This is a genomic window from Streptomyces sp. NPDC045955 (genome assembly GCF_056430805.1).
The window spans coordinates 1-57,671 of sequence record NZ_JBWKKY010000005.1 but is presented as its reverse complement, the minus strand read 5'-3'; the positions used below and the strand labels follow the sequence as shown (position 1 = coordinate 57,671).

The 57,671-nt window shown below is 69.7% G+C and carries 49 protein-coding genes and 3 pseudogenes (1 of these 52 running past the window's edge); 23 read left to right on the top strand and 29 right to left on the bottom strand.

The features are described from left to right. The 5 genes and pseudogenes from AC07F0_RS11835 to AC07F0_RS11815 form a co-directional block, all read right to left on the bottom strand. Positions 1-759 carry the 5' portion of a hypothetical protein gene (locus tag AC07F0_RS11835; RefSeq protein WP_478977397.1) on the bottom strand. It extends 96 nt beyond the left edge of the window, so only the first 759 of its 855 coding nucleotides appear in the window; it begins with the start codon at positions 757-759; its stop codon lies beyond the left edge, outside the window. Positions 760-879: 120 nt separating this feature from the next. Continuing rightward, a complete protein-coding gene (locus AC07F0_RS11830) occupies positions 880-1,659 on the bottom strand; it encodes an HAD-IIA family hydrolase (RefSeq protein ID WP_020274149.1) in 780 nt (259 codons plus the stop codon). A 167-nt stretch (positions 1,660-1,826) separates the two neighbouring features. Further along, on the bottom strand, positions 1,827-2,627 hold the full coding sequence (locus AC07F0_RS11825; RefSeq protein WP_478977394.1) for an LPXTG cell wall anchor domain-containing protein: 801 nt from the start codon (positions 2,625-2,627) through the stop codon (positions 1,827-1,829). Between the two features lie 195 nt (positions 2,628-2,822). Next, a complete protein-coding gene (locus tag AC07F0_RS11820; RefSeq protein WP_478978212.1) occupies positions 2,823-3,935 on the bottom strand; it encodes an ROK family protein in 1,113 nt (370 codons plus the stop codon). Positions 3,936-4,205: 270 nt separating this feature from the next. Continuing rightward, a pseudogene (locus AC07F0_RS11815) lies at positions 4,206-4,355 on the bottom strand (ROK family transcriptional regulator); the annotation flags it as partial. A gap of 96 nt (positions 4,356-4,451) precedes the next feature. On the opposite strand from AC07F0_RS11815, the gene AC07F0_RS11810 reads away from it, so the two are divergent. The 3 genes from AC07F0_RS11810 to AC07F0_RS11800 all read left to right on the top strand — a co-directional run bounded on the left by AC07F0_RS11810 (position 4,452) and on the right by AC07F0_RS11800 (position 7,059). Next, positions 4,452-5,570 carry a Gfo/Idh/MocA family protein gene (locus AC07F0_RS11810; protein WP_478977391.1) on the top strand — a complete coding sequence of 373 codons (1,119 nt, stop codon included), beginning with the start codon at positions 4,452-4,454 and terminating at the stop codon, positions 5,568-5,570. Then, positions 5,567-6,088: a heme-degrading domain-containing protein gene (locus AC07F0_RS11805; RefSeq protein ID WP_478977388.1), complete on the top strand. Its 522-nt coding sequence runs from the start codon at positions 5,567-5,569 to the stop codon at positions 6,086-6,088. The genes AC07F0_RS11810 and AC07F0_RS11805 overlap by 4 nt, the downstream gene beginning before the upstream one ends. Before the next feature lie 104 nt (positions 6,089-6,192). Then, positions 6,193-7,059 (top strand): LLM class F420-dependent oxidoreductase, encoded by an 867-nt coding sequence (locus tag AC07F0_RS11800; RefSeq protein WP_478977385.1) that lies wholly within the window; start codon positions 6,193-6,195, stop codon positions 7,057-7,059. 91 nt (positions 7,060-7,150) lie between these two features. Here AC07F0_RS11800 and AC07F0_RS11795 read toward each other — a convergent pair whose 3' ends face one another. The 3 genes from AC07F0_RS11795 to AC07F0_RS11785 all read right to left on the bottom strand — a co-directional run bounded on the left by AC07F0_RS11795 (position 7,151) and on the right by AC07F0_RS11785 (position 9,266). After that, positions 7,151-8,008 carry a fumarylacetoacetate hydrolase family protein gene (locus tag AC07F0_RS11795; protein ID WP_436730669.1) on the bottom strand — a complete coding sequence of 286 codons (858 nt, stop codon included), beginning with the start codon at positions 8,006-8,008 and terminating at the stop codon, positions 7,151-7,153. 148 nt (positions 8,009-8,156) lie between these two features. Then, positions 8,157-8,864: a YidC/Oxa1 family membrane protein insertase gene (locus tag AC07F0_RS11790; RefSeq protein WP_478977382.1), complete on the bottom strand. Its 708-nt coding sequence runs from the start codon at positions 8,862-8,864 to the stop codon at positions 8,157-8,159. A 90-nt stretch (positions 8,865-8,954) separates the two neighbouring features. Further along, positions 8,955-9,266: a DUF6412 domain-containing protein gene (locus tag AC07F0_RS11785; RefSeq protein WP_478977379.1), complete on the bottom strand. Its 312-nt coding sequence runs from the start codon at positions 9,264-9,266 to the stop codon at positions 8,955-8,957. Positions 9,267-9,503: 237 nt separating this feature from the next. Here AC07F0_RS11785 and AC07F0_RS11780 point away from each other — a divergent pair, with 237 nt between their 5' ends. From AC07F0_RS11780 to AC07F0_RS11750, 7 genes and pseudogenes are all read left to right on the top strand, one after another. Further along, positions 9,504-10,979 (top strand): glycoside hydrolase, encoded by a 1,476-nt coding sequence (locus AC07F0_RS11780; RefSeq protein WP_478977376.1) that lies wholly within the window; start codon positions 9,504-9,506, stop codon positions 10,977-10,979. A 129-nt stretch (positions 10,980-11,108) separates the two neighbouring features. Then, complete coding sequence (locus AC07F0_RS11775; RefSeq protein WP_478977373.1) at positions 11,109-12,125, top strand: SEC-C domain-containing protein; 1,017 nt, start codon at positions 11,109-11,111, stop codon at positions 12,123-12,125. An 85-nt stretch (positions 12,126-12,210) separates the two neighbouring features. Further along, positions 12,211-12,291, top strand: a pseudogene (locus tag AC07F0_RS11770) (DUF5988 family protein); the annotation flags it as partial. A 123-nt stretch (positions 12,292-12,414) separates the two neighbouring features. Next, positions 12,415-12,873 carry a DUF3592 domain-containing protein gene (locus AC07F0_RS11765; protein WP_356928728.1) on the top strand — a complete coding sequence of 153 codons (459 nt, stop codon included), beginning with the start codon at positions 12,415-12,417 and terminating at the stop codon, positions 12,871-12,873. 583 nt (positions 12,874-13,456) lie between these two features. Beyond that, complete coding sequence (locus tag AC07F0_RS11760) at positions 13,457-13,858, top strand: very short patch repair endonuclease (protein ID WP_478978209.1); 402 nt, start codon at positions 13,457-13,459, stop codon at positions 13,856-13,858. After that, positions 13,855-14,850, top strand: coding sequence for a DNA cytosine methyltransferase (locus tag AC07F0_RS11755; protein ID WP_478977371.1), 996 nt, complete (start codon positions 13,855-13,857; stop codon positions 14,848-14,850). The genes AC07F0_RS11760 and AC07F0_RS11755 overlap by 4 nt, the downstream gene beginning before the upstream one ends. An 11-nt stretch (positions 14,851-14,861) precedes the next feature. Continuing rightward, positions 14,862-16,223: a DNA cytosine methyltransferase gene (locus AC07F0_RS11750; RefSeq protein ID WP_478977368.1), complete on the top strand. Its 1,362-nt coding sequence runs from the start codon at positions 14,862-14,864 to the stop codon at positions 16,221-16,223. Positions 16,224-16,245: 22 nt separating this feature from the next. Here the strand turns inward: AC07F0_RS11750 and AC07F0_RS11745 are convergent, their stop codons facing one another. Genes AC07F0_RS11745 through AC07F0_RS11735 form a run of 3 tightly spaced genes read right to left on the bottom strand, consistent with a single transcriptional unit; the run spans position 16,246 to position 20,327 of the window. Continuing rightward, positions 16,246-17,124: a DUF6339 family protein gene (locus tag AC07F0_RS11745; protein WP_478977365.1), complete on the bottom strand. Its 879-nt coding sequence runs from the start codon at positions 17,122-17,124 to the stop codon at positions 16,246-16,248. Continuing rightward, positions 17,121-18,116, bottom strand: a complete 996-nt coding sequence (locus tag AC07F0_RS11740) for a hypothetical protein (RefSeq protein WP_478977362.1) — start codon at positions 18,114-18,116, stop codon at positions 17,121-17,123. Before AC07F0_RS11740 ends, AC07F0_RS11745 begins: the two co-directional genes overlap by 4 nt. Positions 18,117-18,119: 3 nt before the next feature. After that, positions 18,120-20,327, bottom strand: a complete 2,208-nt coding sequence (locus tag AC07F0_RS11735) for a helix-turn-helix domain-containing protein (protein ID WP_478978206.1) — start codon at positions 20,325-20,327, stop codon at positions 18,120-18,122. Between the two features lie 472 nt (positions 20,328-20,799). Here AC07F0_RS11735 and AC07F0_RS11730 point away from each other — a divergent pair, with 472 nt between their 5' ends. From AC07F0_RS11730 to drmB, 5 genes are all read left to right on the top strand, one after another. Beyond that, complete coding sequence (locus tag AC07F0_RS11730) at positions 20,800-21,006, top strand: hypothetical protein (protein ID WP_478977359.1); 207 nt, start codon at positions 20,800-20,802, stop codon at positions 21,004-21,006. Positions 21,007-21,133: 127 nt separating this feature from the next. Beyond that, a complete protein-coding gene (locus AC07F0_RS11725; RefSeq protein ID WP_478977356.1) occupies positions 21,134-25,897 on the top strand; it encodes a DEAD/DEAH box helicase in 4,764 nt (1,587 codons plus the stop codon). Beyond that, a complete protein-coding gene (locus tag AC07F0_RS11720) occupies positions 25,894-27,798 on the top strand; it encodes a UvrD-helicase domain-containing protein (protein ID WP_478977353.1) in 1,905 nt (634 codons plus the stop codon). Before AC07F0_RS11725 ends, AC07F0_RS11720 begins: the two co-directional genes overlap by 4 nt. Beyond that, positions 27,795-31,055, top strand: a complete 3,261-nt coding sequence (locus AC07F0_RS11715; RefSeq protein ID WP_478977350.1) for a helicase-related protein — start codon at positions 27,795-27,797, stop codon at positions 31,053-31,055. Before AC07F0_RS11720 ends, AC07F0_RS11715 begins: the two co-directional genes overlap by 4 nt. Next, positions 31,052-32,911 (top strand): DrmB family protein, encoded by a 1,860-nt coding sequence (gene drmB / locus AC07F0_RS11710; protein ID WP_478977348.1) that lies wholly within the window; start codon positions 31,052-31,054, stop codon positions 32,909-32,911. The genes AC07F0_RS11715 and drmB overlap by 4 nt, the downstream gene beginning before the upstream one ends. 75 nt (positions 32,912-32,986) lie before the next feature. On the opposite strand, the gene AC07F0_RS11705 is transcribed toward drmB, so the two are convergent. Then, positions 32,987-33,652 (bottom strand): ATP-binding protein, encoded by a 666-nt coding sequence (locus tag AC07F0_RS11705; protein ID WP_478977345.1) that lies wholly within the window; start codon positions 33,650-33,652, stop codon positions 32,987-32,989. A 198-nt stretch (positions 33,653-33,850) separates the two neighbouring features. Here AC07F0_RS11705 and AC07F0_RS11700 point away from each other — a divergent pair, with 198 nt between their 5' ends. Both AC07F0_RS11700 and AC07F0_RS11695 read left to right on the top strand, forming a co-directional pair. Beyond that, positions 33,851-34,699, top strand: coding sequence for a helix-turn-helix domain-containing protein (locus AC07F0_RS11700; protein WP_478977342.1), 849 nt, complete (start codon positions 33,851-33,853; stop codon positions 34,697-34,699). Then, a complete protein-coding gene (locus AC07F0_RS11695) occupies positions 34,696-34,908 on the top strand; it encodes a DUF397 domain-containing protein (RefSeq protein WP_478977339.1) in 213 nt (70 codons plus the stop codon). Before AC07F0_RS11700 ends, AC07F0_RS11695 begins: the two co-directional genes overlap by 4 nt. 272 nt (positions 34,909-35,180) lie before the next feature. Here AC07F0_RS11695 and AC07F0_RS11690 read toward each other — a convergent pair whose 3' ends face one another. The 6 genes from AC07F0_RS11690 to AC07F0_RS11665 form a co-directional block, all read right to left on the bottom strand. Further along, complete coding sequence (locus AC07F0_RS11690; protein ID WP_478977336.1) at positions 35,181-35,480, bottom strand: hypothetical protein; 300 nt, start codon at positions 35,478-35,480, stop codon at positions 35,181-35,183. 266 nt (positions 35,481-35,746) lie between these two features. Continuing rightward, positions 35,747-36,253 (bottom strand): DUF6624 domain-containing protein, encoded by a 507-nt coding sequence (locus AC07F0_RS11685; RefSeq protein ID WP_478977333.1) that lies wholly within the window; start codon positions 36,251-36,253, stop codon positions 35,747-35,749. A gap of 150 nt (positions 36,254-36,403) precedes the next feature. After that, on the bottom strand, positions 36,404-36,790 hold the full coding sequence (locus tag AC07F0_RS11680) for a VOC family protein (protein WP_478977330.1): 387 nt from the start codon (positions 36,788-36,790) through the stop codon (positions 36,404-36,406). Positions 36,791-36,934: 144 nt separating this feature from the next. Next, on the bottom strand, positions 36,935-37,735 hold the full coding sequence (locus AC07F0_RS11675; protein ID WP_478977327.1) for an alpha/beta fold hydrolase: 801 nt from the start codon (positions 37,733-37,735) through the stop codon (positions 36,935-36,937). A gap of 111 nt (positions 37,736-37,846) precedes the next feature. Then, complete coding sequence (locus AC07F0_RS11670; protein ID WP_478977324.1) at positions 37,847-38,344, bottom strand: DUF2267 domain-containing protein; 498 nt, start codon at positions 38,342-38,344, stop codon at positions 37,847-37,849. A 150-nt stretch (positions 38,345-38,494) separates the two neighbouring features. Further along, on the bottom strand, positions 38,495-38,917 hold the full coding sequence (locus AC07F0_RS11665) for an Hsp20/alpha crystallin family protein (protein WP_478977321.1): 423 nt from the start codon (positions 38,915-38,917) through the stop codon (positions 38,495-38,497). Positions 38,918-39,138: 221 nt separating this feature from the next. On the opposite strand from AC07F0_RS11665, the gene AC07F0_RS11660 reads away from it, so the two are divergent. Continuing rightward, entirely contained in the window at positions 39,139-39,441 is a 303-nt protein-coding gene (locus tag AC07F0_RS11660; RefSeq protein WP_354736386.1) for a hypothetical protein, read from the top strand. Between the two features lie 290 nt (positions 39,442-39,731). Then, positions 39,732-41,171, top strand: coding sequence for an alginate lyase family protein (locus AC07F0_RS11655; protein WP_478978203.1), 1,440 nt, complete (start codon positions 39,732-39,734; stop codon positions 41,169-41,171). A 196-nt stretch (positions 41,172-41,367) separates the two neighbouring features. On the opposite strand, the gene AC07F0_RS11650 is transcribed toward AC07F0_RS11655, so the two are convergent. Both AC07F0_RS11650 and AC07F0_RS11645 read right to left on the bottom strand, forming a co-directional pair. Continuing rightward, entirely contained in the window at positions 41,368-42,885 is a 1,518-nt protein-coding gene (locus tag AC07F0_RS11650) for an MFS transporter (protein ID WP_478977318.1), read from the bottom strand. A 100-nt stretch (positions 42,886-42,985) separates the two neighbouring features. Beyond that, a complete protein-coding gene (locus tag AC07F0_RS11645; RefSeq protein WP_478977315.1) occupies positions 42,986-44,356 on the bottom strand; it encodes a DUF445 domain-containing protein in 1,371 nt (456 codons plus the stop codon). A gap of 165 nt (positions 44,357-44,521) precedes the next feature. Between AC07F0_RS11645 and AC07F0_RS11640 the strand changes: the two genes are divergently transcribed. Further along, a complete protein-coding gene (locus AC07F0_RS11640; RefSeq protein ID WP_478977312.1) occupies positions 44,522-45,856 on the top strand; it encodes an SGNH/GDSL hydrolase family protein in 1,335 nt (444 codons plus the stop codon). 282 nt (positions 45,857-46,138) lie between these two features. Next, positions 46,139-47,096, top strand: a pseudogene (locus AC07F0_RS11635) (IS481 family transposase). Between the two features lie 228 nt (positions 47,097-47,324). Here the strand turns inward: AC07F0_RS11635 and AC07F0_RS11630 are convergent. Genes AC07F0_RS11630 through AC07F0_RS11615 form a run of 4 tightly spaced genes read right to left on the bottom strand, consistent with a single transcriptional unit; the run spans position 47,325 to position 50,645 of the window. Next, entirely contained in the window at positions 47,325-47,996 is a 672-nt protein-coding gene (locus tag AC07F0_RS11630) for a DUF1707 SHOCT-like domain-containing protein (protein ID WP_478977309.1), read from the bottom strand. Between the two features lie 33 nt (positions 47,997-48,029). Continuing rightward, entirely contained in the window at positions 48,030-49,016 is a 987-nt protein-coding gene (locus AC07F0_RS11625) for an ABC transporter ATP-binding protein (protein ID WP_478978200.1), read from the bottom strand. A 14-nt stretch (positions 49,017-49,030) separates the two neighbouring features. After that, complete coding sequence (locus AC07F0_RS11620) at positions 49,031-49,852, bottom strand: ABC transporter permease (protein WP_478977306.1); 822 nt, start codon at positions 49,850-49,852, stop codon at positions 49,031-49,033. Further along, positions 49,845-50,645, bottom strand: a complete 801-nt coding sequence (locus tag AC07F0_RS11615) for an ABC transporter permease (RefSeq protein ID WP_478977303.1) — start codon at positions 50,643-50,645, stop codon at positions 49,845-49,847. Before AC07F0_RS11615 ends, AC07F0_RS11620 begins: the two co-directional genes overlap by 8 nt. Before the next feature lie 435 nt (positions 50,646-51,080). Between AC07F0_RS11615 and AC07F0_RS11610 the strand changes: the two genes are divergently transcribed. Further along, on the top strand, positions 51,081-53,483 hold the full coding sequence (locus AC07F0_RS11610; protein ID WP_478977300.1) for a transglycosylase domain-containing protein: 2,403 nt from the start codon (positions 51,081-51,083) through the stop codon (positions 53,481-53,483). A gap of 88 nt (positions 53,484-53,571) precedes the next feature. Here the strand turns inward: AC07F0_RS11610 and AC07F0_RS11605 are convergent, their stop codons facing one another. Then, positions 53,572-53,928, bottom strand: a complete 357-nt coding sequence (locus tag AC07F0_RS11605; protein WP_010040015.1) for a GroES family chaperonin — start codon at positions 53,926-53,928, stop codon at positions 53,572-53,574. A 44-nt stretch (positions 53,929-53,972) separates the two neighbouring features. Beyond that, positions 53,973-54,302, bottom strand: coding sequence for a DUF3618 domain-containing protein (locus tag AC07F0_RS11600; RefSeq protein WP_306925833.1), 330 nt, complete (start codon positions 54,300-54,302; stop codon positions 53,973-53,975). Positions 54,303-54,397: 95 nt separating this feature from the next. On the opposite strand from AC07F0_RS11600, the gene bcp reads away from it, so the two are divergent. Beyond that, positions 54,398-54,865, top strand: a complete 468-nt coding sequence (gene bcp / locus AC07F0_RS11595) for a thioredoxin-dependent thiol peroxidase (protein WP_436730955.1) — start codon at positions 54,398-54,400, stop codon at positions 54,863-54,865. A gap of 69 nt (positions 54,866-54,934) precedes the next feature. Here the strand turns inward: bcp and AC07F0_RS11590 are convergent, their stop codons facing one another. The 3 genes from AC07F0_RS11590 to AC07F0_RS11580 are packed head-to-tail and all read right to left on the bottom strand — an operon-like array spanning position 54,935 to position 57,542. After that, on the bottom strand, positions 54,935-55,666 hold the full coding sequence (locus tag AC07F0_RS11590) for an ATP-binding cassette domain-containing protein (RefSeq protein ID WP_478977297.1): 732 nt from the start codon (positions 55,664-55,666) through the stop codon (positions 54,935-54,937). Then, positions 55,663-56,259, bottom strand: coding sequence for a hypothetical protein (locus AC07F0_RS11585; protein WP_436730953.1), 597 nt, complete (start codon positions 56,257-56,259; stop codon positions 55,663-55,665). The genes AC07F0_RS11590 and AC07F0_RS11585 overlap by 4 nt, the downstream gene beginning before the upstream one ends. After that, a complete protein-coding gene (locus AC07F0_RS11580; protein WP_478977294.1) occupies positions 56,259-57,542 on the bottom strand; it encodes a hypothetical protein in 1,284 nt (427 codons plus the stop codon). Before AC07F0_RS11580 ends, AC07F0_RS11585 begins: the two co-directional genes overlap by 1 nt. Between the last annotated feature and the right edge of the window lie 129 nt (positions 57,543-57,671).

Below are 57,671 nucleotides of genomic sequence, written 5' to 3'. Positions count from 1 at the left end.
GGGGCCGGCCCCGCGGTCCTCGGCGGCGACGAGGTCCGCCGCGCCACCACCGCCCGCCCGTACCGGGGCCACGGGCGAGGGGTGCGCACCCGGTCGCCGGGGGGCGGACCGCTGCTCGTCTCCCCCGGGCGTGGACTGCTGCCCGTCACCGTCCCGGTCCGCGTCCCCGTCTTCACCGGGCACGGACGACTGCCCACCGCCCTCGGGCACGGGCGGCTGACCGACGGTCCCGGGTGCGGGCGACTGTCCGCCGGTACCGGGTGCGGGCGGCTGTCCGCCGGTACCGGGTGCGGGCGGCTGGCCGCCGGTACCGGGTGCGGGGGGCTGGCCGCCGGTACCGGGTGCGGGGGGCTGGCCGCCCGTCCCGCCGAAGACGGGCACGGACGACGAAGACCCGTCCGTCCCGGACGCCGACCGCCGCCGCCCCTCACCCTTCCGGACGGTGAACGTGCCGGTCCGTTCGGCGTCCCCGCAGCGGACCTGCACGGCGTACGTCCCCGCGTCGAGCGTGGAGCGGACGCGGCTCTCGCCGACGAGGTCACCGTCGGTGACGGTGAGCCGCGCGTCCGCGACGAACGCCGCCGAGCGGGCGACGGCCGTTCTCTCCGCACAGCCGGTCACGCGGAGCGTGACGTCACTGCCGGGCGCGGGGGTCGCCGGGGTCACCGAGACGCCCCCCGCGTCCGCCGCGTACGCCGCCGGGGTGAGGGCGGCCGCGACCAGGACGCTCGTACAGACAGTGACTCTCAGGGAACCCATCGTGAACCTCCAGACGCCTGGAGCCTCCCCCGCACGGTGGGCCACCGCATCCTCAGGGACGCGGCGACTGCTCCATACGGGTGGCGACGGGTTTGAGCTCCGGCCCGCCGCCTCCCGGGCTCAGACCCGGTCGACGAGGTCCGCGATGGAGTCCACGACCTGCGACGGCCGGTACGGGAAGCCCTCGACCTGGTCGGGCCGGGTCAGGCCGGTGAGCACCAGGAACGTCTGCATCCCGGCCTCCATGCCCGCCAGCACGTCCGTGTCCATGCGGTCGCCGATCATCGCGCTGCTCTCGGAGTGCGCCCCGATGGCGTTCAGCCCGGTCCGCATCATCAGCGGGTTCGGCTTGCCCGCGAAGTACGGCTTCTTGCCGGTCGCCTGGGTGATCAGCGCGGCCACCGCGCCGGTCGCGGGCAGCGGGCCCTCGGTGGACGGGCCCGTCTCGTCGGGGTTGGTGCAGATGAATCGGGCGCCGCCGAGGATGAGCCGTACCGCCTTCGTCATGGCCTCGAAGGAGTACGTGCGGGTCTCGCCCAGGACGACGTAGTCCGGCTCGTGGTCGGTCAGGATGTAGCCGATGTCGTGCAGCGCGGTGGTCAGACCGGCCTCGCCGATGACGTACGCCGACCCGCCCGGCCGCTGGTCGTCCAGGAACTGGGCGGTGGCCAGGGCCGAGGTCCAGATGCTCTCGATCGGCACGTCCAGGCCCATGCGGCGCAGCCGGGCGTGCAGGTCGCGCGGGGTGTACATCGAGTTGTTGGTGAGGACGAGGAAGGGCTTTCCGGACTCGCGCAGCTTCTTGAGGAAGGCGTCGGCGCCGGGGATCGGGACGCCCTCGTGGATGAGTACACCGTCCATGTCGGTGAGCCACGACTCGATGGGCTTGCGGTCTGCCATGTGCGGGATCTCCTGCCGTACGCGTGCAGCGTGCGCCTTGGGGCCGGGCTCCCCAGCCTAGACAGTGGCCGGATCTTGGGGAATGGCCCGTGTGCGGAGTCCCGACAGGCGGACGGCTCCTCGCAGCCCAGCAGACCAGCGACTCCGCGGCTCAGCGACCCCGCGGCTCAGCGGCGCCGGCGCGCGAGGAGCAGTGCCGCCCCGCTCCCGGCGAGCAGCATCGCCGCGGCGACCGCGGCGACCTGGCCGCCGGTTCCCGTACGGGCGAGTTCCTCGGCGAACGGGAGGCGGTCCTCGCGGGGCGGGACGGAGGCGTCGGGATCGGGATCGGGGTCGGGGTCGGGATCGGGCTGGGAGTCGGTACCGCCGTCGGTCTCCGGCTCACCGCCGTCGATCGGCCCGCCACCGTCGATGCCGAAGCGGTAGTCGTTCGACTGTCCGACCCAGTCGCCGTCGTCGTCATGCCGCTGCACCACGGCGGCGTTGGCGGTGACCTTGTTCGGTACGGCGTCCGAGGTGACCGCGAGCCGCACCTTCACGGAGACGGTCTTGCCCGGCCCGACGGTGAACCCGGCGAAGCGGTCCTCGTCGTCGGCGAACGCCCCGACGAGCTCGTCCTCATCCGTCTTCTCGAACCGCACAGGGTGGGCCCGCGTCCCCTCGAAGAACTCCAGCCGGGGCTGCGACGGCTCCAGCGCCCGCTTGTCGTCGACGAGCACGACGACGGGGTGGATTCCGGTGCACGGCCGGTCGGTCGTGTTGGTCAGCTCGACGTACCAGGTCCCGAACCCGCCCCCGGCCTCATAAGCGCCGGGCCCGCCGTGGATGCGGGTGGTGAGCGGGAAGGTGTGGTCGTCGGGCGCGGCGCAGGCGGGCGCCGGCTCGTCCGCGTACGCCGGATGAGCCCCGGCGAGCAGAACGGCGGCTGCCGCCGCGAGGCAGAGGTGGACGGGCGTGCAGGGTCGCATGGAGATGTGACATTGCCGGATGGAGCCGAAAGCGAGCCGACACCGCCGGGAACACCCCCGAACGGCGGCGCGGATCCGCCCGGCCGGCGGACACCCCGAGGGGCCGAGAGGATCCTCAGCGGCGCCCGAGTGCCTTCGCACGCGAGTGGGTCCAGCCGGTCAGAGAGGGCCCAGCCAGTGTTCGGCTCCGGCCCCTCAGCCGTCCCCCCGCCCGAACACCGGCCCCAGCACCAGCTGCGCCGCCCCCACCGCGACGCCCCGTCCCCCGCCCGGCGCGACCCGCACCGGCACGGCGTCCTCCCCAGTCCGCCGGGCCCGCGCCCCCAGTACCGCCCCGACTCCTCGCACGAACGCCTCCGGCGTCGCGGCCACCGTCCGGCCGCCCAGCAGGACGACGTCGATGTCGAGCAACCCGACCAGGTTCGCCGCGCCCGCTCCCAGCACCCGCGCCGCCTCCTCGACGTCGCCGCGCGCCACCGCACCGAGACACAGCGCCTCCACGCAGCCGCGGTCGCCGCAGGTGCACGGCGGGCCGTCCAGCTGGATCACCTGGTGGCCGAACTCCCCGGCCCCGGTCCGGGCTCCCCGGTGCACGCTCCCGCCGATCACCAGACCGGCACCCAGCCCCGTACCGAGGTGCAGATACGCGAAGGAGCCGCCCTCGCCCCCGGCCGCCAGGCCGACCGCCGCCGCGTTGGTGTCCTTGTCGACCACGACCGGCACGCCGAGCCGCTCCGCCAGCGCCTCCCGCAGCGGGAACCCGTCCCACTCGGGGAAACCGGTCACCCGGTGCAGCACACCCCGGACGTGGTCGAGCGGCCCGGGCAGCGCCACTCCCACTCCGAGCAGGGAACCGGCCCGGGCGAGGGGCGGCGGCCCGGCGGGCAACGCCTCGGCCACCGCCGCGCGGACAGCCTCCGGCCCGGCCATACGGAGAGCCTCGGGCCCGGCGGCCCGGACAGCCTCCGGCCCCGTCGCCGGGACGGCCCCAGCCCCCGCCGCCCGGACAGCCTCCGCCCCCGTTGCCGGGACGGCCCTCGTCTCCCTCGCACGGACAGCCTCCGCCCCCGTCACCGGGACAGCCTCCGCCCCCTCCGCCGGGACAGCCCCTGCCCCCGTCACCGGGACGGCCCCAGCCCCCACCGCCCGGACGACCCCAGCCTCCGTCGCACGGACAGCCTCCGCCCCCGATGCCGGGGCGGCCCCCGCCCCCGACGCCCGGACAGCTTCCGGCCCCGTCACCCGGTCAGCGTCCGGCCCCGCCGCCCGGGCCCCCCTCGCCCCCGTGACCCGCAAGGCTTCCGCCACCGTCGCCCGCACGGTCTCCGTCACCGCCGTCAGCACCGCCTCCGCACCCGCCCCCAGGTCCAGCGCGGCCCGCCGCTCCCCCACCACCGTCCCGCGCAGATCCACGAGCACGGCCCGGACCTCGTCCCGGTCCAGGTGGACCCCCACCGCGTGCCCCGCCTCGGGCACCAGCCGCAGCACCGTGCGCGGCTTGCCACCGGTCGACGCGCGGCGCCCCGCCTCCGCCGCGAGCCCGTCCTCCCGCAGCCGGGCCGTGATCTTGCTGACCGCCTGTGGGGTGAGGCCGGTCCGCTCCGCGAGTTCCAGCCGGCTGATGCCGTCGGGCCCGGCCGTCCGCAGCAGGTCCAGCACCAGCGCGGCGTTGTGGCTGCGCAGGGCGAACAGGTTCGCCCCGCTCCCTGCCCCTCCGGCGCCGTGCATGCCGCCCACTCCGCCCGTACGGTCGTCCGCCCTGTTCACGCCCCCCATTGTCTCCGGCTCTTGCACTTTGGCAACAGCGTTGCGAAAGTGGGTGGCATGACTGGCACACCCCTCGGCACGCCCGGCACCCCCGGCACACCGGGCGCCTCCGGCGCGCCCCTCCGCGTCGGCCTCGTCGGCTACGGCCTCGCCGGCTCCGTCTTCCACGCTCCGCTGATCGCCGCCACCGAGGGCCTCGTCCTCGACACGGTGGTCACCTCGAACCCCGAGCGGCAGCGGCAGGCCCGCGCCGAGTTCGCGGACGTGCGCCTCGCCGCCGCCCCGGACGAGCTGTTCGACCGCGCCGGGGAGCTGGACCTGATCGTCGTCGCGTCACCGAACAAGACGCACGTGCCGCTGGCGACCGCCGCGCTCCAGGCCGGTCTGCCGGTCGTGGTCGACAAGCCCGTCGCGGGCACGGCGGCCGAGGCCCGCGAGCTGGCGGCCCTGGCCGAGGAGCGCGGCCTGCTCCTCTCCGTCTTCCAGAACCGCCGCTGGGACAACGACTTCCTCACCCTGCGCAAGCTGCTGGCCGAGGGCGAGTTGGGTGACGTCTGGCGCTTCGAGTCCCGCTTCGAGCGCTGGCGTCCGAAGCCGAAGGGCGGCTGGCGGGAGTCCGGCGACCCCGCAGAGATCGGAGGTCTGCTGTACGACCTCGGCAGCCATGTCGTCGACCAGGCGCTGGTCCTCTTCGGCCCGGCGGCCGCCGTGTACGCGGAGTCGGACATCCGCCGCCCGGGCGCCGAGACGGACGACGACACGTTCATCGCGATCACGCACACCAGCGGTGTCCGCTCCCACCTCCACGTCTCCGCGACGACCGCCCAGCTCGGTCCCCGCTTCCGCGTCCTGGGCTCCGCCGCCGGCTACGTCAAGTACGGTCTCGACCCCCAGGAGGCGGCCCTGCGCGAAGGCCACCGCCCCGGGCCCGGCTGGGGCGCGGAGCCCGAGCCGCTGTGGGGCCGCGTGGGCTCTGGGGGCGAGTCCCCGGTCACGGGAGGCGGCCGGCCCGAACCGACCCTCCCGGGCGACTACCCCGCTTACTATGCGGCCGTGGCGAAGGCCCTGCTGGAGGGGGCCCCGAACCCGGTGACCGCCCTGGAGGCGGCCGCCGCCCTGGACGTACTGGAAGCCGCCCGTCGTTCGGCCCGCGAGAAGGTGACGGTGACCCTGTGACCCACAAGAGCAACCCCTCACACAGCCAGGAGCTCACCCCGAAGTTCCACCCGGAGCTCACCCCGAGCCTGGAGGAGCTGGAGAAGGAGGAACGCCGCCTGGTGTTCCGCCAGTTCACCCACGACGACGCCTGGGCGCTCGGCTCCCTCCTCGTCGAGATGGCCCGGGAGCGGCAGGCCCCGGTCGCGATCGACATCCACCGCGCCGGCCAGCAGCTCTTCCACGCGGCGCTGCCCGGGTCCACGCCCGACAACGACGCCTGGATCGAGCGCAAGCGCCGGGTGGTGGAGCGCTACGGGTCCGCCTCCTACCTGGTGGGCGCACGCTTCCGCGCCAAGGGCACGACGTTCGAGGAGTCCTCGCGCCTCGACCCCGACACCTACGCGGCGCACGGCGGTTCCTTCCCGATCACCGTCGAGGGCGTCGGCGTGATCGGCGCGGTGACGGTGTCCGGGCTGCCGCAGCTCCAGGACCACCGGTTCGTGGTCGAGGCCCTGGAGCGGTTCCTGGACCGCTAGGGGTCTTGGAATCAGGGCCTGTTGGAATCATCGGCGGCCCCCTCCGGTTGGCACCTGCAGTACGCATGATCGAGCATGGCGCCCAACCGGAGGGATCCCAACCGATGACCACCGCTCTGAAGGAAACCGTCGGCCGGTACGGCATCTGGAGCGTAGGCCTGCGCTCGGAGGACCCGGACCGGCGCGGCGAACTCACCGAGGCCGCCGCCGAACTGGAGGAACTCGGCTACGGCGCCGTCTGGCTGGGCGGCAACAGCTCCGCCGCCAACGCCGCCCCGCTGATCGAGGCGACCTCGAAGCTCACCTTCGGCACCAGCATCCAGAGCATCTGGCAGCACGAACCGGACGCCGCCGCAACGGCCTTCGGGGAACTGGAGTCGGCCCACCCCGGGCGTTTCCTGCTGGGCCTCGGAGTGAGCCACGCCAAGCGCGAGGAGCAGTACTCGCGCCCCTACTCGGCCCTCGTCGGCCACCTCGACGGCCTGGACGCCGCCGGAGTGCCGGCGGACCGCCGCCTCCTGGCCGCCCTGGGCCCGAAGTCGCTCCGGCTGGCCCGCGACCGGGCGGCGGGCTCGATCCCGTACCTGGTCACCCCGGAGCACACCGCGCACGCCCGCGAGATCCTGGGCGAGGCCCCGCTGCTGGCCCCGGAGCTGGGCGTCGTCCTGGAGACGGACCCGGCCCGCGCCCGCGCCCTGGCCCGCGAGTTCCTCGCGATCTACCTCCCGCTGCCGAACTACACCAACAACTTCCTCCGGCACGGCTTCACCGAGGACGACCTGTTGGACGGCGGCAGCGACCGCCTCGTCGACGCCCTGTTCGCCTGGGGCGACGAGACGGCGATCCGCACCAAGATCGACGCCTTCTTCGAGGCGGGAGCGGACCACCTCGCCCTCCAGGTCCTGGACGGCGAGCCGCGCGACGCCCTCCCGAGGAAGGCGTGGCGCGACCTGGCAGCGCTGCTGGGCTGACCCTTCAGGGGCGCGGGGAACTGCGCGACCGGCCACGGACTGCCCGCAGCCGACAACCGACGTCAGTTCCCCGGCTCACCCAGCGGAGCGCTCAGGCGTTCTTGAACTCCTGCCGCTGCCGCCCGAGCCCCTCGATCTCCAGCTCCACGACATCCCCGGCCCGCAGGAACGGCTTCGGCTCGGGCGCCCCCAGCGCCACCCCCGCCGGCGTCCCCGTGTTGATCACATCGCCCGGGTACAGCGTCATGAACTGACTGAGATACCGCACGACCTCCCCCACCGGGAAGATCTGCTCGGCCGTCGTCCCGTCCTGCTTCAACTCCCCGTTGACCCACAGCCGCAGCGACAGCCGCTGTGGATCCGGCACCTCGTCCGCCGTCACCAGCCATGGCCCCAGCGGGTTGAACGTCTCGCAGTTCTTGCCCTTGTCCCAGGTCCCGCCCCGCTCGATCTGGAACTCCCGCTCGGACACGTCGTGCGCCACCGCGTACCCGGCGACATGCGCGAGCCCCTCCTGCGCGGACCCCAGGTACCTGGCCGTACGCCCGATGACGACGGCCAGCTCGACCTCCCAGTCGGTCTTGCGGGACGCGCGCGGCACGAGCACCGTGTCGTTCGGCCCGACCACCGTGTCCGGCGCCTTCATGAACAGGACCGGCTCGCCGGGCGGCTCGGCACCCGTCTCGCGCGCGTGGTCGTGGTAGTTCAGCCCGATGCAGACGATCTTGCCGATCCGTCCCAGCGGCGGCCCGATCCGCAGCCCGGTGGCGTCCAGTACGGGCAGCTCACCGGCGTCGGCGGCAGCACGGACGCGGTCCAGCGCCGCGTCGTCCGCGAGCAGCGCCCCGTCGATGTCCGGCACGACGCCCGACAGGTCCCGCAGGGTCCCGTCGGCGTCGAGCAGTGCGGGCCGCTCGGCCCCGGCCGTACCGACTCGCAGCAGCTTCATGGTCACGTCTCCCTCGATCGCGGGCGCCCGCCCGAGGCATGCGACCCGGTTGCGGCGGGGCAGCCATCGGAGGACTGGTCGATCCTCCAAGCTGCACGTGCACTCCGCAATACCCAGTTCACGTACTGGACCTCTCGTGCCCGACCGGCTACCGGTACAGCACAGCACGCTCGACGACACTCCACGTCGTACTGGTCACGACGTACAGCGCGGCGGCCAGCGGCACGACGGCCACGGTGACGAGCGTGAAGAAGGACATGAAGGGCATCACCTTGGTCACCGCCCCGAGCCCCGCCACCTGCTGCTCACCGGCCGGAAGGGCCGGACTCGCGGCCATCATGCGCTTGCTGAGGCGGTAGCTGAACACGGCGACCCCGGCGACGACCACGAACAGCCCGGCGTAGACGAGCCCCGCCCCATCGAGGAGACCACCCTGGAGGGCGTCCACCCAGCGCTCCCCCAGCGGCGCGGCGAACAGCTCGTGGCCGAGCAACGCGTTGGCCCGCCCGCCGATCGTCTCGCTGGAGAACAGGTGATAGAGCAGGAAGAACGCGGGCACCTGAAGCAGCCCGGGCAGGCAGCCGGCCAGCGGCGACACCTTCTCCTCGGCGTGCAGTTCCAGCACGGCCTTCTGGAGCTTCTCGGGGTTCTTCCCGTGCTTCTTCCGCAGCTCGGCGATCTTGGGCTGGAGCGCGGTACGGGCCTTCTGGCCGCGCGCGGCGGCCCGGGACAGGGGGTGGACGAGGAGTCGTACGAGCGCGGTGAACAGGACGATCGCGGCGGCGGCCGCGGAGGCGCCGAACAGCGGCTGGAGAAGGTCGGCGAGTAGCTCGACCAGGTGGGCGAAGACGGACATGGGTGAGCCCTCCGGGGGTCTCGTCGTGCCGGGAGTGGGACATGGCGGCATGACGACCCGCGCGGGGTCACCGGGAAAGCGGTGGAGTCCCTACGCGACGGTCGCCCGGAGGGCGTGTCCAGGCGCGCGGGGACGGGTGCGCCCCCGGGCGTCGGGATCGCGCTGGGGCAGGAAGGCCGTACGGCGATCTCGGTCGCGGATGGCCGTACGCACCCGGGTGCGCGGCACGGCGGGCGCGCAGCGCGAGGCGACGACGGCGCACACCGCGAGGGCGGCGGAGGCCGCGGCGGTCGCGGCGAGCGCGACGGTGGCGGAGAGGCTGCCGGTGTCGAGCAGCGCCACCTCGAGGAGCAGGAAGAGCAGCGCGAGAGCGGGACGCACAGTCACCCGACCGCGGTTCATCCGGCTGCCCCTCCTCTCGTACGTGTGTATGCCCTGCTGTTCGTTATACAGGATCGCCCCGCCGAACGGATACGCGACTTCGTACACGGGTTTGAGAAAGGTTCGTCAGAACTCTCGACAACCCACCCGCCGCACCCGATGCTTCTCGATGCCATGAGCCCGTCGCCATGAACGGGACAACACTCGCGACGCCGGGCCGGGGACCGGCGCCTGCCCCGATTCCTTTACGGAGGAGCCGTGATACGACGCAGATCCCTGCTGGCCGCAGCAGGCGGTACGTTCCTCGGCAGCGCCCTGGCGACGGGCACCGCCCACGCTGACGCCACGATCGCCGTCAACCCCTCGACGACGTACGGCACCTGGGAGGGCTGGGGCACCTCCCTCGCCTGGTGGGCCAACGTCTTCGGCGCCCGGGACGACTTCGCGGACCTCTTCTTCACCACCAAGTCGGTGACGTACAACGGCAGATCCCTCCCCGGCCTGGGCCTGAACATCGCCCGCTACAACCTCGGCGCGTGCAGCTGGAACAGCGTCGGCGGCGAGACGATGGTCAAGTCGCCCAACATCCCCGGCTTCAAGCAGATCGAGGGCTTCTGGCAGGACTGGAACAACGAGGACCCCGGCTCCTCGGCCTGGAAGTGGTCGGCGGACGCCAACCAGCGCGCGATGCTGGTGAAGGCGACCCAGCGGGGCGCGATCACGGAACTCTTCGCCAACTCCCCCATGTGGTGGATGTGCGGCAACCACAACCCCTCGGGCGCGGCGGACGGCGGCAACAACCTCCAGACCTGGAACTACCGCCAGCACGCCTCCCACCTGGCGGCGACGGCCCTGTACGCCCGCGACAACTGGGGCGTGAACTTCGCGACGGTCGACCCCTTCAACGAGCCGGCCTCCACCTGGTGGACCGCGACCGGCACCCAGGAGGGCTGCCACATGGACCCCGCGGTCCAGGCGGCCGTACTCCCGTACATGCGCAGCGAGTTGGACAAGCGCGGCCTGACGAACCTGCGCATCTCGGCCTCGGACGAAACGAACTACGACACGGCCCGCTCCACGTGGGCATCCTTCGACTCGTCGACCAAGGCCCTGATCTCCCAGGTCAACGTGCACGGCTACCAGGGCTCGGGCGGCCGCCGCGACCTCCTCTACACGGACGTGGTGACGACGTCCCGCAAGAAGCTGTGGAACTCCGAGACGGGCGACAGCGACGGCACGGGCCTGACCATGGCGTCGAACCTCTGCTACGACTTCCGCTGGCTGCATCCCACCGCGTGGTGCTACTGGCAGGTCATGGACCCGTCGACGGGCTGGGCGATGATCGCCTACGACGCGGACACCCTCCAGCCGACCACGGTCCAGACGAAGCACTACGTGCTGGCCCAGTTCAGCCGCCACATCCGCCCCGGCATGACGATCCTGGACACGGGCGTGAGCTACGCGGTGGCGGCGTACTCGGCGTCGACCCGCCGCCTGGTGATCGTCGCGGTGAACACTGCGGCGTCGGCCCAGACCCTCACCTTCGACCTCTCCCGCTTCTCGACGGTGACGGGTGGCACGAACGGCGCGGTGCCCCGCTGGAACACGGTGACGACGGGCGGCGGCGACCTCTACACCCCCCGCTCGGACATCCGCCTGTCCGGCAAATCGGTCAGCGTCCCCTTCGCCGCGAAGTCGGTCCAAACACTCCACATCGATGGTGTGACCCTGTAGGCCGACTCATGGCGGTGATTCGGGACGATTCGTAGAGCCGGGATGGCGAGCATGGGGAACCCGCGCAGGCCAGAGGTATGGCCCGCGCATCCCTCACGCTCGTCACCTCCCGGCAGTACGGTGTCCCCCATGCGCCCCGACACGCCTGCCGAAACCGTCGACCACACCGCCGAGGCGGCACGCCTGGAGCGGACCGCCGGCCTGTATCCCGAGGACTCCGAGGCCCTGCTCCTGCGCGCCGCGGCCCACCTGGAACTCGCCGGCGACCGCCCCACGGCCTCGGCCCTCTACGACCGCCTGCTGTCCTCCACGGACGGCCTGGAGAATCCCCATCTGGTACGGGCGCTCAAGGCGTCGAACCTCTGGGAGTACGGCCACGAGGCCGAGGCCAGGGCGATCATCGAGGGCGTCCGGGTGGCGTCCCCACGGGACCCGGCCCCCTGGGTGATCGTCGCCGAGGCCCTGGAAGCGCACGACGAACTGGAAGCGGCGCACGACACGTTCACGGAGGCCGTACGCCTCCTCCTGACCGACGTCCCGGAACCCCCGCAGCCGACCCATCCCCTCCTCTTCGGCCGCCACAGGGTCCGCCGCATGCTGGGCAAGTCCCACGACGAGTGGGACGCGCTGGCGGACACGGTCCACTCCCTCCCGATCACCCTGGACGAACTCCACGACCCCAAGCGCGTCTGGTCCCTGGGCTCGGAAAACCCGGCGGAACTGGAGGCGGAGATCACCCGCCTCCGAGCGGAACTGGGCGCCTACCGGGAGGCCCTCTCCCGCCCCTTCCCGGTGGCGATCCTCCACTGGCCGGCGACGGAACTCTCGGAACTCCTGGAGGCGTACCCGGACCTCGCCTCGGAGTACCCCTCCCACGAGACCCACCTCACGACCATAGAGTCCGCCCTACGAGAACTCGCCTCCTCCGGCACCCCGAACCTGGGCATCGTCACCGGCACGGTCCCGTCCTACGAGGCCTTCGCAGCCTCGGAACTCTCCTCCCCGTCGGACGCGACCCTGCTCCCCCAGTACGCGACGACCCTGGCGGCGAGGGGGCGGGCGGTGGCTTGGCCCCCGCAGAGCACCGCGGCTTGCTGGTGCGGCTCCGGACAACCGTACGGCGCCTGCCACGGACGCACGGCCTGACACGGGCACCGGGTCCTCCGGCCCACCATGGACACCCGGCCAGGAACTGAAGATCCCCCACTGCGGCGGCTAGGAGCACTACGAAGTCACGACCCGCCTCGATGAGACAGCGGAGGGCCAGGCAACGGTGTACCACTGGTGGGAACGGACGGAGATCGCCGAGTAGCCGGGGCGGAGCCGCCCCGGGCCGGCCCGGCAGCCGGCCCCACGGAACTGCCACGACACGCCCCCCGTCTTCCCGGACGACAGACGACTGACGACTGACGTCGGCTCCCGGGGGGAACGTCACATGGACCAGCCCTGGCTCACTATCGCACTCATCATGGCCGCTGCCATGACGGCCTTCGGCATCTGGAACCTACGCATAGCCCAACGCCAGCGCCGAGCCCTCTCCCGCCTCGGCGTCCGGGGCATCCGCACCAGGGGCGAGGTGGCCCGGGGCCCCCGCCGAGAGGGCCCCACCCTCCACCCGCCCCAGGTCCGCTACAAAGCCCCACCGGTCGACCGCCCCAACGCCCCGGCCGACCAGACGTACCGCCGCACCCCTCTCAACCACGAACAGCACCCTCTCCACGCCGGAGTCCCGGTCGTCCTCCGCTACGACCCGAGGGACCCACGCCGGGTGGTGGTCGTACACCAGAAGGACGGAAGGCCGGCGAACGTGTCGTACTCGGCGGGGGCGCATCTGGCTTGGGGGGTCTCTTGCGTGCTGCTCGGGTTGGGGATGGGAGCGGGCGCGTTCTGGTGACGCCCGGGACGCCTCGCCCCACCGGCGGGCCCGCCGCCGAACCGACCCCGCGTGCGCCGACTGCCGCCGCGTCCGCCCACGCCGGGTGCCTGGAGCCAACCAGTTGCGCTCCCCACCTGCGGCCCCCGCCTCTCCGGGCCGCCCGCTCGCTTCTCTCCCGTGCTGGAGCGGCCCGGGTCAAGGGTGGCCCGCAGGGCCATCGGCGCCAGCCGACGCGGAACGCAGCGCAGCGGAGTGAAGCGCCCTTGAGGCGGGGCGCGGAGGCACGACACTGGCCAGGAAGCGGGTGGCCCACAGCATGGAATGGATCGACTTGTCAGCAACCCCTTCCGATGTCGGTGACTGCTGTTAAAACAGATCCACATCGCCATGAGTGATCGTGCACGCACGCAGGGAGGGCAACCAGGGGGCGCGTAGAGACCATGTCCGCTTCGGGGAGCGATGGTGCCCCGTACCGTGGTGGACTCCGAATCCTGGCCAGACCAGGCTGGAAGCAGCGATCATCGACCGTGACGACATGCATGCGTGAGGCTCTACGACAGTGAACAACGCGATGCCTTCCTCTCCCGGCGTCTCGGCCCGCATGAGCAGGCAGGCGAGCAAGGACACGGCAGTCGAACTGTCCGTACGACGGCTGCTGCATGCGGCGGGGCTGCGTTACCGCGTTGAATACCCGGTGCCGGGTATGCCCCGGCGCCGTATCGATGTGGCGTTTCCCCGAGCCAAGGTCGCGGTCCTCATCGACGGTTGCTTCTGGCACGGTTGCCCCCAACACGCCACCGAGCCGAAGGCCAACGCGGAGTGGTGGCGCCGCAAGCTGGACCGGAACATGGCCCGCGACCGGGAGACAACCGAGCATCTGATCGCGGGAGGCTGGAAGGTGCTGCGGTTCTGGGAGCATGAAGCTCCCGACGAAGTGGCCCGGCAGGTGGGGGCGGCCGTGGAGCGTCGTCGGAGAGAACTGACAGGGGGGAGAAGAGAATGAGTGCACTGACCTTCGTGGATGTGTGCTCCGGGGCGGGCGGGCTCGCCCTCGGGCTTGAGCGGGCGGGGTTCGAGCCCCGCCTGCTACTGGACGATGACGAGGACGCCGTCACGACTCTGCGGACCAACCGGCCGCAGTGGAACGTGCTGCACACCGACCTGCTGGACTTCGACCCGGCCGAACACCCCGTGAGCCAGGATGTGGATCTCCTCGCGGCGGGCCCGCCACGGGTGAAGTCGAGTGCGACCGTAGGACGGACGGACTCCGGTGTGGAAGAGCGATTGTTGGAGGCCACGATCTACCTCGTCCATGCGATCAGACCTCGGGCGGTGCTCATCGAAAACGTTCCCGGGCTTGCTCACTCGGACGAGTATCAACAGTTCCGTGATTTCGCCCGGTCCGAACTGGAGCACCTGGGGTACGGGTTCAATTGGTTCGTCATGAACGCCGTTAACTTCGGCGTACCGCAGAACCGCAAGCAGGGCGTCCTGGTGGCCCTCGAACGGCAGTGGGTCAAGGCATTCCGACCGCCGACGCCCACAGTGCGGGAGCCTACGACGGTCGGTGCCACCCTGGGACCGTCCATGGCCTCACGCGGTTGGCAGGACGCCGTCCGTTGGGCCGCACAAGCCGATCAACCGGCTCCCACGCTGGTCGGAGGCTCGAAGAACCGAGGTGGCGCCGACCTGGGACCGACCGGGGCAAAGCGGAAGTGGGCGACCATGGGCGTCAATGCACACACGGTGGGGGACCAGGTCCCCGGCTCGGACTTCGTATGGGATCCCGCGCTCGGCAGAGACAACATGGTGAAGATCACGACTGAGCAGGCGGCGCTGCTTCAGGGGTTCCCCGAGTCATGGGAGATCTCCGGGCGAAAGACCGCACGATACCGACAGGTCGGGCACGCGACACCGCCGCCCGTAGGCGAGGCGCTGGGACAGGCCATCGCCGAAGCGCTGGACGGGGGTCCGGCACTCCCCGTTGCCGGCTAGACTTCCGCCACATGACCAGCACGGCGCCCCAGCAGTCCATCCTCGACAAGCCCTTTGTCCTGGATCTCTTCGCCGGTCCGGGAGGACTGGACGTCGCCGGGCACGCGCTCGACGTTCCGAGTCTCGGCATCGAGTGGGACAAGAGCGCGTGTCTGACGCGATACGCGGCCGGGCTGGACACCCTCCACGCCGATGTGAGCGCAGTACGCAGGGAGACCTTCGAGTCGCTGCCCCCGGAGATCAACGTGCTCGCGGGTGGCCCCCCTTGCCAGACGTACTCGGTGGCCGGGAACGGCGCTGGACGCCAGGCCCTGGAACAGGTCAAGAAGTACATCGAACGGCTGGTGACGGGCGAATCCGACAAGGCCATAGACAAGGACCTGAAGGACTTCAGCGATGATCCACGCACCGCGCTGGTCCTCGAACCTCTCCGGTACGCGATTCAAGCGACCAGGAGCCCCAACCGAGACCATCGCCCGTACGATGTCATCGTCCTTGAACAGGTCCCCGCGGTCGAAGAGGTCTGGCGGCACTATGCGAAGGTGCTGCAGGAGACGGGTCTGCCCGACGGCACGAAGTACAGGGTCGTCGTCGATGTCCTGTCCACCGAAACCTACGGGGTACCACAGAAGCGATCCCGCGCGGTACTGATTGCTCGGCGTGAAGGACTCGGTGAACCCTCGCTTCCCGCAGCGACCCACCGTGTCTATGAACCGAAGGAATGGAAGCGAAGGGTCGACCTGGCCGCGAGCCAGCTCCATCAGCCGACCCTCGATGAGGACACGGCGCCAGAGATCGACGAGCGCCGGGAAACCGGAGTGGAGCATCTGCGGCCTTGGAGGTCGATGGGTGATGTCCTCGCCGACCCAGTGGGCAGGCATCCAGGTCGCAAGACTCCCTTCCTGGTCCGCTCGAACTACGGCAGCTCGGGAGTCCCGGGGCGGCGTGGGGTGCGGACCGACCAGCAGCCCGCCGCCACCGTCACCGGCCGCATCTCCCGCTTCGTGGTCTTCGAGCACCTCAACGAGAACATCGTCTACGAGGGCCCGCGGTTCAGCATGAACGAGGCAGGGATGCTGCAGAGCTTCCCGCCGGACTACCCCTGGTCCGGTACGGCACAGGCCCAGCAGGTGGGCAATGCCGTACCCCCATTGTTCGGTGCTCACCTGCTGAGCGCCGCGCTCGGCCTGCCTGCGCCGGACCCGAGTGCGCTGATGGTGCCGTGGCAGCCGGCCACTGAGGAACAACGAGCCAAACTGCGTAGCCACGGCTGCGGGGATGCGAACGACTGCACTGCCAGCTGTCCGCGGCCCGAGGATCAAGTACCGCCCCGTTCCTCCTCGCGCCCGAGCACGAAAGCGTCGGCAAAGTAGTTCGTGAATCGGGCGCCGGAGGTCAATCGGCGCTCTTCTTGCCCCTGACCGGTGCAGTCTCGAACAGGTCCGCGAAGTAACTGGTCAGCGCAGTCACGGACTCTTCTGGGACAGGATCCTCGTCGGGCCCCTCCGGGAGACTGTGCCGCCCGACGGGTGGTGCCGATCCCGCCTCCGCGATCCAGTCCCGCAATCGAGCAGGGTTCTTGGGCTCGTCCGGTGCGAGAACGTCGTAGACAAGGGTCGCGCCAGCAGCATTGATTGCAACGCTGAGACCATCGATCTCTCGCCCGGTAGTGACCAGCCCACGCTGCAGGAGGCGAACCAAGGCCTGGGCAGTGGGGCGGTGGTCTATCAACTCCTTCTTCAGGACGCTGTGGATGAGGTCCTGGTTTCCGCAGGCGGCCTCAACCGGCTCGTAGTCCGGCCCGTTCCGGAAGAGCTCGGCCGCCCACCACAGGCGGGAAAAGCACTGCCTGTCCGCGGGGCCGCGGAAGCGCTCGGCGGCGATGCGCCGTTCCGGCCGGTTCGCTGTCGGCTCCGACACGTGACGCCAAGCGACATAGTCAGGCGCCACCGCCAAGGCGAGGTGGTTCCACAGACGCTTGTCAGCCGCCTCTCGCCGTGTCAGGCGCAGGGTGGCGTGCAGCCGTGGCGCGAGCCACGCGTCGGCTCGAGTACGGTCCTCCCGAAACTCGAACATGGCGTCTTCCACCAGGCTTCGGATCGGCTCGACCGACCACCTGGCGTCGCCCTCGGGAAGCGGCTCAACGACTTTGGCGAGATCGATGCCACCGTGCACCTGTTCAGCCTTGAGCAGCTCCTCTGTGAGGAACGGATCGACGGCCGAGCCGGCGAGCAGCGCCAGGCGCTCCGGTACGTGGTTCGGTGCGGTGATCACGTCTCACTCTCTCGGTTCGTCTGTTCAAGGCTGCGGATGACGTACGAGAGCGCCCTGGTGGCATCGGTACGTCGGACCGCCGCGTAATGGATTCGGGTCTGGAGCTCCACCCAGCCCGACTCCCCAGTGCGTCGACGATGCACCTGTCGCAGGGCCTCCTCGACATGTACGCCGGGGACCACATCCGGGAGCATCTCCCTCAGGACCTCGCCCTGCCAGTCGGTCGGGAAGACCGGGCTGCCGCCCGGCTCCACCTCCAGATCGCCGATGGCACTGTGGAACACAGCTGTCCAGACATCAGTGGCCATCTGAGCGACAAGAAGGTCGCGCACCTTGCTGTCGACACCGGAGCCGTTGCTGTCCAGCAACCCTAGGACTCCCTCGACATCGGTGTTCACGAACACGGTGGGGACTCGGGCCGAGGCGTCCACGATCCAGGGCGCGTCGGCACAGGCGCGCAACAGGTCCCGCGAACTCTTCGTGAACGAGGCCTTCTGGACGTCCAGCCGGAGCCCACGGACCGGCTCGTCGGAAACCGTGTCGACGATCCAGCTCCGGTCGGTCTCGGCGATTGACCGTCCTTGCACTCCGCCCACCGTCCCGACGGCGTGCACGGCGAGGGAGGCCCTACCCAGGTGGTCGTCACGGAGCACCTTCAGGGAGCCTGACCAGTCCAGACCGTCCTCCGTGTCACGCGTGAGAGGCGCGGAGGTGCGAACGTTGGTCTCGCCGTCCGTCAGCACGGCGAGGACTTGCAGATCGGACCAAGGCGCATCCGTCGCGTTCGCGCCGGGAGGGAGCGTCGCCGAGAGGCCGATCGTGGCGCTCAGCCAGTCGGTGTGACCTGCGATGCCGAGTGCGACGGCCTGCTGCTGGGTCGAGTAGGCGGTGGTCTCCAGATGATCGCGGGTGCCGTCGGGGAGATGGAGGCAGACCGAGGTCACTCGGAGCGTGATCGGTCGGTTGAGCCTCTTGTACGGGTAGATCTTCACGCGTCATCCCCCCTTGCCGGCGCGCAGTTCAAGGACAAGGCGGGTGAGCGTGGTCCTGACCGGATGGCTGGTGACGTCGGTGGAGCCTCGGAATGTCGCGCGCCGCACCCCACGCGTGAAGCGCAAGACCCCGTTCTCCACCTCGCAACCGTCGACGGCCACGAGTTCCGCCCAGTCCAGCTTCGGGCGCCCACCGGAGCGCACATCCAGCTGAGCGACGGGCACCATCGGGACGATCTCGTCGCCGCGCGGGATGCTCACCTCGGCAGTGATCTGCCACTCCCCGTCATCGCCGATCGTCGCGTCGAGGCCGTCCAGCTCCGGGACAACCGGCCCAGTGGGCCTCTTGGCCTTGGGCCTCGTCTTCACGGTCAAGGCCTTGCGCAACGCTTCACCGCCCTCGCGGTTGCCGCGCTTCGGCTGTGCGACCAGTTGTCGCACCGCGTTGTTGACCTCGGTGGTGAGGGCGTTGATCCGCCGGTACGCGGAGGGTGACCAGCGCAGGGTCAGCTCCTCCGTCTGCCCCCAGTGGTCGTGCTCGGGCGGTTCCGCCGCACGCAGGAATTCCTCTGCTTCCTGTGAGAAGGGGGCTGACTCTCCGGCAGCCTCCCCGACCAGAAGAACGGCCTGGAACGGGTTGGTGCCGAGCGGCAGTTTCGGGACCGTGGCCTTCTTGACGGTCATGCGGTTGCCGCGCAGTGAGTGCACCTGGTTCTTCGGGGTGTCCGCGTCGTTAGCTGCTTCGGTGACCAGCAGGACCGCTTGGTGTATGCCGAGGGTTCCCGAGGCACCCCCGAGCAGTGGCAGCTTCAGCGGAACGCTTCGCGCCGCCACCTGCCCGGCCTCGGTGAGCCGATCTACGGTGGTGCCCTCATAGTGCGCCCGCAGGGCACGAGCCCGGGAAGGTTGTTCGGCGAACGGGTCCACCTGTTCCTCCGGTACGACCACGTCGCCGTTGCGCAAGGTACGGACTGAGACCTCCAGAAGGGGGAGCCTGCCGCCCCCGCCGGTCATCGCGGCCCAGAAGTCACGACCCAGAGCTCTGACCAAACGCCGGTGCATCTTTTCGATGTCACGGGTGTCCTCGCTGCCCTCCTCGTCGATGTCCGTGCCCTCGTGGTCAGCTTCGGACGACTTCTCCTTCTCGTCGAGGCTGGCCACGTCATGGGCGCCGACGATGAGGAAGGAAGTGCCTGGTTCGTCGGTGTCCCTGGTCAGGTGCAGACTGGCCGCGGTCTCCTCGTCCGCCCACCAGGAGCGGGCGACTTCGGCACCGGGCGAATCGGGATCAGGGCGTCCGAACCAGGCCGGGCCCGCGTACGGCTTGCCGTTGACCTGCCGCCAGGGCAGTTCGAGTCGGCCGATGAGCCGACGCTCCCTGCGCCCCTCGTGCGGCTCGGACAAAGTGGAGTTGATGAGTACGAGCCCGAGGGCGCTGGTGGCCCACAGTGTTGCCTTGCCCAGGCCGTAGGAACCGCCCGCGCTGTTTCCGGACTTGAGGCTCTCAAGCTGACGTCTGACGACGGCGGCGAACTTGCCGTCCGCGTAGTCGTCACCGGTGAGCCCGGAAGCGTTGTAGTCATCGACGCGCAGCAGGACCAGGCGACCCTTCTCGTACATGTCGCGCACCCCGGCGTCCACAACCCGCCCGACCTTCTGGTTGCCTGCGATCTCCGACACGGCGGAGTAGTGCGGGAAGAGGTCATTCCAGAGGATCGCCTCTCGGAACGCGTCCAGGGCCTCACCGGTTAGCTCGTGCAGGGTGTAGCGGACACGGACCGGGCGGCCGTTGTCCAGTCGCTCGTCGAGGCTGTTCTGGCAGGTCTCGCGAGCGAGAACCTGCACGTCGGCGTCGAAGGCGAAGGCTGCGGCATTGCCCAGGTCACGGCCACCGTCGGGATAGCCGGGACGGTGGTACCAGGTGACCGGGAGGCCGGCCTGGGTGTCGGTGGTGCGGGTGTGCACCGTACCGAGGTCCGTGCCGAGCGCCTTGGCGATGTCCTGCATGACGGTCGGGCGGGGAGTCGACCTCCCGGTGATCCACGCGGAAACGGCGGCTCGAGTCAGCCCGAGTTCCTCGGCCAGCTCCGCCTGCGTCCTCCCTGCCAGCTTCAGCTGACGGGCCAACCAAGGCCCGAACTCCTCACCTGTCTCCACACGGGCACCTGCTCTTCCTCGAAGTCGTGCAAGGCAGGCTAATTTGACAACCAATACGACGTCAACTGACAGTTGACCAGCTTCGATCGACTCAGCCAAGTCGGAACAGTGTCTGATTTGGCTAGATTGTCCACTAAGCCCCAATCCACACCTGCGGTAAGTGGAATGAGCAACTCCTCATAACCCAGAGGAAGTTAAGGGTTGCACGATCGAGTGACTGCCGATAGCTTCAGTGACGATGGGGAAAAGCCATCTCGCTCGGCACTCGAAAATGAGGAGCACGGGCGACCGAGGGAGAAGTGCGCCCACATCACAGACCTGGGCGAGTGAAGCAGCTACACGCAGTCGATATCCGCACGAAGAAATATTTCCCCCGAAAGCGCTGGCGACGCGCAGCATCCACCCGCTAGCGTGATCAACGGAAAAGGCATCTCACCCGACAACACCCAACCGTTTCACGGGGACGTGTATCCAAATGCACCCCTGTGCGACCACAGGACACAACGCAGCAGGGGTAGACCACGCGATGGATGAACAGGATTGCGGTGACCTCCTGGATTCACTCCGGGAATTAGGTGCGTTTGAATTCAGAATTCAGACGGCAAAAAGCAAGGTTGAGGCAGCGGAGATCCTTCACCAGCACAACCTGTCCGAAGAGGGCTTCTCCTACAGATTCCCTGACCTGGCCAAGACGCTTCAAGGACTACCGGACGAGACCGGCCCCTCGGCATGACCCACGCCGCTGACCCGAGTCCCTCCCGAAAGCGCGCGCGCCTCCATACCGGCCGGACCACTCTGACCGGCGGCCGGCCCGTCACTCACGCATTCGCCCGGAACTTGACACCTAGGAGTGCAGAGCAGTGCCGTCCTCGTCCTCTCCTGTAATCCAAACCGTTCTCGAGCAGTCCTCCCGTGTTTTGCAGACTTACGCCGTGGACCCCGGCCTCGTAGCGGAGCACGCCAACGGGGAACGCCGCATCACTCAGGGCGGTTACGGTGATCGCCAGCTATTCGAGCTCGTCCAGAACGCGGCTGACGAAATCGCCGATGAGCCGGGCGGGCGGGTCCACGTCGTCCTCACGGAAACCCATTTGTACTGTGCGAACGAGGGGAATCCGGTAACTCCGGAAGGCGCCGAGACGATTCTCCGGATGAGCATGTCGAAGAAGCGGGGAGGTCAGATCGGTCGCTTCGGAGTCGGCGTGAAGTCAGTCCTCGTCGTGACCGACACACCAGAATTCTTCAGCCGCACCGGAAGTTTCGGGTTCGATCGCACCTGGTCGTACGAGCAGATCAAGGCCGTGTCCGGCGTCACGGCGCGCTACGGCACGGAGTTCGACGCCCCGGTCCTGCGCATGGCCCGCCCGCTCGACATGCAGGCCGAGCGGGCTTCCGATCCCGTCTTGAACGAGTTGCTGACCTGGGCGACCACCGTCGTGCGTCTGCCTCTGCTCCCGAAAGCAGACGACCGGCTCGGCCGGGACATGCACGGAGGTCGCGCCAAGGACCACGGGGAGCCCCGCGAAGAGTTCCCGGTCGGCTTCCAACTCTTCTCTCCGCACGTCGCAAAGGTCGTGCTGGAGGACCGCCGGCCCCGGCCTGTGGCCCGCCGCATCCTGACCGCTCAACAGGCCGGGGATCTGCACACTGTGGTCGAGGAGCGGACCGGGAAGGCCGTTGCCACCGAGCGGTGGCGGGTGTTCACCACCAACCACGAGCCCGGGCCGGCGGCCCGCGATGACGCCGGAGAGCTGCATGACCGGCTCTCGCTGGAACTCGCCTGGGCCGTGCCTGCCCTGGAGAAAGATCCGGAGAGCCGCCTGCACGTCAGCCCGCGGTCGCGCGGTCGCGGCAAGTTCTGGTCCTTCTTCCCCACCAAGTACGAGATGTCGCTCAGCGGCATCCTCAACGGAGCCTGGAAGACGAATGAGGACCGGCAGAACCTGCTCGACTCCTCTCCGTTCAACCAGGAGATGATCAGGGTGTCGGCGCAGTTGGTGGTCGGCTCCCTCCCCTCTCTCGCACCCGCTGAGGACCCGGCCGCCTATCTCCCCCTGCTGCCCGGCCGTGTCAAGGAGGCGATCAGCTGGGCCGACGAGTTCCTGACAAGGGAGATCTGGGATCGCGCTGCGGACAGTCCATCGTTGCCCGACCAGGACGGTGTCCTGCGGGTCCCGACCGAGCTGCGGGTCCACCCCAGGCTCGACAGGGACTTGAAGAAGCTGTCCAGTTGGCTCCGGATGTGGCACGAGTGCCCCGGGCGCCCCTCGAACTGGCTGCACCCGAGCGTCGAGGCGGACTCCCTGCGCTCCGGAAAGGTCGAGCACATTCTCGCCGCTGCCGGGCACGGGCGGACCGATGTCCGCGAATGGCTGGAGGCATTGGTCGAGAGCGGCACCGCCGAGGCGTCGGCCATAGCCATCCGCATCCTCGCGGACATGATCGAGGTCCGCTCCCCGTACGCCGATGAGGCGCGCAAAGCGCGCATCGTACTGACCGAGGAGCACGGTCTCGTCGCCCCCGTACACGGCAAGGTGTTCCGCCGTGCCGATCAGGGTGGGCTGCGCGAGTCCCTGGTGTACGTGGTCGACCAACTCGCCCAGGACCCGTCGCTGATGCACGCGCTCAACGTCCTGGGCATTCGCGAGGCCGATGTCGAGGGCCGGTTCTTCAGCGTTCTCGACCAGGGCTTCGACCACTACAGCGAAACGGACTGGGAGCGGTTCTGGGAGTTGTTCCGCCAGGCCGGGGCCCGTCGCGTGGCCCATAAGGTCCTGGAGCGAGTGCCCACGCCGCGCTCGACGCTCCGTGTTCGGACTGCCGACAAGCGGTTCCGACCGGTCGAGAACTGCATGCTGCCGGGTGTCGTGGTCGACGCGAAGCGCGACCCGAGCGTCGCCGTCGACATGGTGTTCCACTCCGACGACACCCCCTTCTTCTCTCAGGTCGGCCTGCAGGAGCGACCGTCCGGTGGGGTGCAGCCCAAGGCGGACGAGGCCTGGTTCGAGGAGTACCGGGCGGCTGTACACGCCGCCTACCTGCGCAGCCTGGACACCCGCGCCCCTCGTCCCGCACTGAGCCGCATGAAGGTCGAGGGTGCCGCGATCGGTGGTCCGCTGCATCTCTTCCGAGCGCTCTCCGAGGAGTCCCGCGCTGCCTTCTTGAAGGTGCTGCCCGACGACGCCGTGGTGGACAACTGGACGCGCCAGATCGGCGCGCAGACCAGCACCCGACAGGCAGTGGCCTCGCCGATCCGGTGGATGCTGATGAGGTACGGCACGGTCGCCACCTCGCAGGGGATCAAGCCGCTGAAGGAGGCCGTCGGCCCCCAGCTCGCCGCCTACCGCGACGTGTTGCCCGTCGCCGACATCTCACCCGAGAAGGCCCGCAAGCTGCGGCTCCCGACCACCGTCGACGAGGTTCCCGCGGACCGCTGGGACACACTCCTCGACGAGGTGTCTCGCAGCGAGGACGACTCCTTCGTCGGCGCCACCTACGTGATGCTGACCCGGTTCGGCGCGGACTTCCCCGAGGACTCTCTGACCCGTTGCCGGATCGGCGACACCTGGGACACCCGTCCCGACGACGAGATCACTCTCGCCGTCAATGCTGCCGAGTACCGAGCGCTCCGTGCCGAGCAGCTACCCGCGCTGCTCGTGCCGACCGCCGAGGACGCCGAGCTGATGGTCGAGAAGTGGGGCATGCTCCGCTATGCCGACGTGATCAGCCGGGAGACCCGCGAAGTGCCAGAGGGCGACCCGGTACCGCTGGTCGAGTTGTACCCCGCCCTGCGGCAGCGCCTGAACAGCGGGAACCGGAACAACATGGTGCAACGCTGCACCGAGCTGGAGGAGGTCACCCGCACGCCCAACGGCACGCACGCCTCCTCGCTGGACGCCGTGCGCCAGGACGGCACCGTCAAGGTCCGCGTGCCTCTGGAGCCCGAGCCGATGCTGCGGCTGATCGACCGCGAGCTCGACCTCGGCCTCGGCGCGGCCGGCTGCCGCGCGGTGCTGGAGCACCAAGACCGCATGGCCCGGGACAGCGAGCTGAAAGCGGCGCAGAAGGCGGTGCGCGAGGCCGAGGACGTAGTGGCCAAGATCGAGCTGCTGATCGGTGCGGACGCGCTCCGGACCGGCCTGCCCGAGGGGCTCATGGAGGCCGAGCTGCAGGCGACCGACGGCGCGGAGCCGTCTGGGCGCCGGATCGCGCAGATGGCCTTCAACGCACACGGTGACGGCGTGCTCCAGCAGCACGCCCGGGACATCCAGGCGCGTTTTCCCAACGCACCGGTCGGCTATACGGGTTCGTCGGCGGCCATCGCCTTCGTCTCGGAACTGAAGCTGCCTGTCGCGTTCGCCGGCTCGAGGACTCCGTCCCCGCCTGCGTTCGAGACGGTCGATGGTCCTCGGGACTTCCCGAGCCTCCATGAGTACCAGGAGGATCTGGTCCGGAACATCACCACCATGCTCGACCGGCTGGCTCCGCAGCGCGGCATGCTTTCTCTGCCTACCGGGGCAGGGAAGACTCGGGTCACCGCCGAGGCCGTGATCCGCTGGGTCAAGCGGTTCGGTGACCTCAAGGGCCCTCTGCTATGGATCGCGCAGACCGAGGAGTTGTGCGAACAGGCAGTCCAGAGCTGGAAGTTCGTGTGGAGCAAGGTCGGCGCGGAACGCCCGCTCACCATCAGCCGGCTGTGGAGCAGCAACGAGGTCGGTGACGTCGTCGACCACCCCCACCTGGTGGTGGCCACCGATGCCAAACTGGAGCGGTGCCTGGGCAGCGACCAGTACGCCTGGCTGCGACAGGCCGCGCTGGTGATCGTGGACGAGGCGCACACCGCCATCTCCAAGCGGTACACCGAGATACTGGGACAGTTGGGACTCACCCAGTACGAGACTGGGCGCCATCTGCTCGGCCTGACGGCGACCCCGTTCCGCAACACCAACGAGGAGGAGACCCGCCGGCTGGTCAACCGCTTCGGCAACCGACGTCTCGACGAGGGGGTCTTTCCTTCCGGGGACCCATACCGGGATTTGCAGGACTGGGGGATGCTCGCCCAGGTGGAGCATCGCACGCTGCAGGGCGGCAAGATCGAGCTGACCCGGGACGAGAAGACCCACGCCGACCGCATGGCGATGCTCTCTCGCTCCGCTGAGCAGCGGCTCGCCGACGACCATGAGCGAAGCCGTCGCATCGTCGACGAGGTGGCCGCTCTGCCGGAGGACTGGCCGACACTGCTCTTCGCCACCTCCGTGGACCACGCGAAGTACCTGGCGGCCATGCTCAACGACCGCGGTATCCGATCTGCCGCTGTCGACTCGACCACCAGCGCCCAGGACCGCCGCTCCCGTATCGAGAATTTCCGAAACGGCCGCATTCGTGTGCTCACCAACTACGGTGTTCTCACCCAGGGCTTCGACGCACCGGCCACCCGTGCCGTCGTCGTGGCCAGGCCGGTCTACAGCACGAACGTGTACCAGCAGATGATCGGTCGCGGCCTGCGCGGACCCCGGAACGGCGGCAAGGACAGCTGCCTGATCCTCAACGTCAGCGACAACATCGAGAACTTCGACACCCAGCTCGCCTTCACTCAGTTTGAGCACCTCTGGAGCCGTTCGTGACCGACGCCTATCTCGACAGTCCTCCGCTCACCGAGGAGCAGCGGGCCGTCGTGGAGCAGCCTTGGGACGCCCGCGTCCTGGTGACCGCCGGCGCGGGGGCCGGCAAGACCCATACGTTGGTGCGCCGCCTGGACGCGCTGTGCGGGCACGAGGACCCGGAGGAGGCGCTGGATGCCTCCGAGATTCTGGTGCTCACCTTTTCCCGGGCGGCGGCCCGGGAACTGCGGGAGCGGATCGCCCGGCACGGTGAGCGCGCTCACCGCGTGCGGGCACAGACCTTCGACGCCTGGGCGTACGGCGTGCTGCGGCAGGCGTACCCGGACAACGACTGGAGCGCGACCTCCTTCCTGGAGCGGATCGAGGCCGCTGCCCGTGCGATCGAGAAGGGAGCCTTGGAGGCAGGCGACACCGTGCCCCCCGCGCACGTGCTCATCGACGAGGTGCAGGATCTGCTGGGCGATCGTCGGGACCTCGTGGAAGCGCTGCTCGATCGCTACCAGGAGAGCTGCGGCTTCACAGTGGTCGGTGACGCCGCGCAGTCCGTCTACGGCTTCCAGATCACGGACCTCACCGAACGCGCCGACGAGACCGGCCGGTTCTTCGACTGGCTGCGCGCCTCGTACCCGGACGACTTGGTCGAACTCCGCCTCACCAGGAACTTCCGAGCTTCCGCCCCGGAGGCCCGGATCGCACTGGCACATGGGCCGCGCCTCCAAAACCTCACGGATGCCGACGAGGCCGCGGCCCTCTATGAAGAAATGCGCGAGCTGCTCCTCGATCCGGCGAACAGCATGGGAGCCCTCACCGACCCATTCACACTCGACGGACTGCGCGATTTCCCCGACACCTGTGCGGTTCTCACTCGTGACAACCGGCAAGCTCTCGTCGTCTCGGAACTGCTCCACGAGCACGGCGTGGAGCATCGACTGAGGCGCCCGCTGGAGGAGCGCCCGGTCCCGTACTGGGTGGCCGAGCTGTTGCGCCGCACCGAGTCCGCCACGCTCTCCGAGGAACGGTTCCGGTCGTTGCTCTCTGAGATACCTCTGCAGTACGAGCCGGACCCGCAAGCAGTGTGGGCCGTGCTGCGCCGGGCCGCGCGGGGTCCGGGGCGAGGCCTCCTCGACCTGGAACGGCTGCGCGGCCTGGTTGCCGAGGGTCGTTTCCCGGACGAGCTGACCGATCCCGAGCCGGCACGCGTCGTGGTCTCCACCGTGCACCGGGCCAAGGGTCTGGAGTTCGACCGGGTGATCATCCTCGCCCCCCCGACCGTCGCGGAGTTGCAGCAGCAGTTCAAGGAGGAGCTGGATCTGCCGGCCGAGGCCCGAGCCCTGTATGTGGCCATGACGCGTGCTCGTCATGACCTCTATCACGCGAACGGCCCCGAGCTGCCGATCTTCAAGCGGGCCGGCGGCAGGAATAACGGCCGTAGGTACCTGGGCGGTTGGAAGTCGTACGACCGGTACGGGATCGTCGGTGAGTCCGGTGACGTGTGCGCGGACAGTCCACCCGGCCACGAGGCTGACGCCGTGGCTACCCAGGCCTACCTTCTGAAGCACGTCTCCCCTGGCCAGGAGGTGGTGCTGCGCAGACGCCACGACCTGCCTCTCGGCGAGTGGCAGAGCCCTCCGTACACCCTGCTGCACAACGAGTGGGAGATCGGCGAAGTCTCGGAGCGGTTCCGGCAGGAGCTGTTCCATGTACAGAAGGTGAATCGCACATGGGACCCCTGGTGGCCCGACGAGATCCACGGTCTGCGGGTGGACACCCTGGAGTCAGTCGCGGGCAGCACTGCTGCCGGCGCCAACGCCGGGCTCGGTGACCGGGGGGTCTGGATCGCACCCCGGATCACCGGAATCGGCAGGTACCGACGGGCGGACAACGACGAGGAGCAGCGCGCATGAGCGACACGGAGACCCGCCACGCCGAGCACTACCGAGTACGAGACGAGGAGCTGCTGGTCGGCCTCCGCCGGGAGCTTCTCGGCCCCGGTCCGGACGCCGCTGCGGAGGACCGTGACGAAGTCCTCGCCCAGGACGCCCCGATCGATCGCTACCTGACCGGTGTCCTCTACCCGAGGTCGGCGGACGACGAAGCCGAGCAGAGAATGCTCGAGGACGAGGCCGAGCACGACGGTCTGGACATCACCCCCCTGCGTACCCGCGACAACCTGGAGGAGTCCGGGACCGCGCAGGAGGTCGGCGCCGCCGGGTCCCGTCGGCCCTCCTCCATGGGGCTCACCTTCGCGATCGACCCGGCCATAAGCGATTCGGTCGTGGTCAGTGCCCGGGCCGCCGCCTACCGGCCCACGGACGCGGACGGCAACCCCGTTCCCGCCCGCAGAGCCGAGGCTCGTACCACCTCCGACCAGCAGGAGCACTGGCGGCGTGAGGAACTCTCGCTGCCCGACACCACCGTGGATGTGACAACGCCTGCCCCCGACCTGCGGTTCAAGTTGGCCGACGGAGTCGCACTGCGGGTCAACGTACGGCGCCCCGACGCGACGCTGGGCACGGTGACCGTCACGGTGACCCTGGTCAACACGAACACGGTCGGCGAGCGAGAACTGCAGGACGCGTTCGCCTTGTTCCAGTGCGGGCTCGTCGTCCGCGCGGCCGACGGGTCCAGCGCCTTCGTCGAGCGTTCTGCCTCCGACGTCGCGCACGATCCCGAGGTCGCCACCAGCCGTCTGCTGCACCGCCACGCCCCGACCTTCGCCGTCGGGCACGGCTGCGCCGCAGAATGGGACTGGACGCCGCCGCCGATCGGTATGACTGACTCCTCCGGGCCGGCCGGTGTGTCCGAGGTGCGGAGCGAGTTCGTGCCGAGCGTGGAGGTGCTGCTCACCGACTCCAATCCGGAGATCGACAGCTCTGCCCTGTCCATGCTCGGCTTGGCGGAGCGCCCGGACACGGAGGTCATCGCCGCACTGGAAGCGCTCGCCGCAGGCTACGAGCGGTGGATCGACCGCAAACAGGCCGAGGCCGAGGCCCTGATCGGCGGTGCGTACGAGAAGGCCGCCCGCGGCCAGGTCGACGCCTGCCGCGAGGCCCTGGGCCGGATCCGCGAGGGCATCGACCTCCTGCGCACCAAGCCCGACGTCATGCAGGCCTTCCGGCTCGCCAACCGGGCGATGGCCGACCAACGGGCACGCAGCGCCTGGGTGAAGGGCGGCCGCACCGGCTCCCCCGAACCTGCCCAGGGCCGCTGGCGCCCATTCCAGATCGCCTTTGTCCTGCTCTGCCTGGCCGGGATCGACGATCCCGAGCACCGCGACCGCGAGGTCTCCGACCTCCTGTGGTTCCCCACGGGTGGTGGCAAGACGGAGGCGTACCTGGGGCTGGTCGCGCTCACATCGTTCCTGCGCCGGCTCCGGCTCGGTGTGAACGGTGGCGGTGTCACCGTCCTGATGCGGTACACACTGCGCCTGCTGACCCTCCAGCAGTTCGAGCGCGCCACGATCCTGCTCTGTGCCATGGAGCGGATGCGGCGCGACAACCTGGCGGAGCTGGGTTCGGAGCCGTTCTCCCTCGGTATGTGGGTCGGCGAATCGGCCACCCCCAACAAGCTGAAGGATGCGAACGACCGGCTGGCAGAACTCCATAAGGATCTCGACAAGCGTCTGGCGACCAAGAACCCTGTCCAGCTGCACGCATGCCCCTGGTGCGGGATCCGCCTGGACGCCCGCGCGTACGAGGTCGACGAGGACGCCAGGCGCATGCACGTCCGCTGCCCCGGCGCAGGCTGCGACTTCGCCGACGGTCTGCCCGTACATCTGATCGACGAGGCGGTGTACGACGCCCGGCCGACGCTGGTCATCGCCACCGTCGACAAGTTCGCGTCCATGCCGTGGCGTCCGGCCACCGCCGCGCTCTTCAACCGCAACGACCTGAACGACCGCACGCCACCGCCCGAGTTGATCGTCCAGGACGAACTCCACCTCATCTCCGGCCCTTTGGGTACTCTCACCGGTCTCTACGAGACCGCCGTCGACGAGCTCGCCGGTCGTCCCAAGGTGATCGCCTCGACGGCGACCATCCGGCGCGCCGCCGACCAAGGCCGCAGTCTTTTCGACCGTGAGGTCCGCCAGTTCCCGCCCGCCGGCCTCGACTCCCGGGATTCCTGGTTCGCCGTGGAGACCCCGCGTGAGGAGAAGGCGAGCCGACGTTACGTGGGCCTCTTCGCCCCTGGCACCAGCCAGTCCACCCTGCTCATCCGCACGTACGCGACTCTGCTGCACCGGGCGAAGCAGGCGAAGACTTCGGACGAGGTGCGGGACGCCTACTGGAGCCTGGTCGGCTACTTCAACAGTCTCCGGCTGCTGTCCGCGGCTGAACTCCAAGTCCACGACGACGTGGTGGCGTATCTGGAACTGCTCGCCGCGCGCGAGGAGACCACCGTGCGTTCCGTCGCCAACTATTCGGAGTTGACCAGTCGCATCGACGCCAGCGAGATCCCGGCCCGCCTCAAAGGCATCGAGCGGGCGTTCCCCGACCCCGACGTCGTGGACGTCCTCCTGGCCACGAACATGATCGCGGTCGGCGTCGATGTGGATCGGCTCGGCCTCATGGCCGTGATGGGCCAGCCGCAGACCACGGCCGAGTACATCCAGGCCACCAGCCGAGTCGGCCGCGCCCATCCCGGTCTCGTCGCCGTGATGCTCAACGCCACCCGCTCACGCGACCGCTCCCATTACGAGAATTTCCTGCACTTCCACTCCGCGCTGTACCGCGAGGTCGAGTCGACGTCTGTCACCCCCTTCTCCGCCCGCGCCCGCGAGCGCGGACTGCACGCGGTTGTCGTCGCGCTGACCCGGATCATGCTTCCCGATGCTCGGCCCAACGAGGCCGCGGGCATGGTGGAGTCGTACGAGCACCGCATCCGGGAAGAGATCAAGCCCGTCCTCCTCGACCGCGTTCGCGCGGTCACCCCTGAGGAGGCCGACGCCGTCTCCCGCGCGTTCGACGAGTTCCTCGACTGGTGGTGCGACGAGGCCGACATCCACAACGGCCTGCTCTTCGAACCGAGGAAGGGCAGGCACACCCCTGCCCTTCTGCAGCCGTACGACGATGAGGCCGAGAACGCCGAGGCCTGGCCCACCCTGTGGAGCCTGCGCGACGTCGATGCCGAGTCCGCCCTGTTCATGGAGGCCACCCGATGACCCCGCCCCCCGCACGCCGTCGCCGTTCCGACGCCGGCGCGGCGCCCGCCCACAACCTCCCGCGCCGCGGCGCCGTTCGTCGTGCCCAGGCGATCACCACGTACGGCGTTGGTTCACTGATCGCGGTCGATCACGAGTCCTTCGTCGTCTCCGGTCTGGACGGGGCCGACGAGCACTGGAGCACGGACGAGGCGCCTCGCATCCACGAACGTCGACTCGCTCGGATCCTGAAGGTCGAGCACTTCCGGCTGCCGCCGGCGTCCGACGAGCACAGCAAGGACGGCATCCGGGTACGCCGCTTCCCGCTCATGCATTCCTGCCCCGAGTGCAACGAGTTGCGCCGCCATCGGGACTTCAACCCGCCGCCCGGCAAGAGCGTCTGCGGCACCTGTGAGGCGGACCTGGTGCCCTCCCGCTTCGTGATCGCCTGCGAGGCCGGTCACCTCGACGAGTTCCCCTACTGGCACTGGGTCCACCGCGCCACAGGGCGCGGCGCGACGACGGTCGGCCGGTGCGGCGGCACACTCAGGCTGCGCACCTCCGGCCGCAGTTCCTCGCTCCGCTCCATCCTCGTGTCGTGCAGTTGCGGTGTGCCCGAGGTGTCGATGGAGGGTTCCTTTCGCAAGAGCGCGCTCAAGGACCTCGGTCTGCGCTGTCGGGGCACCCGACCGTGGCTCGGCACCTCCGTCCCGGCGGAGTCATGCGGTCACACCCCACGCACCCTCCAGCGTGGTTCCTCCGCCGTCTGGCAGCCCGTACTGAAGTCCGCGCTGTCCATCCCGCCGTGGAGCGACGGTCGCGCGGACCCGCTTGCTCCGTACTGGAGCCGACTGCGCGATCTGAGCGACCGGTCGGATGTCGAGATGTGCCTCAAGGTCCTTTTCGGGGACGAGTGCCCTGTCTCTGTCGACGAGGTGATGGAACTTCTCGCCGCCGAGCAGGAGGAAGACAGCACCGGGGACGAGGAACGCACCTTCGACCACCACTACCGCGCCTTGCGCAACAAGGAGTACGAACGTCTGCGTGCCGGCAACGACGAGCGCGGGCGTTCACGTGACGAGCAGTTCATCTGCGAGACCCCGCTCGGCGACCCGACTGTTCTCGACGACATCGGGGTCACCGGCCCCATGCTGGTCAAGAAGCTTCGAGAGGTCCGCGCGCTCAAGGCGTTCACTCGGCTCGCCGATCCCGACTCGGTTTCCGAGACCAACGAGGCAGTGCTCTCCTCGACGCCGTTGAACTGGCTGCCCGCCATGGAGGTTCGGGGCGAGGGCGTCTTCCTCCGGCTCGCCGAGGATCGTCTCGCCAACTGGGAGAACATCACCGCCGTGGCCAGGCGCGCCAAACGTATCCGCACCGCACACCGCCGGATGATGGAGCAGAGAGCCTCCGACCCCACCCAGGTCCAGCCCTCACCCGCTACTCCCCGCATGGTACTGCTGCACACCCTGGCCCACGTGCTGATCAATGAGTGGAGTCTGGACGCCGGCTACCCGGCCGCCGCCCTCCGCGAACGCCTCTACGCTGACGAGGAAATGGCGGGTCTGCTCGTCTACACCGCCACGAGCGACTCGGCAGGCAGTCTCGGCGGCCTGGTCGCCCAGGGCGAGCCCGAGCGACTGGCGGGCACGATCCGGTCCGCGATCCGCCGGGCCTCCTGGTGCTCCGCCGACCCCCTGTGCATCGAGTCCGAGGCCTCAGGCACTGGCGGCACGAACCTGGCCGCCTGCCACGCCTGCGTGATGCTCCCTGAGACAAGCTGCGAGCACAACAACATCCTGCTCGACCGTGCGCTGCTCGTCGGAACACCGGAGAATGCCGACCTGGGTTTCTTCGCGCACATACTGGGCCGCTAGGGAAGCGGTCGAGCGTGTGGCACGAACACGGATCAGCAGCCTGGCGCCGCCGACGGCAGCCACGTCGATCTTGCTTCACGACCCTTGGCGCAGGGCCACCTGCTCGGCCTCGAAACGCATCTGTGCTCGGTCGAGCGTGTCATCCGCGTCGCGGCCATGGGCCTGGAGCCAGTGGAGGAAGTCGGTGATTGCCGCGATCATCGTCTCCTCCGCCACGGCAGAGGCCAACCTGCCCACACCCGTCTTGCACGGCAACGGCGTAGCAGCGGCGTAGAGGCTGAGCAGGGCCTCAGCCCGCACCACGCTGGGGGCCTCCACGTAGCCGTCGCACGCGGTGAGTTTTGTGGCCAGCTCGCACCACGTGACCTTCCGGTCCGGTCGTAGCAGCACACCCCAGCGATCGGCTACGGCGTCCACGAGCGCCATGCCCCGCCCATCCAGGGATTCTGTGCTCGGGTCCCGGAGGACGGGCAGGGCCCGTGTGTCGGGGTCATGCACCTCGATGCGCAGGTGCGTGCCCCGGACGAAGACAGCCAGCGTCGCGGGGGTGCCATGTCCCACATGCGTGATGACGTTGGACACCAGCTCGCTGACGCAGAGTTGGGCCTCGTCGGTGATGTCCTGCAACCCCCACATGCCCAGGTGCAGTCGCATGATCCGGCGCAGGGCAGCCACCTCCGCGGGTTCGGCCGTGAAGGCAAGCTCCCATGGCTTGCGCGACATGCACGCTTCTTGGCTCACGCGGACCCCTCTCGTCGCGGTTGACACCGCACGGGAAGCGCAGCGTCACGAACGATCACTTTGAGTTGTGCTGTCGACCACTGTGCTGGCAGCGCATCCCTTTGTGCAATGTGCACGGCGGGATTCCCACTTCTGTGTGATTGGCAAGCACACCCCTTGGCGCGAGACTGAACGCCCGCTAGTGGAAAGAGGGTTGAGATGGCCGGTTCACCCACGGCACGCCGTCGGCGCCTCTCGATCGAGCTCAAGAAGCTCCGCGAGAAGAGCGCACTCACCTGCGCCCAGGTCGGTTCGGCCCTGGACTGGAGCGGCTCCAAGGTCAATCGGATGGAGACGGGAAGTGGGCGTATCCAGCCGTCGGACATCGATGCCCTGTGCCGCTTCTACGGCACCAGCGACGAACTGCGCGAGTTCCTCAAGTCGCTGGCCCGGCAGGCAAAAGTGCGCGGCTGGTGGCAGGTCCACGGCGCCGGCGTGCCCGAGTGGTTCAACATCTACATCGGCCTCGAACAGGACGCCTCGACCTTCCGCCAGTACCAGTGCGAGGTCGTACCCGGCCTCATGCAGACCGAGGTGTACGCGTCCGAGCTCCACAAGTCCGGCGCACACATGTCGGCCGAGGACATCACGAAGGCGGTGCAGGTACGCATGGAGCGCCAGGCCATGTTGCGACGACCGGATGCTCCCGACGCCTGGTTCATCGTGAACGAGGGCGCGCTGCGCCACGTCATGGGGGACCACGCCCTCATGCGAGAGCAGATGGAACGCGTCCTGGAAACGGCCGAACTGCCGACCGTCACCTTGCAGGTCCTCCCCTTCGACGCAGGGACCTATCCGGCCACCGGTTCGTTCACCATGCTGGGTTTCCCGGCTCCGGAGGATCCGGACCTCGTGTATCGAGACGGCATCACCGATGCCATGTACTTGGAGGGTGAGCATCATGTCCGTGAGTACACGAGGGCGTTCGACGGTCTCCGGGCCGCGGCCTTGAGTCCTCAGCGCTCGGCCCTTTTGATCGAGTCGATCTTGAAGGATTACGCAAGGTGACAAGAGAAGCTTCCGGCGGAAGCGCCCGTCCGGTGTGGTTCACGTCGTCCTACAGCAACGGTGCCGGGGGCGAGTGCGTCGAGTGCGCGCTCACCGGCGGCCGTGCCCTCGTCCGTGACTCAAAGGTCGCGGGGGCGGGTGTGATCGTGGTGGGAAGCGATGCTTGGCGCTCCTTCGTCCAGACCGTGAAACGCGGGACGGCAGGCTGACCGGCGCTTCCCGCCACCTCGCGTCGGTCGGGTACGGCGTCGGAGTTCAGGACGGGGCAGGCACTCGCCGACCCCGACAGGGAGAGGATCGGGGCGCCCGTCAAGGGACCGTGATCGGGTACCGGCGAAATCCGACGACCTGCTGCAATGCGGCTGCGTTGGTGTGGAGATCCCGCGGCTCGTTTCGGAGATTCCCGGGCACTCCCTTGTGCCGAGAAGGAGTCGCCGGGTGCGGGCCGCTGGAGATCGTGTCAGACGGAGCGCGGCTGTCCCTAAAAAGGGAATTCGGGAGTCCCGGTGACGTCGCGTCCCGTGCGCACGCGGTAGCGGATCCGCGTGCCTGGAGCTCCCGAGGCTCGAATGGTTCCCCACGGAATCGTCTGACCGGTCTTGAGGGCGGTGAAGTTGCGGTCCTCGGTGACGAGGTCGAGATTGATGCCGTTCAGGCGTCGGCTGAGCGTGAGGGTGTCGCGAGGTTCGAGGATCTCGACGGTGGCCTGCTTCGCCACCGCCAGGTGCAGCTGCTCCAAGCGGCTGCGGCCAATGGTTGCGGTCTTGTCCCGAACTGCCACGACGACACCTCGTTCCCATGACATGACAGGCCCCGCCGCCATGCCGCGGAGGCGCCTATTTGCGCTGCTTACCGTAACGGGGCGTCACCGGGTACGGCGGCGTGACACCGACCGCTTGTCGAGATTCACCGTACTGATCCACTGAGGGTCCGACGGCCTGGGCGAGGGCATGGTTTTCACCTCATTGCCCGAGACGTGGACCCATGAACGATGGCCCAATATTGGTCACTTTGCGAGCCGCGTTTCGTCGGTGCGCCTGATCGGCGTCAGGTCGCCGAGAACTTGGCAACGTACTCGTCGAAGGGCTCGATGCCGACCTCCGCACGGCGTTCGTCCATGCGCTCGGGTTCCTCGCAGGGAAATGGAATCGGTGACCCGTCCTTCACGCCGGCGATCTGTGTGCCGTAGAGCTGTTTGCGGCCCTCGTTGACCAGCGTGCGGTCGCGGAGGAAGGCCAGCTCGCGGGGGCCGGCCGAGCCTGCCGACACCGCCTGCTGCATGAGATGGAGGGCGCGGCGCTGGACGTCGAGTTGCCGGTCGGCGTGCTGGGCGATCAGCCATGCCGCGCGGGCGGCCTCCTCGCCGACCATGGCCGCTGTCGGCCAGCCGTACTCGTCCATGATCTCGCTGAGCCGGTCACCGTGCCGTGCGGTCAGCCGGCGCCATGCCAGCTGCTCGGCGGGGTCATCGCTGTTCGCGTGGACCGAGGACTGGTGATCGGCCGCAGCCATGGCCGTGAGTTCCTCCGCCAGTGCGGCAAGGTCGCGCGTCACTCTCAACTCCCGGTTCGGTGAGGGGCGTTGTGCCTGTCACGGCAAGCCTATGGGCGCATATCGGGCGTAAAGATCATTCTGGGGAACGGTGACAGGCGGCTCCGCGTACGGCGATAATGGATCTACGCTTGGAGCCGAAACGTCCTGGCGTCAGTCCTCCACCCGATCCAGTTCGCCCCGTTCGACGCAGAACTCGTTGCCCTCGGGGTCGGCCATGACGACCCAGCCTCTGCCGTTCGGGAGGGTGCGGTCCTTCAGGATGCGGGCGCCGAGGGTCACGGCGCGTTCGACCTCCTCGGAGCGGGTGCGGCCTGTGGGCCGGAGGTCGAAGTGGATGCGGTTCTTGGTCGCTTTGCCTTCCTCGACGCTGACGAAGAGGAGGCCGGGGGCGCCGTTCGGGAGCTCGATCAGTACCTCGGAGTCGCCGGGCTCGTCCTCGCCGGAGATCGGGTGGCCGAGCAACTCGGCCCAGAAGCGGGCCAGTTCGTAGGGCTCTCCCGTGCAGTCGAAGGTGATGTGACGGATGGTGGGGTTCAACGGTCGTCTCCCTCGGGTGGGTTGGGCGCGCTGGTGCGCCACCGCACCCGCCCCGGCAGGATGGGCGGGGAGACGAGGCCCTGTCGAACTGTTTACTGCCCTCGGGAAGGTTCCGTTGCCGCCCGATGAGGATCGGGTTCGGGGTCAGGCGATGAACGTCCTGATCGCTTCGTAGAGGCGGTCCGGCTGGTCCAGGTGGACGTCGTGGGCCGCGTCGGGGATGCGGGTGTGCTGGGTGTGCGGGCGGTGGGTGAGCATCGTGGCCGGTTCGTCGGGGCGCATCGCGCCGTGTTCGCCCTGGATGAGGAGGGTGGGGCAGGTAATGCGGGACCATTCGGGCCAGTAGGCGGTGGTGGCCAGTTCGGCGACCGTGTTGATGATCGTGGTGCGGTCCCACCTCGGATACCAGCCGTCTTCTCGTTCCTCCAGGCCCCTCACCCAGGCCTCGTGGCCCAGGAAGGCCTCCGCCGCGTCGACGGACTTGAAGGGGGTCGGCCAGCTGTCCAGCCAGGTCGCGATCTCTGTGGGGAGGTCCGGGGACGGGCCGGCCGGGCCCGCTTCGACCAGGATCAGGGACTTCACCAGGTGGGGATGGGCGGCGGCCAGGAGCAGGGCCGTGTGGCCGCCCAGGGACTGGCCCAGCAGGGTGACGGGGGCCAGGTCCAGTTCCTCGATCAGGGTTACGGCGTCCTGGACATGGGCCGCGCGGGTCGTGGTCGTCGGTGTGCGGGTGCTGGCGCCGTGGCCTCGGGCGTCGTACGTCACCACGCGGTGGCCGTCGGCCGACAGCTGCGCGGCGAGGGTGTCCCACTCGCCCTGGTGGCCTGCCAGGCCGTGCAGGAGGAGGAACGTGGCCGCGGGTTCCCCGGCGGCGGGGTGGTGGTCCGTGTGGGCGAGGTGCGTGCCGTCGGGGGTGGTGAGGCTTGCGGACCTCGTGCGGGTCACGTGTCAGCTCCTGGCGGTGGGCTCGGCATCTGGCCGGCGGCCACCGCCCGCCTCCTCGGCGGTGGCCGTCGTACCGGGTGTCCTACGCGGCGTCGTACGCCGTTCAGGAGCCTACGACGCCGGGCTCAGGTCCGCCCGGCCGAACAGGAGGGCGTAGCCGGCGGGGAGCTGGGCCAGGATGCGGGTGATCAGGTCGTCGCCGACGAGGGGCGGCAGCACGCTCAGGACCGAGCTGACGTCCCAGCGGGCCGTGGCGGGGGTCGCTCCCTCGATACGGGCCGCGACGGAGTCGACGAACTCGGCGGCGGTCAGCCGGCGTGTGGCCGGGATCTGGGAGGCGACCACCCTGGCGGCCTCCTCGGGCAGGGCGCGGGCGAGGTCGACCCGTTCGTCGCCGATCACATGACCGCCGAGGGCGGACAGGACGATACGGGTGACGCGCTCCGCCTCCGACCTGGTGGGGTACTGCCCCGATTCCCGTACCGCTTCGATCAGTCGGGTCCAGGCGCTGTCGTCGCCTCGGGTGCGGTGGTCGCGCGGCGGGGCGGGGATCAGGGTCTTCGGGGCCGTGAGAGCAGTCGTCACACTGGGCACCGTCGTCACGCTCATGTGTGGGTCTTCCTCCGGATCCGGTGCTGCGTGGCGCCGCCGGGCTGGGACTCCGGCGGCGCGGGGGCGGGAGTCGAGGGGGGCTGTCCCGTGGGTGGGACGTCCTCGGGACAGCCTCCGTGGGTTGCGGGGGTACTGAGTGCCGTGCCGTCAGCCGCTCAGCTGCTTCGGCTTGTCGCCGCCCGTGATCTGGATGCGGCGCGGCTTGGCCTGCTCGGCCACCGGGATGCGCAGGGTCAGGACGCCGGCCTCGTACGAGGCGTCGATGCGCTCCGTGTCCAGCGTGTCGCCGAGGAAGAGCTGGCGGGTGAAGCTGCCCGCGGGCCGTTCGGCGACGAGCAGCTCCGCGTCCTCGGGGGCGGGGGACCTGCGTTCGGCTCGGACGTTCAGGACGTTGCGTTCGACGTCCAGCTCGATCGTCTCGGGGTCGACGCCGGGAAGGTCGAAGTGGACGAGGAACTCGTCCCCGGAGCGGTAGGCATCCATCGCCATCGCCGTCGGGCGCGTGGCGGGGCCGAGAACCTGCTGGGTGAGCCGGTCGAGTTCACGGAAGGGGTCCGTGCGCATGAGCATCACTGGTCACTCCTCTCTTCAGGCGCTGTCCGTGCGATGCCCTACGTTCTTCGCCTTCTTATATAACTCGGAGCGGGAAACTTGACAAGCCTCGACTCATGTTCGCGTGGCCTCCGGGAACGCGCCTTCGTGCGCCCCGGCGCATGCGCCCCCGACCTGGGGGGTTAGCCTCGATGATCGCGAGCGGGGCAGGCGCAGCAGAGCAGAAGCAGGAGGCAGGGATGGCGAAGGTTCCCAGTGCGGTGATCGCCGCGAGCGGTCTTGTGGGCGGGTACGGCGTGGCCCGCTGGACCAGGCAGCGGCCGCTGGGCGGGGCCGTGCTCGCCGTCGCCGGGGCCGCGGCCGCGCGGCAGTGGCGGCAGCAGGCCGGTGGGGTGGCCGCGGGGGCGTTGTCGGCCGCGTATGTCGCCGCCTTCGCCGGGTCTCATCCGCTGGCCAGGAAGGTGGGTGCCTGGCCTGCCGTGTTCGGGGTGGCGGGTGCCGTGGCCGTGGCGTCCTGGGTGGTTGCCGACCGGCGCGGTTGAGTGGAGCGCACAGCGAAGAACCCCGGCCCTGAAACCCAGGGCCGGGGTTCTCGTCTGGAGCGCCGGGCAGGCCTTGCACCTGCATCTCCCCGCAGGAAGCGGGACGTCTTTCCTTGGACCACCAACGCATCGTCCGTCTGCCGGAGTTCCGGCGCCTGGACGCAGATCAACTATAGCGCAGTTTTTGTTATCGCCTTCGCCGTCCGGCCGTCTCCTCACCGTCCCCCGCAGGAACGCGACTTACGACGTCGAGGTACGACAACGTGACACGACAGATCAGCCGCCGGAGCATGTTGAAGGCCGCGGGCGCGGCAGCCGGAGCCGCCGGTATCGGCGCCGGTGTCGGCACGACGGCGCTCGCGGGCCCGGCCTCCGCCGCCGGCTCGGCCTTCGCCCACCCCGGGCTGCTGCACACCCGTACCGACCTGGACCGTATGGCGGCCAAGGTGAAGGCGGGCGCCAGACCCTATACGGCCGGGTTCGCCAAGCTCACCGCCAACCGGCACGCGCAGAGCGGCTGGCGGGCCAATCCGCAGGCCACGGTGTACCGGGGGGCGGGTTCGCCCCAGAACTACGCGGTTCTCTACAACGACATCCACGCCGCCTACCAGAACGCCCTGCGGTACCACGTCAGCGGCGAGACCGCGCACGCCGACACCGCGGTGGCGATCCTCAACGCCTGGTCGGGGAAGCTGACGTCGATCCAGGGCTCGGCCGACCGGTTCCTGGCCGCGGGGCTGTACGGCTACCAGTTCGCCAACGCCGCCGAACTCGTACGCGGGCATGGCGACTTCGCGCTCGGGCGGGCGCAGGAGGTGATGCGGAACGTCTTTCATCCGCTCAGCGACAGTTTCCTGCGCGATCACAACGGTGCCGTCGTCACCAACTACTGGCCCAACTGGGACCTGACGGCCATCGCCTGTGTGCTCGCCACCGGCATCTTCTGCGACGACCGTGCCGTGGTCGACCGGGCCGTCGAGTACTTCAAGCACGGGGACGGCATGGGGTCCGTCAAGCACGCCATTCCCGTCGTCCACGAGGACGGGCTCGCCGAGTGGGTCGAGGCCGGCCGGGACCAGGGGCATTCACTGCTCGGGGTCGGGCTGATGGGCACGGTCTGCGAGATGGCGTGGAACCAGGGCATCGATCTCTACGGCTATGACGACAGCCGCTTCCTCAAGGGGGCGCAGTACGTGGCGAAGTGGAGCCTGGGCGGGGATGTGCCGTACACGGCCCATACGCGGAAGAAGGGGGCGATCGGCGGGTGGTCGGGGAGTGAGACCGCGACGCGGGCCGCGGGTGTGGACCCGGCCATGACGCGTCCCGTCTGGGCGATGATCGCCAACCATTACACCAAGCGGCGGGGGCTGTCGGCGTCGTATGTGACGCGTGCGGCGGCCAAGGCCGCGCCGGAGGGTGGGGGTGGGGATTACGGGCCGAACAGTGGGGGTTACGACCAGCTGGGCTTCGGAACGTTGGCCTTCACGCGCGACAAGGCAACGGATCCAGCGGCGCCGGCCCCTGCTTCGTCTCCTGCGGCGTCCGGTGCCCGGCCCCAGGCGGGCGCCACTCCGTCGGTCGTTGCCTCGCCTGCCTCGGGGAGGGACCTCGCCGCCACCGGTTCCGAGGAGGTCGTCGGGTGGGCCGCCGCCGCGGGAGTCACCGCGGTCGCGGGTGGGTTGCTTCTGCTGCGACGGCGGGATCGAGTGCGGCGGGGTGGGGCCGAGTAGCGTCCGGCACGTTGCGCGGCCCAGGCGTCATGGCCCAGCACGGGTCGGGCCGCTCGCCCGCGCCGGCGGGGTGCCGCTGCGCCCACCCGTGCCGCTCTGGGGGCACCTCCCAGGCCCTTGAGGCAGTGGGGAAGGCACGACTGCCCGCAGCCAAGTCGGCTGCGGGCCGTCGCGGCGGCTCGCAGTCAGGCGAGCACTATGCCGTCGCCGTCCTGGACCCCGTCGAGCCGGAGGCCGAGGTGGAGTTGCTGTCCGCTTTGCCCTGCGCCGCCGTCAGCGGCGTGGCGATGTCCTCCAGCGAACGCCGTTCCGCACGCACCGCGAGGATCGCCGCCGCCAGGCCGGCCAGGCACATCAGGGTCGCTCCGATCTGGAAGGCGAGGACCGTGTCGCCGACCTTGCCCGTGCCGGTGAGGTCGGCGAAGAGGAGCGGGCCGCTGATGCCGCCGGCCGCCGTGCCGATGGCGTAGAAGAAGGCGATGGACATGGCGCGGGTCTCCATCGGGAAGACCTCGGAGACCGTCAGGTAGGCGCTGGAGGCGCCCGCCGAGGCGAAGAACAGCACCGCGCACCAGCATGCGGTCAGCGTGCTCGCGCTGAGCGAGCCCTGGTCGAAGAGCCAGGCCGTGCCGAAGAGGAGCAGGCCCGACAGCAGGTAGGTGCCGGAGATCATCACGCGGCGGCCGACCGTGTCGAAGAGCTTGCCCAGGAGCAGCGGGCCGAAGAAGTTGCCGAGCGCGATGACGGCGAAGTAGTAGCCGGTGCTGCCGCTCGGGACGTCGAAGAACGTCGTGAGGATCGCGCCGAAGCCGAAGGTGATGGCGTTGTAGAGGAAGGCCTGGCCGATGAAGAGGGAGAAGCCGAGGATCGCGCGGCGGCGGTAGTCGGAGAAGACCGTGCGGCCGATCTCCAGGAAGGAGACGCTGCGGCGCTGGTGGATGGTGATCTCGCCGTCCGCGCGCGGCAGCGGTTCGCCGTTCTCCTGCTCGACCTTCCGCTCGATCGAGGAGACGATGCGTTCCGCTTCGTCGTCGCGGCCGTGGATCAGCAGCCAGCGGGGGCTCTCCGGAACGTGCCGGCGGACCAGCAGGATCACCAGGGCCAGGACCGCGCCGAGGGCGAAGGTGAGGCGCCAGCCGACGTTCGCCGCGAAGATGTCCGTGTCCAGCGCGACGATCGAGAGGAGCGAGCCGCCGACCGCGCCCAGCCAGAAGCTGCCGTTGATCATCAGGTCGACGCGGCCGCGGTGCTCCTTGGGGATCAGCTCGTCGATCGCGGAGTTGATGGCCGCGTACTCGCCGCCGATGCCGAAGCCGGTGAGGAAGCGGAAGAGGAAGAACCACCAGGTGTCGAAGGCGATCGCGGTCAGGGCGGTGGCGCCGAGGTAGACCGCCAGCGTGATCATGAAGAGTTTTTTACGGCCCCACTTGTCGGTCAGCCGGCCCCAGAAGAGCGCGCCGGAGCAGGCTCCCGCCACGTAGAGGGCGGCCGCCATGCCGGTGACCTCGCCGGAGGTGATGGGCAGGCCGCTGCCGGGTTCCGACAGGCGGCTGGCGATGTTGCCCACGACGGTGACTTCGAGACCGTCGAGGATCCACACGGTGCCGAGTCCGATGACGATCGTCCAGTGCCAGCGTGACCACGGGAGGCGGTCGAGGCGGGCGGGGATGTCTGTGGTCACGGTGCGGCCGGTCCCGGCCTGTGCGGTGGTCATGGGCTCCCTCCTCGTCGAGAAGAACCCGGGTCGAGTGCCCTGAGCGGATGTGCTTACGCCCTGACACCTCGGACCACCCGTGCGTCACGTCCCGGCCGCTTCAGGCTCCCAGCGCGTGCGACACCGTGTAGATCAGCAGTCCGGCCAGCGAGCCGACCACCGTGCCGTTGATCCGAATGAACTGCAGGTCGCGGCCGATGTTCGCCTCGATCTTCCTCGTGGTGTGCTCGGCGTCCCAGCTCGCCACCGTGTCCGTGATCAGGGAGGTGATCTCCTTGCGGTAGGTGGTGACGACGTAGACGGCCGCGTCCTCCACCCACTTGTCGACCTTGTCCTGCACCTTGCGCTCGCCCGCCATCCGGGAGCCCAGCGACAGCAGGGAGGCGCGTACGCGCAGCCGCAGCTCGCTGCGCTCGTCCTCCGCCGCCGCGACGATCATGGATCGTACGGCCGTCCAGGCGCTGGCGATGAGGTCCTGGACCTCGCCGCGGCCCAGCACCTCGCCCTTGAGGCGCTCGACGCGGGCGCGGGTGTCGGTGTCGGACTGGAGGTCGGAGGCGAAGTCGGTGAGGAAGCGGTCGAGGGCGCCGCGCGCGGGGTGGGCGGGCATGTCGCGCATCTCGGTGGCGAAGCGCAGGAGTTCCTTGTAGACGCGCTCGCCGACCTTGCGGTCGACGAACCTCGGTGTCCAGCCGGGGGCGCCGCCCTCGACGGCGTCCATCACCTCGTCGCGGTGCAGCACCAGCCAGTCGTGCGCGCGGGTGACGACGAGGTCGACGACCCGTTTGTGACCGCCGTCGGCGACGACCTTCTCCAGCATCTTGCCGATGCCGGGCCCGATCTCCTGGGCGTTGGCCCGGCGCGTGATGGCCTCGCCGACCACGGCCTGGACGTCGGAGTCGCGCAGGACCGTCAGGGCGCCGCGCAGGGCGGTGGACAGCTCCGCCGTGACCCGGTCGGCGTGTTCGGGGACGGCGAGCCAGGCCCCGAGGCGGCTGCCGATGCCGACGGCGCGCAGCCGCTGGCGTACGACGTCCTCGGAGAGGAAGTTCTCACCGACGAACTCGCCGAGGGTGACGCCGAGCTGGTCCTTCTTGGTGGGGATGATCGCGGTGTGCGGGATGGGGATGCCGAGGGGGTGGCGGAAGAGGGCGGTGACGGCGAACCAGTCGGCGAGCGCGCCGACCATGCCCGCCTCGGAGGCCGCGGCGACATAGCTCGCCCAGGGGCCGGCGCCGGAGTTCTGGGCCCACTTGGCGAGGACGTAGACCACGGCCACGAACAGCAGGAGCCCGGTGGCGGTGAGTTTCATGCGGCGGACGCCGCGCTGTTTCTCCTCGTCCGCGGGGCTGAAGGTGGCCATCGCACGGTTCGTGGTGACGACGGGGCGGGCATGCTGCCCTCCGACGTCGCCCTTTTCTCCTGCTTTCGTCCGTTCCATCCGCTCCACCCGCTCGGTGATCCCGCACACATTGTCCCTTCCTGACCGACTCCTGGAACGGAACAGGAGTTCCCGGCGTCTGTCGGGAGGGGGTAATGCCACGGGGTCCGTGTGAGCTTCCCCCGGCCCATGACGCATCATGGGCATATCAGATCGGAGCCTTGGGCTCCCATCGCCCGAGGAGAACTAAACAGCATGACCCGGGGTCGTGGTTACGCCCTATTGGCCGTCGTTGTCGCAGCGATCGTGGCCCTTTCCACCGCCATATACGTCGGCGTGGCGTCCGACAGAGGTGCGCCGGCGCGCAGCGCTCTCGCCGACGACCGCCTCCCGAACAACTCCGCCGCCCCCGCCTCCACCGGCACCTGGGTCGGCACGTGGTCCGCCTCCCCGGCCGCGGCCGAGCCGGGCACGGAGACGAACGGCATGGCGGACCGTTCGGTGCGCAACGTCGTCCACACCAGCGTCGGCGGTACGAGTGCCCGCGTGACGCTGTCCAATCTCTACGGCCAGGCGCCGCTGAGCATCACGCGCGCCTCGATCGCCGTCGCCGCCGGGAGCGGCACGGCCGCCGCGCTCCAGGACACCCTGCGGCAGCTGACCTTCAACGGCGGGCCGGGGGTCGTCATCCCGCCCGGCCAGCAGGTGATGAGCGACGCGGTGCGCATCGTCATCCCGCACGACGCGGACGTCCTGATCACCACGTACACGCCGACCAGCTCCGGCTCGGTGACGTACCACCGGCACGCCCGGCAGATCTCCTACGTCGCCCAGGGCGACCACACGGCCGACGCGACGGGCACGCCCTACACCGAGCAGAGCATGTCCTGGCGGTACCTGACCGCGCTGGACGTGCTGAGCAACGAGTCCGACGGGACGGTCGTCGTCCTCGGCGACTCGCTCACCGACGGGATCACCTCAACCGCCGGTGCCAACAACAGGTGGACCGACGTCCTGTCCGACAGGCTACGCGCGGAGATCGCCGCCGGGCGGGACCTGCCCCGCTACAGCGTCGTCAACCAGGGCATCAGCGGGAACCGCGTCCTCACGGACGGGCTGGGCCGGCCGGCGGACAACCCCAGCGGACTGAACCGCTTCGGGCGGGACGTGCTGGAACGGACGAACGTCAAGGTCGTCGTCATCGACCTCGGGGTCAACGACATCCTGCGCAATCCGCGGCTCGCGGATCCGAACGCGATCGTCGGCGGGCTGCGCACGATGGTCGAGCAGGCGCATGCGCGGGGGCTGAAGGTCGTGGGGGCGACGCTGATGCCGTTCGGCGGGCACCGGGGGTACTCGGAGGCACGGGAAGCCGTGCGGCAGCAGATCAATGCGGAGATTCGCGCCGGGCGGGTGTTCGACGCGGTGGTCGACTTCGACAAGGCGCTGCGTGATCCTTACGACACGCGGCGGCTGCGGGCCGACTACGACTCGGGGGATCATCTGCATCCCAGTGACAAGGGGTATGCGCGGATGGCCGAGGCGTTCGATCTGGAGAGTCTCAAGGGGTCGGTGCCGGCGCAGCTGTAGAGCCGCCTGTTGTCCGGCCCTGGGCATGGGTGCCGAGGCGCGGGGTGGGTGCGCAGCCCGGCGTGGCGGGGTGCCGCCTGCGCCCACCCGTGCCGCCTGCGCCCACCCGTGCCGCCGGGGGGCACCTCCCAGGCCCTTGAGGCCCTGGGGGAGGCACGACTGCCCACAGGCAGCGGCGGCTAGGTGTATTGATCACGAGCGTTGTTAACGCTGGCCGGGCTTGATCATGGCGAAGGCCTCCGTGTGGTGGAGGTGTCGAATCTTCACCGCACGGAGGCCTTCATGTCCCACCGTAATGCCCGGCTGACCGTTCACGGCAAGCGACTGCTCATCGACCGCGTCCGTTCCGGCCGTCCCGTCGCGCACGTCGCCGCAGAGATGGGCATCTCCCGTCCCACCGCCCACAAGTGGATCCGACGCTGGCGATCCGAGGGCGACAGCGGGCTCTTCGACCGCTCCAGACCACCCGCGCACGACACCGCACCGAACCACTGCCACGACCGAAGCCCGCGTCTGCCGGCTGCGCCAGAACCGCAAACTCGGGCCCGCACGCCTCGGCCCGATCCTCGGTCTGCCCGCATCGACCGTGCACCGCGTCCTGGTCCGCCATGGCCTGAACCGTCTGGCCTTCCTCGACCGGCCCACCGGAGAGGTCATCCGCCGCTACGAACGCCACCGGCCCGGTGAACTGATCCACGTCGACGTCAAGAAACTCGGCCGCATCCCCGACGGCGGCGGTCACAAGGTCCTGGGCCGCCAGGCCGGCCGCGCCCGGCGCAACAGCGTGGGCTTCGACTACGTCCACTCCGCCGTCGACGACCACAGCCGCCTCGCCTACAGCGAGATCCACCCGGACGAGAAGGCCGCCACCTGTGCAGACTTCCTCCGCCGGGCCGCGGCCTTCTTCACCACCTGCGGCATCGACCGCATCGAACGGGTCCTGACCGACAACGCCTGGCCCTACCGCAAGAGCTTCGCCTGGCGGCAAGCCCTGGCCGACATCGGCGCGACCGGCAAGCTCACCCGCGCCTACCGGCCCCAGACCAACGGCAAGGTCGAACGCTTCAACCGCACCCTGCTCGACGAATGGGCCTACCTACGGCCCTACACCAGCAACACCGAACGCACCGACGCACTGGCAGACTTCCTCCACACCTACAACCACCACCGCTGCCACACCGCACTCGGCGGCCACCCACCGATCAGCCGTGTGAACAACGCTCCAGGTCAATACAGCTAAAGCCTGTTGCGAAAGTGGCCTCGTCGCCCGGGGGCGGCCGCGCGGCGTCCGGTGCGTGCTCTGGGGGTCCCCCCGGCCGAAGGCTGGGGGAGTGCCGCCCGGAAGCCCTCGTACTGGGCGTACTCGGGCTTTCGGGCGGTGCGGCGAGTGGGGGCACCGCCCACGCCCTCAAGGCAGTGGGGGAGCGTGCCGGACGCCGCGCGGCAGAGGGCACTTTCGCAACAGGCCCTAGCCTTCCAGTTGGCGGCGTTCCTCGCGGAGTCGCTTTTTCTCCGCCCGGGTCAGCTTTCGCTGGACCCCGACGCCGCCCCAGAAAGCGAAGCCGGTGATGACGACGCGGGGTGCGCCGGGGGCGCGGGGGACGCCCTCCTCCCGGTGGTCGAAGCCGCCCATGATGCCGATGCCGCGGACGACGACCTCCACGCCGGGCGGGACGATGACATCCACCCCGCCCATGATCGCGATGGCGTTGATCTCGACCTCACGGTCCGCGAAGTTCGCCTCGCGCAGGTCGATCTCCCCGCCCCCGCAGAGGGCGAGGCAGGTGAACCGCCGGGGCATCGTCCAGCGCCCCCTGCGCTGGAAGCCGGACATCACGGCCACGGCCCACGACGAGGAACCCTCCCCGCCGACGATCCGCCCGGACCAGTGCGAGCCGTCCGGGCCGGCGGCGGGTTCCTTGGCCAGGGACACGGAGGGCGCCGTGACGCCCGCGGCCGGCAGGTCCCGGGTGATCGGCGCCAGTTCGCCGTACGTCCGCGCCTGATACGTCGCGTCCAGCCGCTCCTCGAACTCCGCCATGTCGAGACGGCCCTCCGCCAGGGCGTCCCGCAGGATCTCGGCGACCCGTTCACGGTCGGCGTCGGAGGCGCGGAGGTCCGGGACTGAGTCGTCGGTCATACGCAGCAGATTACGAGTTCACCCCGCCGGGGGCTACGAGATCGCCCGCTCGGCCTGTTCCGCGTACATCTTCGCGATGACCGCCTCGATGTCCGGCTCCCGTACCGACAGGTCCACCAGCGGGTACTCCGCCGCGATCCTCGCGACGAGCGGTGCCGCCGACTCCGACGCCGGGAATGCCAGCCACTGCCGCGGGCCGTCCACCCGGACGACCCGGGCGGGTGCCGGGGCGTCGATCGGCGGCAGTTCCCGCTCCAGGTCCACCACCAGGGTCCGCTCGCTCTCCCCCGCCTCGTGCAGCCCGGCCAGCGGGCCGTCGTACATCAGGCGCCCGTGGTCGATGACCATCACCCGCTTGCACAACTGCTCGATGTCCTGGAGGTCGTGCGTGGTCAGCAGCACCGTCGTGCCGCGCTCGGCGTTCAACTCCCGCAGGAACTCCCGCACCTTGGACTTGGACACGACGTCGAGGCCGATGGTCGGCTCGTCGAGGTACAGCACCTCCGGGTCGTGCAGCAGGGCCGCCGCGATGTCGCCGCGCATGCGCTGCCCGAGCGAGAGCTGCCGTACCGGCACGTCCAGCAGGTCACCCAGGTCGAGGAGTTCGACCAGACGGCCGAGGTTCTCGCGGTAACGGGCGTCCGGGATCCGGTACATGCGGTGCATCAGCCGGTAGGAGTCGACCAGCGGCAGGTCCCACCACAGCGTCGTCCGCTGCCCGAACACCACGCCGATGCGGTGCGCGAGCCGCGTGCGTTCGCGGGAGGGGTCGATGCCGGCGACCCGGAGCCGGCCGGCGCTCGGAGTGAGGATGCCGGTCAGCATCTTGATCGTGGTCGACTTGCCGGCGCCGTTCGGGCCGATGTAGCCGACCATCTCGCCGCGTCCCACGCGGAAGGAGATCGAGTCGACGGCCCGGACCTGCCGCCGCTCCCGTTTCATGAAGCCGGTCTTCTTGCGCACGTCGAAGACCTTCTCGACGCCGTCGAGTTCGATGAACCCGCTGTCCACACCGTCCATGCCGTCCAACGCCGTCAACTCCCTGTACTCCGGTAGGAACGAAGCCCCACCCGCCACACCAACCCCGCCAGCACACAGCACGCCACCGCCACCAGCGGCGACGCGAAGGCCGTCCACTGCGGCAGCGCGATCGGGTACGGCCGGCCCAGCACATAGGCGGCGGGGACCCAGTTGACGAAAGCGAGCGGCAGCATGAAGGTCACGCCGCGCACCAGGTCCTTCCCGAACACGGTCGGCGGATACTGCAGCAGCGTGGTCCCGCCGTACGTGAACGCGTTCTGCACCTCGGCGGCGTCCTGGGCGACGATCTGGAAGGCCGCGCCCGCCACGAACACCGCCGAGAAGATCGCCGCGCCGCTGACCACCATCACCGGCACCAGCAGCACCTTCGGCGCGCTCCAGTCGACGTCGACCGAGACCAGCGCCCAGCCCAGGACCACCGCGCCCTGAGTGATCCGCCCCAGGCGGCGCAGCGCGAAAAGGTCGGCGCCGACCTGGGCGAGCACCGGCGCGGGACGCACGAGCAGGATGTCGAACGAGCCGTCGCGGATCCGGGAGCCCAGGACGTCCATCGATCCGAGCACCAGGTCGGCGATCCCGAACGCCGTCACCGACAGCCCGTACAGGAAGGCGATCTCGGGCAGTGACCAGCCGCCCAGCGAGTCGACCTGCGAGAACATCAGCAGGATCCCCACGAAGTCCAGGCCGGTCACCAGCAGGTTGCCGAACACCGTGACGACGAAGGAGGTGCGGTAGGTCATGCTGGAGCGCACCCACATCCCGGCGATCAGCCGGTAGGCCCGCAGCCCCTCCAGCAGGGCGCTCCGCTCACCCACCCTGCACCACCACCCGGCGCGTCGCGGCCGACTGCAGCAGCCGCCCCGCCGCGAGCAGTGCCACCGCCCACGCCGCCTGGAAGGCGAACGCGCCGAGCGGATCGGTCTCCCCCATCAGCACATCCGCCGGCATCTGGATCTGCGCCGCCCACGGCAGCACCCGCACGATGTCGCCGAACACACCCGGGAAGGCGTTCAGCGGCAGCACCATGCCCGAGAAGAAGATGCCCGTGATCATCAGCACCTGGTTGACGCCCATGCCGTCCATGAGCCAGAACGCGCTCAGGGCCATCAGGAAGCGGAGGGCGAAGCTGACGACCGCCGCCAGCAGCAGCGTGACCACGAAGGCCGCCCAGGGGGCGACCGACGTCGGCAGCGCCATGGGGAAGAAGACCGCGCCGAACGCGAACGGGACGACGCCCCGCCCCAGCATCTGGAACAGCGCCCGCCCCACGTCGCCCGCCAGCCACCACAGCTGGAGATCGGCCGGCCGGTACAGGTCGACGGCGATCTCACCGGTGCGGATGCGCCCCATCAGGTCCTTCTCGGCGCCGCCGCCCTGGATGGCGAGGGTCGCGTACAGGCACTGTCCCAGCCACACATAGGTCACGGCCTGCGCCTGGTCGTACCCTCCCAGATGCGGCCTCTCGTCCCACAGCGCCAGGTACGTGGAGACGAGGATGACGCCGAAGACCGTGTTGGTGAACACCCCGGCCACGGTGGCCGCCCGATACGTCGCGTACCGCCTGAAGCCCCCCGCCGCGACGGCCAGGTACAACCGTCCCGAGCCCACATCCACAGCCCTCCTCGCCGCCAGGCACCGAAGCGCAGGAGCCTAGTGGAGCGGCGATCGCGCCTGCCACGCAATTTCGAGGAGCGGCTCAGGCACCGCGGGGCGAGTTCGCACCGGCCCAGACGGTACGATCCGTTGCGTCCGCGTGGGCCGAGGCGCCCGTGGCCAGGGCGAGCAGTCGGATCGTCGTGTCGCCCTTCAGGCGAATCTCGCGCACGCAGGATCGCGATACGAACAGGCGCGCAGGATGCCGCACTTCATCCTGCGTCCGGCTGGGCGCTCGCCCGCACACAGCCCGTCCCGCCCCCGCCTCACGACACGGCCCTCGGTCCGGGAACTGATCGCCGGATGGGACAGTCTTCATCACAGGGGCGCAAGAGCGAGCAGAGACGTACGGGAACGACGTACGACGCGAAACAGGAGTCCGTGCACGACATGAGTGACGAGCCGCAGCCGCAGCAGCCGACACCGGGCTGGGCACCGAGAGAGCCGCAGGCGGACGGCGACCCGGCCGCGCCGCAGGCCCAGCCGGCCGGGAAGCCGAAGCGCACCGGCTGGCGCCGGATCATCCCGACGTGGCGCATGACGCTCGGCGCCTTCCTCGTCGTCGCCCTGCTGCTGGTCGGTGGCTTCTTCCTCGGCTACTCGCTGGTGAAGATCCCGCCGGCCAACGCGCTCGCCACCAAGCAGGCCAACGTCTATCTGTACGCGGACGGCTCGGTGATCGCCCGCGACGGCGAGATCAACCGGGAGAACGTCACACTCCCGCGGATCTCCAAGGACGCCCAGCACGCGATCCTGGCCGCCGAGGACCGCGACTTCTACACCGAGTCCGCCGTCGACCCCAAGGCCATGCTCCGCGCGGCCTGGAACACGGCCCTCGGCAAGGGCAAGCAGTCCGGCTCCACGATCACGCAGCAGTACGTGAAGAACTACTACCTTCGCCAGGACCAGACCCTCACGCGCAAGGCCAAGGAATTCTTCATCGCGATCAAGCTGGACCGCGAGGTCAGCAAGGACCACATCCTCGAGGGCTACCTCAACACCAGCTACTTCGGCCGCAACGCCTACGGCATCCAGGCCGCCGCCCAGGCCTACTACGGCATGGACGCCTCGGACCTCGACCCGGCCCGCGCCGCCTACCTCGCCGCGCTCGTCAACGCGCCCAGCCAGTACGACGTGGTCGCCCACCCCGAGAACCGCAAGGCCGCCGAGTCCCGCTGGAACTACGTCCTGGACGGCATGGTCACGAAGGGCTGGCTCAGCGAGTCCAAGCGGGCCGGCATGAAGTTCCCGGTGCCGAAGGAGTCCACCCTGTCCACCGGCATGTCCGGGCAGCGCGGCTACATCGTGCGGACCGTCAAGGACTACCTCACCCAGAACAAGATCATCGACGAGAACCAGCTCGACGCGGGCGGCTACCGCATCACCACGACGCTCCAGAAGCCCAGGCAGGACGCCTTCGTCAAGGCCGTCAACGACAAGCTGATGGACAAGCTGGACAAGAACAACAAGGTCGACACCTACGTCCGCGCGGGCGGCGCCGCCGTCGACCCGAAGAACGGCGAGGTCGTGGCGATGTACAACGGCATCGACTACGTCAAGCAGTACACCCCGAACGCCACCCGCAGGGACTTCCAGGTCGGCTCCACCTTCAAGCCGTTCGTGTTCACCGCGGCCGTCGAGAACCACTCGGAGACCCAGGACGGCCGCGTGATCACCCCGAACACCATCTACGACGGCACCAACAAGCGCCCCGTCCAGGGCTGGACCGGCGACCCGTACGCCCCGGAGAACGAGGACCAGCGCTCGTACGGTGACATCACCGTCACCGAGGCCACCGACAGCTCCGTGAACTCGGTGTACGCGCAGATGGCGGCCGACGTCGGCCCCTCGAAGGTCAAGCAGACCGCAATCGACCTCGGCGTCCCCGAGACCACTCCCGACCTCGCCGACGGCCCCGCCATCGCGCTCGGCACGGCCACCGCCAGCGTCCTCGACATGGCGGAGGCGTACGCCACGCTCGCCAACCACGGCCGGCACGGCACGTACACGATGGTCAAGAAGGTCACCAAGGAGGGCTCGCCGGTCGACCTGCCCGAGCGGCGCACCCGGCAGGCCGTGAGCCGCGAGGCGGCCGACACCACCACCTCGGTCCTGCGGAGCGTCGTCCAGAACGGCACGGCCTCCGCCGCGCAGGCCGCGGGCCGCCCCGCCGCCGGCAAGACCGGAACCGCCGAGGAGGACACCGCGGCCTGGTTCGCGGGCTACACCCCCGACCTCGCCACGGTCGTCTCCGTCATGGGCCAGGACCCGGTGACCGCCGCCCACAAGTCGCTGTACGGCGCGATGGGCCTCCCGCGGATCAACGGCGGCGGGGCGCCCGCCGAGATCTGGGCCCAGTTCACCCGGGACGCCCTGAAGAACGAGCCGGTCACCGACTTCGACCTCAGGCTCCAGCCCGGCGCCGACGTCTCGCAGGCCCCCGGCACCGAGCCCCCGGCCGACCCGACCACGGGCGGCACCACCGACGGTGGCAGCACGTCCAGCGGCGGCCAGGAGACCGGCACCGAGACGCCCGGCCAGTCCCCGAGCGCGCCCGAGGGGCAGACCGAGGGCGGCACCACCGACGGCGGCACGGGCGGCGAGTCCCCGACCGGCGGCGGCACCGCGGACGGCGGCACCGGCGACGGCGGCGCCGCCACCGACGGCGGCACCACCGGCACGACCGACGGTGGCACGACGGAGGGCGGCGGCGACGCGACCGACGGCGGGGGCACCGGCGACCCGACCGGCCCCGGCTGGGGCGTGGTCCCGCAGGGCGCCCGCCGCGAATAGATCGGTGACCGCTGGTCGCCTTCGTAACGAAGCAACGGCGAAGGGGCCGGTGACTCCCGTCACCGGCCCCTTCGCGCTGCTGTCCGGACTACAGATAGAGGCCCGTCGAGTCCTCCGAGCCCTCGAACCGGTCCGCGGCCACGGCGTGCAGATCACGCTCGCGCATGAGCACGTACGCGATACCGCGCACCTCGACCTCGGCGCGGTCCTCCGGGTCGAACAGAACCCGGTCGCCCGGCTCCACGGTCCGTACGTTCTGCCCCACCGCGACGACCTCGGCCCAGGCCAGCCGCCGGCCGACCGCCGCCGTGGCGGGGATCAGGATGCCGCCGCCGGAACGCCGCTCGCCCTCGCTGGTGTCCTGCCGCACGAGTACGCGGTCGTGCAGCATCCGGATGGGCAGCTTGTCGGGATGGGTGCTGTGCTCGTTTCTCTTGGCGCTCACGCCCTGAAACCTACCTGTCTTCCCCGGGGACGTACGCGGTCGGGTCAGCCCTTGCGACGCCGGGTGCTGACGGCGAGCAGCCCGACCACGCCGACGACGACGAGCGCGACGGGCACGACCCGCTCCAGCCGCGGCGCCCCGTCCTCGTCCACGAACCGGGCGCGCACGTCCGTGACGGCCCGGTTGACCTCCACGTACGCCCGCCCGAGGGTGTGATCGATGTTGGACGCGACCTTGGCCTTGGCGTCCCCGACGATGGTCTTCGGGTGCACCCGCACGCCGATCTCGTCGAGGGTCTCGGCCAGGGTCGCGCGGCGGCGCCTGATGTCCGCCTCGATCTGCGCCGGGGTCCTGGTGTCCGCCGTGTCCGCCACCGTGTCGCCTCCGAAGTCGGTATGAAGCCTGTGCTGGACAGTCTGTCAGCTCCACGGCTCATCGCACTGCCTCGACCCCCGGTTACCCTGGCCCGATGAGCGAGCGACTCCAGCCGGGGGACGTGGCCCCCGCCTTCACCCTGCCCGACGCCGACGGCACCGAGGTGTCCCTGTCGGACCACAAGGGCCGCAAGGTCATCGTGTACTTCTACCCGGCCGCCCTCACCCCCGGCTGCACCAAGCAGGCCTGCGACTTCACGGACAACCTGGAGCTGCTGGCCGGCGCGGGCTACGAGGTGATCGGCATCTCCCCCGACAAGCCCGAGAAGCTGGCCAAGTTCCGCGACAAGGAGTCCCTGAAGGTCACGCTGCTGGCCGACCCGGACAAGCAGGTCCTGGACGCCTACGGCGCCTTCGGTGAGAAGAAAAATTACGGCAGGACCTACATGGGCGTGATCCGCTCCACGATCGTCGTGGACGAGGAGGGCAAGGTCGAGCGCGCGCTGTACAACGTCCGGGCGACGGGTCACGTGGCGAAGATCATCAAGGATCTGGGGATCTGATCCGGTCGAGCGGGGCTCGGAACCGATGCGGGCGGAGATGATCTCGGCCCGCATCGGAGACCAGGCGGGTCAGGCCGACTCGAGCAGGGTCGTGTAAGCCCCCTCGGCCGCCCGGCCCTGCGCCGTACCGGGCGGCGTGTGGGCGAGGAACTCGCTGGTGGAACCGCTCTGCACGAGACGTCCGCCCACCAGAACAGACACGTGATCGGCCTCTTCGGCGAGGTCGGTCACGTCGTGCGTGGACAGCAGGATGCGGACCTCGTCCTTGACCGAGGCGAGGAGATCGCGGAAAACCCGTCGCTGACGCGGGTCCATGCCGGCCGTGGGTTCATCCAGGAGGAGCACCCGTGCGTCGTGGACCAGCGCACAGGCCACCCCCACCCGCCTCAGCTGGCCGCCCGAGAGCTGGCCGGTGCGGGTGTCGGCGCGCTCCGACATCTCGACGCGGGACAGCGCCCGAGGAGCGTTGGCCCAGGCATCGCCCCGGCTCATCCCCTTCAGCCAGCCCACATAGGCGACGTACTCGCGTGCCGTGAGCGAGGGCAGGGGGGTGATGTTCTGCGGCATCCAGGCCACCGTCCGCCGGTAGTCCTTGCTCTTCGCGTCAAGCCCGTCCCACGTCACGGTTCCCCGCTGCGGCGCGGTGACGGCAGCGGCCAGCTGCAACATGGTGGACTTCCCGGCCCCGTTGGGTCCGAGCAGGATGGTCAGTCCGTCCGGAAGGCGGTAGTCGAAGTTCTTCAGCACGGCAGCCCGCCGTCGGCCGTAGGCGAAGGTGCAGGAATCGAGAACAAGCGTCATGCGGCTCTCCGTGCGATGCGGTTCGGTGGAAGGAGGTGGGCGCCGACGCCGACGGTGAGCATCAACAGGGCTCCCGTGGTGGCGTACCAGGTGCCGGGCGGTTCGAGGAGTACGGTCCACGGGTAGGCGTCGCCGGGCGCTCTCATGCCGAACAGCACGCCGAGCAGCGGCCACAGTGCGGGAACGAGGACGGCGGATCTCCCGAAGAGAGCCCCGCACAACAGGGTGAGGCCGGCGAGGAAGGCCGTGTTGCGGCCCAGTGTCTCGGCCGACGCGGCCCCGGTGATCATGGCGATCACCTCGCCCACGGCACATGCGAGTGCCACCACGCCGAGTGCGAGCAGGACGTCGAGGAACCTGACGGGTCGGATTCCGGTGTTCTCGGCGGCGTCCAGCCGGGTGTGCAGACAGTCGAAGAGGACCGAGGTCAGCACGAGCGGGACGAGGGTGGCGGCCTGCACGATCTCGGCGCCGCCGGACCAGATGGACGGCAGGAAGAGAGGGGTGTCCTGGACGATCGCCGCCAGCAGCGCGAACATCAGGAAACCCAGGGGCAGCCGGGTGTGGGCGCGGCGGGCACGCAGCCACCACATCACGTTGTTTTCCCGCCTTCCCGGCAGGCCTGCGCCACGGTCGTCTCGTACCAGGCCATCTGCTGGGCCTCGCTCAACCGCAGAACCTTCCCCACCCGGTCCTGGAGACGGCTGCGTTCCTGCGGGGCGAAATCGGGTTCGGTGCTGAGCCGTCTCAAGTAGGTGTCCGCCTGCCCGACTTTGGAGGACACCCAGTAGTACACCTGGCGGGCGGGACCGGTGGCGGGAGGGGCGCATTCGAAACGCACCACTTCGCGGGCGATCTGGTAGCGAACGGTGCCGGTCGCCTGGCCGACCCCGAGCGGGACGGTCCAGTCGTCCTTCGTGGACGGTTCGGGGTACCGGAGGCTGAGGGAGATGTCCCTGATGGACGTCGGCTCGGCGGGCAGACCGGCTCGGCGCAGGATTGCCAGCGTCGCCGCCGCTTCCTCGGAGAGAGCGGAGATGTGCTCGGCGCGCGCCTCGGGCAGACAGATGCGGGGGGACTGGCCGGCACAGGCGATCGAGCCGTGACCGGTGCTCCGTGGGCCTACGTAGCTCCAGTTGCTGACCAAGGAAAACGATCCGAACGCGCAGGCGAGGACGAGCGCTCCCGCCACGGCTCCTCGCAGCCGGCGGGAAACAGGCGCCCAGAGCAGGACCATGGCGACGGCGCAGCCGACGGCGAGCAGGAGGGGAGCCGCGAGGCCGGCGGCCGTGGGCAGCTCACCGAACATCATCTTTCCGGCGAAGAGGCCGGTGAGGTGCCGGGGCCACGGGGTCTCCAGGCCCGTGGACCAGCCGACGACCAGGAAGTCGGTGACCGCGATGATCGGCACCACGGCGATGTGCTTGACGGTGGCTCCGACGGCGAATCCGACGATGCCGTGGGCGACGCAGAGCACCAGTCCGAAGGCCAGCAGCGCGAGGCCGGGCAGGTCGGGTGCGACCTGCTCCTGGACCAGGGCGCACAGCGCCGGAAGGATGAGGAGCAGCCAGGCCAGTGCGATCACGGGAGACAGGTGCTGTGCGGCGATGGTATAGCGGGATCGCACCGCCCCCAGCCTCCAGATTCCGGAGGCTCCCAGCTTCCGCGCCTCCCACGCGGCGAGACCGGAGGCAACCGCGAAGGCCACCGGCAGCAGGTTGCGCAGCACCGCGTCGACCACGGTCGCGGAGTAGCCCAGCGGATCGATGCGGAGGTCGTCACCGAGGTCGGTGGCGTAGTAGGCGAACACGAGGAGCAAGGCGACAGGCGCGACCCGCAGCGCGCTGCTGGACCTGATGAGGGTGAGGGGTTTCACTTCTTGGCTTCCTGGAGCGGTCCGAACAGGGGGCGTGGGGGGGGGGGGGGGGGGGGGGGGGGGGGGGGGGGGGGGGGGGGGGGGGGGGGGGGGGGGGGGGGGGGGGGGGGGGGGGGGGGGGGGGGGGGG

Excerpts from the sequence above, each read along its gene's own strand:
- AC07F0_RS11830 (WP_020274149.1), bottom strand. The coding sequence starts at position 1,659 with ATGGCAGACCGCAAGCCCATCGAGTCGTGGCTCACCGACATGGACGGT.
- AC07F0_RS11825 (WP_478977394.1), bottom strand. The coding sequence starts at position 2,627 with ATGCGACCCTGCACGCCCGTCCACCTCTGCCTCGCGGCGGCAGCCGCC.
- AC07F0_RS11810 (WP_478977391.1), top strand. The coding sequence starts at position 4,452 with ATGACTGGCACACCCCTCGGCACGCCCGGCACCCCCGGCACACCGGGC.
- AC07F0_RS11800 (WP_478977385.1), top strand. The coding sequence starts at position 6,193 with ATGACCACCGCTCTGAAGGAAACCGTCGGCCGGTACGGCATCTGGAGC.
- AC07F0_RS11795 (WP_436730669.1), bottom strand. The coding sequence starts at position 8,008 with ATGAAGCTGCTGCGAGTCGGTACGGCCGGGGCCGAGCGGCCCGCACTG.
- AC07F0_RS11790 (WP_478977382.1), bottom strand. The coding sequence starts at position 8,864 with ATGTCCGTCTTCGCCCACCTGGTCGAGCTACTCGCCGACCTTCTCCAG.
- AC07F0_RS11785 (WP_478977379.1), bottom strand. The coding sequence starts at position 9,266 with ATGAACCGCGGTCGGGTGACTGTGCGTCCCGCTCTCGCGCTGCTCTTC.
- AC07F0_RS11775 (WP_478977373.1), top strand. The coding sequence starts at position 11,109 with ATGCGCCCCGACACGCCTGCCGAAACCGTCGACCACACCGCCGAGGCG.
- AC07F0_RS11765 (WP_356928728.1), top strand. The coding sequence starts at position 12,415 with ATGGACCAGCCCTGGCTCACTATCGCACTCATCATGGCCGCTGCCATG.
- AC07F0_RS11760 (WP_478978209.1), top strand. The coding sequence starts at position 13,457 with ATGAGCAGGCAGGCGAGCAAGGACACGGCAGTCGAACTGTCCGTACGA.
- AC07F0_RS11755 (WP_478977371.1), top strand. The coding sequence starts at position 13,855 with ATGAGTGCACTGACCTTCGTGGATGTGTGCTCCGGGGCGGGCGGGCTC.
- AC07F0_RS11750 (WP_478977368.1), top strand. The coding sequence starts at position 14,862 with ATGACCAGCACGGCGCCCCAGCAGTCCATCCTCGACAAGCCCTTTGTC.
- AC07F0_RS11730 (WP_478977359.1), top strand. The coding sequence starts at position 20,800 with ATGGATGAACAGGATTGCGGTGACCTCCTGGATTCACTCCGGGAATTA.
- AC07F0_RS11715 (WP_478977350.1), top strand. The coding sequence starts at position 27,795 with ATGAGCGACACGGAGACCCGCCACGCCGAGCACTACCGAGTACGAGAC.
- drmB (WP_478977348.1), top strand. The coding sequence starts at position 31,052 with ATGACCCCGCCCCCCGCACGCCGTCGCCGTTCCGACGCCGGCGCGGCG.
- AC07F0_RS11700 (WP_478977342.1), top strand. The coding sequence starts at position 33,851 with ATGGCCGGTTCACCCACGGCACGCCGTCGGCGCCTCTCGATCGAGCTC.
- AC07F0_RS11670 (WP_478977324.1), bottom strand. The coding sequence starts at position 38,344 with ATGAGCGTGACGACGGTGCCCAGTGTGACGACTGCTCTCACGGCCCCG.
- AC07F0_RS11665 (WP_478977321.1), bottom strand. The coding sequence starts at position 38,917 with ATGCTCATGCGCACGGACCCCTTCCGTGAACTCGACCGGCTCACCCAG.
- AC07F0_RS11660 (WP_354736386.1), top strand. The coding sequence starts at position 39,139 with ATGGCGAAGGTTCCCAGTGCGGTGATCGCCGCGAGCGGTCTTGTGGGC.
- AC07F0_RS11655 (WP_478978203.1), top strand. The coding sequence starts at position 39,732 with ATGTTGAAGGCCGCGGGCGCGGCAGCCGGAGCCGCCGGTATCGGCGCC.
- AC07F0_RS11650 (WP_478977318.1), bottom strand. The coding sequence starts at position 42,885 with ATGACCACCGCACAGGCCGGGACCGGCCGCACCGTGACCACAGACATC.
- AC07F0_RS11640 (WP_478977312.1), top strand. The coding sequence starts at position 44,522 with ATGACCCGGGGTCGTGGTTACGCCCTATTGGCCGTCGTTGTCGCAGCG.
- AC07F0_RS11630 (WP_478977309.1), bottom strand. The coding sequence starts at position 47,996 with ATGACCGACGACTCAGTCCCGGACCTCCGCGCCTCCGACGCCGACCGT.
- AC07F0_RS11625 (WP_478978200.1), bottom strand. The coding sequence starts at position 49,016 with ATGGACGGTGTGGACAGCGGGTTCATCGAACTCGACGGCGTCGAGAAG.
- AC07F0_RS11610 (WP_478977300.1), top strand. The coding sequence starts at position 51,081 with ATGAGTGACGAGCCGCAGCCGCAGCAGCCGACACCGGGCTGGGCACCG.
- bcp (WP_436730955.1), top strand. The coding sequence starts at position 54,398 with ATGAGCGAGCGACTCCAGCCGGGGGACGTGGCCCCCGCCTTCACCCTG.
- AC07F0_RS11590 (WP_478977297.1), bottom strand. The coding sequence starts at position 55,666 with ATGACGCTTGTTCTCGATTCCTGCACCTTCGCCTACGGCCGACGGCGG.
- AC07F0_RS11585 (WP_436730953.1), bottom strand. The coding sequence starts at position 56,259 with ATGTGGTGGCTGCGTGCCCGCCGCGCCCACACCCGGCTGCCCCTGGGT.